The organism is Paucibacter sediminis (assembly GCF_030254645.1).
Classification (GTDB): Bacteria; Pseudomonadota; Gammaproteobacteria; order Burkholderiales; family Burkholderiaceae_C; genus Paucibacter_B; species Paucibacter_B sediminis.
Genome location: NZ_CP116346.1, coordinates 336,808 through 391,861 on the forward strand (window position 1 = coordinate 336,808; position 55,054 = coordinate 391,861).

Genomic DNA, 55,054 nt, shown 5'->3' on the forward strand with positions numbered 1-55,054 from the left:
AGGGCCTGGAAGGCAGCCAGCTGCAGCTCGGCCGGGTGGAGCTCTACGCGGGCGAGAAGCTGGCGGCCAAGCTGCGCAGCGAGACCGGCCTGCGCGTCAGCGCCCGCACCAGCTGCTGGATGGATTTCGAGCCCAGCATCTCCGACAAATACGACGCCGTGCTGTGCCCGGTGCTGGCGATCGACAAGGCGCGCTGGGACCAGGTGGCCGCCACCTACAGCGCCGGCTTCCTCAAGCCCTTCACCGTCTCGGTGGCGCGCGGCTATGCGGCCATGGAGGTGGCGCTGTCCTATGTGCGGCGCCTGCGCGGCGGCGCCAAGTCCGGCGCGGCGCTGAAGGACACGCAGAGCATCAGCACCTTGTTCGGCCCCCTGCCCGCGCCCGACGGCGCCACGCCGGCCGAGGCCATGCAGCTGGTGTTCGCCGCCAAGCTGCCCAAGCTGGCGCCCAAGCAGGCTGCCGCGGTGGACGAGATCGTCAAGAGCAAGGGCTGCGGCGGCAAGGCGGCCGGCGCCCACAGCGGCCCCTGGGCCGAGCAGCCCTTCGTGGTGCGCGGCACCGGCGCCGCGGCCGACTGCGCCGCGCCCATCGTCACGGCGCAGCGCTGACGGCCGCCGCCAGCCGCTCGGCGAAGAAGGCCGCGATGTCGGCCTGCATCTGCGGCGTGACGCTGTGCGCTGCGCCCGGATAGAGCACGAAGCGCGCATCCAGGCCCTGCTCGGCGTAGAGGCGCTGGCTCAGCTGCCAGCGCGCCAGCGGCGTGCTGCCGAAGCGGGCGAAGATCAGCCGCTCGTCGGCGGCCGAGAAGCTGTCGCGATGCACCACCGCGTCGTTGGCATCCTGGTCGCCCATGTAGATGAAGGCGGCCACCGCCTTCAGCGCGGCCGGGCGCCAGGCCTCGCCGCTCAGCGCGGCCAGGTCGGCCACGCCCACCGGGTAGTTGAGCGCCACGCCATCGGCCAGCGCCGCCTGTGGCGCCAGCGGCCAGCCGCCCGGCGAGCCGCTGGCCAGGGCCAGCACGCGCTCGGGATGCAGGAAGGCAAAGCGGTTGACGAAGGAGCCCGAGGCCGAGAAGCCCGACATCAGCAGCCGCGCCGACAAGACCTGACCCTGCTGCGCCAGGCGCTGGCGGGCATCGTCCACCATCGCCAGCAGCTGGCGGTCGACGCGCTGCCAGGCCGGGTGCGTGGCCAGCAGGGCGGCGCGGCTGAGCGCTTGCAGGTAGAGGTCATCGGCCTGCGGATCGGCCGGGCGCGGAAACATCGGCACCAGCAGCGGCACGCCCAGGCCCTCGGCCAGCGCCGCCTGGCGATTCAGCTCGCCGGCGGCGGCGGCGCGCAGCAGCTCCAGCTCGGTGCTCACGAAACCGCTGTTGTTGGGCACCACCAGCAGATGCGGCGACTTGATCTGCTGGGGCAGGTAGAGGAAATAGGGCCAGTGGAAGCCGCGCTCGGGGGCCGCGGCACGCTCCTGCACCCGCGCCGCGTCCAGCTGTGGCAACACCAGCGCCGGCCCCTTCACCCCCAGCAGGGCGAAGCCGCCCTCGCTGGCGCCGGCGTCGAACTCCAGCTCGTAGCGGCCCGGCGGCAGGCGCCGCTGCAAGCTGGTCTCGCCCTGGCGCGCCGCCCAGCTCAGCAGCGGCGCCTGGCCGGCCGGCCCGCGCAGCGTCAGCTGCGCCTCGCCGCCCTGCACCGCCAGCCACAGGTGCAGGCGGTGGTCTTCGTCGGAGGGTGGCAGCACCAGGCTGATGCGCGCGGGCGCGCCGCCGCGCCCCTGCAGCCGCAGGCCGTGGGTCAGGTTGAAACCCTGCTGCACCAGGGCCGCATTGCGCTCGTTGACCTCCTTGCGCAAGGCCTCCAGGGCCGGCGGCGGCGCGGCCGCGGGCGTGGTTTCGGCCGCCCTTGCATTGCCCAGCGCCAGCCAGGCACAGGCCAGCAAGACCCTGCAGATGGTTGTTCGCATCCTCTCCCCTTCGTCTTGGTGTGCAGGCGCGCATGCTAGGGCCTACCTACACTCTAGGCATGAGTGAATCCGATACCCAGCAAGATCCCGACGCCGCCATCAACGAGCCCCGCCTCTGGCGCGACCGCGGCTGGACCGCCCAGGTCATCAAGAACGAGGACGACGAGGGCTGGGCCGTGGCCATGTACAAGGCCGGCGAGGCCGAGCCGGCCCTGGTGGGCCCCTGGACCATGGGCCGCGACAAGAAGAACCCCAAGCCCCTGGACGTGAATGCCTTCAACACCCTGGTGAAGACCGCCAGCGAGGTGATACGCCGCCACGAGCAGGCCCTGTATGCCCAGCTGCACCGCGAGCTCAAGCTGGACAGCGAGGCCGGCCGCCTGCTCGTCACCCTGGACATCGTGCCCGACGAGGAGGCGCCGCATGCGCTGCTGGCGGCCTTCGACGCCGCCGGCGAGCGCCTCGCCCAGGTGCGCGTGGCGCCGGGCTTCAAGCTCAGCCAGGCCAGCGCCGCGGCCTGGGTGGAGGCGGGCTTCGAGCGCCCGCGTTCGTCTTGATGGAACTCAAGCCCGGCTGAGGCGCGGCGTTCCAGAATAGGTCGTTGTCACTTGGTGAAACTCCATGACCGAGACCCCCACCCAACGCCTGGACCGCGTGCTGCATGCGGCCGCCGCCCCGCTCACCGGCGGGCTTTCGCCGGTCTCGTTGGCGCTGGCCATGGCGGACTGGGGCTGGCATCTGGGCGTCTCGCCGGGCCGCCAGCTGGAGCTGGCCGCGCTGGCCGCGCAGCTGGGCGCCGACACCCTGCGGCAGCACGATGGCGCGGCCGAGGGCGGCGCCGGCGCGCGTGACGACGACCCGCGCTTTCGCCACGAGGCCTGGGCCGCCTGGCCCTACAGCCAGCTGCGCGCCGGCTTTCGCAATGCCGAGGCCTTCTGGCGCGAGGCCGCCCGCGTGCCGGGCATGAGCGCCCACCATGCCGAGATGACGCAGTTCTTCGCCAAGCAATGGCTCGCCATGCTGGCGCCGGCCAACTGGCTGCTCAGCAACCCGGTGGTGCTGAACGATGCGGTCGAATCGCAGGGCGCGCACCTGGCCCAGGGCCTGCGGCATTGGCTGGCGGATGCCAGCGGCACGGCCGCGCCGCCGCCCAGCGTCCGGGTCGGCCAGGACGTGGCCGTCACGCCCGGCAAGGTGGTGCACCGCAACCGGCTGATCGAGCTGATCCGCTACGAGGCGCAGAGCGACAAGGTGCATGCCGCGCCGCTCTTCATCCTGCCCTCGTGGATCATGAAGTACTACATCCTCGACCTCTCGCCGCACAACTCGCTGGTGCGCTACCTGGTCGAGCAGGGCCACACCGTGTACATGGTGTCCTGGCGCAATCCGGACGCCAGCGACCACGAGCTCGGCATGGACGACTACCTGAGCCTGGGCGTGCTGGACGCGCTGCGGGCGATCGGCACGCTCAGCCCCAAGGGCGTCGGCGTGCAGGCGATGGGCTATTGCCTGGGCGGCACCCTGCTGGCGATCGCCGCGGCGGCGCTGGCGCGCGCCGGCAGCGCGCCCCTGCTCGGCTATCAAGACCTGCCCCCGCTCAAGACCCTCAGCCTGCTGGCGGCGCAGACCGACTTCTCCGAGCCCGGCGAGCTGGGCCTCTTCATCGACGAGAGCCAGATCGGCCTGCTGGACAACCTGACGCGCGGCAAGGGCTATCTGAGCGGCAAGCAGATGGCGGGTTCCTTCCAGTTCCTGCATTCGCGCGACCTGGTCTGGACGCGGCGCATGCGCGAGTACCTGATGGGCGAGCGCGAACAGCAGAGCGATCTGATGGCCTGGAACGCCGATGCCACCCGCATGCCGGCGCGCATGCACCACGAGTACCTCACCTCGCTCTACCTGCACAACGCGCTGGCCGCCAGCAGCTACCGCGTCAACAGCCATGCGGTCTCGCTGAGCGAGCTGCGCATGCCCGTCTTCATGGTGGGCACCGAGCGCGACCATGTCTCGCCCTGGCGCTCGGTCTACAAGCTGCACCACCTCTGCGAGGCCGAGATCACCTTCGCGCTCGCCAGCGGCGGCCACAACGCCGGCATCGTCTCTCCGCCCGGCCCGCACGACCAACATCCGCACCGCGGCTACCGCATCGCCAGCCGGCCCGCCCATGGCGCCTGGCTGGACGCCGACGACTGGCTGGCGCAGGCGCACCCGCACGAGGGCTCCTGGTGGCCCGCCTGGGCGCAATGGCTGGGCCGGCATGGCGGGCGCAAGCAGGCCGCCACGCCCATCCCGGCGCGCGCGGTGCTGGCCGACGCGCCCGGCAGCTATGTGATGCAGCGCTACAGCGACTGAGAGGCACATCACCGGCTGGCTTAGCATGCGGGCATGATCCAACGCCTGCTCCTCGCCGCCTGCCTCCTGCTCCCCCAGTTGCCCGCCCGGGCCGAGCCCCACGCCCTGGGGCCGGCCGACATCGCGCAGCTGCGCGAGATCGGCGATGCCCAGATCTCGCCCGACGGCGCCTGGGTGGCCTACACGCTGCGCCGGCAGGACCTCGACAAGGACCAGCAGCTCACCGATCTGTGGATCAGCCGCAGCGACGGCAGCCGCAGCCTGCAGCTGACGCAGGGCGGCGACGTCGAGGGCAAGCCGCGCTGGAGCCCGGACGCGCGCCGCATCGCCTTCCTGGCCAAGCGCGGCGCCGACGAGGCGGCACGCAAGCATGCCCAGCTCTGGCAGATCGCGCTGGAGGGCGGCGAGGCGCAGCCGCTCACCAGCCTGAAGACCGGGGTGGCCGACTTCCAATGGGCGCCCGACGGCCAGCGCCTGCTGCTGGTGCTGGACGATGCCGACCCGGCCGACGAGCCCGAGCTGCTGGAGGGCTGGAAGCGCAAGACCCGCCCGCCCATCGTGATCGACCGCTTCCACTTCAAGCAGGACCGCGAGGGCTATCTGGGGCCGCAGCGCCAGCACCTCTATCTGTTCGAGCCGGCCGGCGCCAGGCTCACGCCGCTGACGCGCGGCGAGTTCGGCGAGTCCAAGCCGGCCTGGTCGCCCGACGGCCGGCAGATCGCCTTCCTCAGCCCGCGCATGGCCGAGCGCGAGCGCAGCGAGGCCACCGGCCTCTATGTGATGGAGGCCCGGGCCGACGCGCCGGCGCGCGAGCTGATCGCCAACTTCAGCACCGACGAGGACGCCTACCCGGCCTGGAGCCCGGATGGCCGCCAGCTCGCCGTGCTGATGGGCGACGAGGGGCGCTGGTCGGCCTACCAGCGCTGGCGCCTTGCGACCGTGCCCACCGTGGCGGCCGCGGGCGGCGCGCCGCGCATCCTGACGCAGGCGCTGGACCGCGGCCTGCAGGCGCGCTTTGCCTGGGCGCCCGATGGCGCCAGCCTCTACGCCAGCGTGGACGACGACGGCGCCGCCTGGCTGGCGCGCGTCGGCCTGGACGGCAAGGTCGAGAAACTCAGCGACGGGCGCCGCAGCGTGAGCGGCCTGAGCATCGCCGCCAAGGGCCAGATCGCCCTGCTCGCCAGCACGGCCAAGCAGCCGCCCGAGCTGCAGCTGCTGCAGCCGGCGGCGCCGGCCAGGCTGCTGCCCCTCACCCGGCACAACGCCTGGGCGGCCGAGGTGCGTTGGGGGCGCAGCGATGACTTCGCCTCACGCAGCGCCGACGGCACCGAGGTGCACGGCCTCATCAGCTACCCGCCCGAGTACCAGCCCGGGCGGCGCTACCCCACCCTGCTGCTGATCCATGGCGGGCCCAACGGCCAGGACGGTCACAGCCTGGCGGGGCGCGACCTCTTGCGCGAGGAACTCTGCGCCGCCGGCTATGTGGTGCTGCAGGTCAACTACCGCGGCAGCAGCGGCCGTGGCGACGCCTACCAGCGCGCCATCTATGCCGACTGGGTCAACAAGGAGGTGCTGGACCTGCAGGGCGCGGTGGACTGGGCCGTCGGCCAGGGCATCGCCGACCCGGCGCGCCTGGGCGTGGGCGGCTGGAGCTATGGCGGCATCCTCACCAATGCGCTGATCGCCGCCGACACGCGCTTCAAGGCGGCGGTGGCCGGCGCCGGCAGCGCCAACCAGCTGGCCATGTTCGGCACCGACCAGTACGCCGTGCAGTACGAGCGCGAGCTGGGTGCGCCCTGGCGCAACCCGGCGCTGTGGCTGAAGGTGTCGGCGCCCTTCTTCAATGCCGAGCGCATCAAGACCCCCACCCTCTTCATGGGCGGGGAGCTCGACTTCAACGTCCCGATCTCGGGCAGCGAGCAGATGTACCTGGCGCTCAAGACCCTCGGCGTGGAGACCCAGCTGGTGATCTACCCCGGCGAGTTCCACGGCATCAGCAAGCCCAGCTACGAGCGCGACGTGTCGGCGCGCTTCCGGGCCTGGTTCGACCGCTACCTCAAGCCCTGAGCTTGGTCGCGGTGATGACCTGGAAGTTGCCGAAGAACAGGGTGCGGCGCTCGCAGTGGAGGCCGCCCATGGCCTCCAGCTGGCGCAGCGGGTCATGGGTGCTCCACAGCGCCAGGCCGAGCGGCTCGAAGACCTTGAAGTAGGCCCAGCTGAGGGTGCGCAGCACCCAGGGATCGGGCTTGTGGAACTCGGCCAGGTAGAGCGTGCCGCCGGGCGCCAGCACGCGCACCGCCTCCTTCAGCACCTGGCCCTTGAGCTCGTGCGGCAGCTCGTGCAGCAGGAAGAACAGCACATTGGCCGCCACCGAGGCGTCCGGCAGCTGCAGGGTGTTGGCGTCCTGCTGGTGGAAGGCCAGCCGGCCCGCATAGGGCTGCAGCTTGCGTTGCGCATTGAGCAGCTCGTTCTCGATGATGTCGATGATCTGCACCTCGCTGGCGCCCGCGCCCAGCGCCGCCTTGACGACGCGCGGCATTACATTGCCGAAGGCGCAGGAGGTGATCAGCACCGGCTGGCCGCGCAGCTCGCTGCGGCGCAGGCGCTGGGTGATGGTGGAGACCAGGCGGTCGTACTGGAACAGCAGGATCGCCGCGATGATGGGCTGGAAGTCCACCAGCCGTATCAGCCGCATGTTCGAGTAGATCGGATAGACATGGCCGTCCGCGCGCGGCAGCACGCCGAAGAACACCTTGCCGACGCCGCGCGCAATCAGCGCGCCGCGCGTCACCGTGAAGAAGAACAGCGCCACGCTGCCAAGCACCAGGGCCGCCGACATGGCGGTGGGAAGAATCCAGTTGCTCACAATGCCCCCGAATGGCCGGGGTCGCGCGCCACAGGGCGCCGCTCACAAAGCCCCGACCTGGCTTGATTGGCGCACCGCAGCATCCGGCTGTCCTTGCTCAAGATCAACCGGCACGCCGCACCGCTACCATGCGCGCATGTTCATCAGCAACACCCTGCTGCCGGCGCTCCTCGCCACGCTCACCACGCTCGCATCGATGGCCCCGGCGCGGGCCACGCCGGGCGAGGTGCCGGTGGGCCAGCCGCTGCGCGAGGCCCGGCTGCAAGGCCTCAACGGCCCGCCGCGCGCGCTCTCGGCCTACCGCGGCAAGCCGCTCATCATCAACGTCTGGGCCAGCTGGTGCGGCCCCTGCCGGCAGGAAATGGCCTCGCTGGAGCGCCTGGCCTGGCGCGAGGACCTGGGCCCCTTCGCGGTGATCGGCATCTCCACCGACGACGAGCGCGACAAGGCGCTGGCCTTTCTGAAGCAGAGCAATGCCAGCTTCAACCATTACCTCGACCGGCAGCTGGAGATGGAGCACATGCTGGGCGCCACGCGCCTGCCGCTGACGGTGCTGGTCGATGCCCGGGGCAAGGTGCTGCACAAGATCTATGGCGCGCGCGCCTGGGACGAGGCCGAGGCGCTGGCGCTGATACGCCGCAGCTTCGGCACGGGCATGCGCTGATGCGCTGACTTGACGCAGCGCAAACCGCGCCGGCCGGGCAAGCGAAGAATCGAGCCCAGATCAACCCGCTGGAGTACGGTCATGGCTGCATTGGTGAAGGGCAAGTCGCGCCCCGCTCGCGATCGCGTCGAACTGGTGGACCCGTTTGCGGTGCTCGACCAGACCCACCGCGAGGTGCTGACCCAGCTGCAGGCGCTGCAGGGGCTGATGCCGCGGCTGGAGAGCTACAACGTCGACGATGCCGCGCGCGCGATCGCCCGCGGCGCGGTGGACTTCTTCGGCCACCACGCGCGCCAGCACCATGCCGACGAGGAGAAGCGCGTCTTCCCCGATCTGCTCAACAGCGGCGACGAGGCCTTGTGCCAGCAGGTGCTGCGCCTGCAGCAGGACCATGGCTGGCTGGAGGAGGACTGGCTGGAGCTGGGCCCGATGCTGGCCGAGATCGCCGATGGCCAGGTGGGCGTGGACCTGGAGAGCCTGCGCCATGCGCTGGAGGTGTTCGGCGCGCTCTACCACGAGCATATTTCGCTCGAGGAAGGCTTCATCTATCCAGAGGCCAAGCGCCGCGCCGCCGCCGCGCAGACCGCTCGCGAACAACGGCTGGCGACGGGGGGCTGAGCCCGCAGCGCAGAATGGGGGCATGAAAACACCCCCCAGGCTGCAAGCCTTGATGGAAGAAGGCCTGATCGACGGCGTGCTGCGCCAGCTGATGAGCGGCAAGGAAGCGCAGGTCTATGTGGTGCGCTGCGGCGAGGAGACGCGCTGCGCCAAGGTCTACAAGGAGGCCACCCAACGCAGCTTTCGCCAGGCGGTGGACTACACCGAGAACCGCCGCGTGAAGAACAGCCGCCAGGCGCGCGCCATGGCCAAGGGCACGCGCTTCGGCCGCGCCAAGCAGGAGGAGGCCTGGCAGAGCGCCGAGGTGGACGCGCTCTACCGCCTGGCCGCCGCCGGCGTGCGCGTGCCCCAGCCCTACAACTTCCACGAGGGCGTGCTGCTGATGGAGCTGGTGGCCGATGCCGAGGGCGCCGCCGCGCCGCGCCTCAACGACGCCCAGTTCACGCCCGAGCAGGCGCGCCGCCACCATGCGGCGCTGATCGCCGAGGTGGTGCGCATGCTGTGCGCCGGCATCGTGCACGGCGACCTCTCCGAGTTCAACATCCTGCTGGCCGAGGACGGCCCGGTCATCATCGACCTGCCGCAGGCGGTGGACGCCGCCGGCAACAACCACGCCAAGCGCATGCTGCTGCGCGATGTCGAGAACCTGCGCCTGTTCTTCGGCGCCAGCGCGCCCGAGCTGCTGGCCAGCGACTATGGCCATGAGATCTGGGCCCTGTTCGAGCGCGGCCTGCTCAAGCCCGACAGCCCGCTGAGCGGCCGCTTCGAGCACAGCCGCAAGGCCGTCAACGTGGGCGAGGTGCTGCGCGAGATCGAGGACGTGAAGGCCGAGGAGGCGATGCGGCAGCTGATGCGCAGCGGCGCGAATTAGAACTGCAGCGGCGCGCCGCCACTGAAGCTCAGCGTGTGGCCGAGATCACGGAAGTCGATGCGCAGCAGGGCTTCGTGCTCATCAAGCTGCCAGCGCATCGCCAGCACCTCGGGCTCGCTCTCCAGCAGCTCGAAGCGGCCCTGGAAGGCCGGATGCTCGTTGCGCAGCCGGATCAGCTGCAGGAGGCGCTGCACCACCGGGCGCTGCAGCGCGGCGGCGATCTCGGCCTGGTCGTAATGGTGGCGGTTGATGTCGCGCCCCACCCCGCTGCGGGCCAGCAGCGCCATGTCGTTGTGGCCGGCCAGCAGGCCGACGTAATAGACCTGGGGCACGCCGGGCAGGAAGAACTGCAGCGCGCGCGCCAGCAGATAGCTGCGCTCATCGCCGCCCAGCGCATCGAAGAACGTGCAGTTGACCTGGTAGAGATCGAGGTTGGAGGCCGCCGCCCCGGTGGCTTGGCGGCTCTGGCACTGGCTGGCGGCGTGGATGCGCTCCACCAGCGCGTCCAGCTCGGCGGGCGGCACCAGGCCGGGTGAGCCGGCACGGTCCGCGCTGTCGGCGCCGATATCGATGATGCCGATGCCGTCGTGCGTGTCCAGCACCGTCAGCGCATTGCGCGGCCGCAGCGCGATCCAGCGCTTCAGCGGCGCGGCGGTCTTGAAGAAGAAGGCATGCAGGACCAGCGGCGGCAGCGCGAAGTCGTAGACCCAGTCCACCTGTTGCGCGATCTCGATCTGGCGCCGGTAGTAGGAGTGGATCTCCACCAGCACCTCGATGCCCAGCGCCTTGGCGCGCGCTGCGAACTCGGCGATGAAGGCAAAGGTCTCCGGCATCATGAAGCAGGAGGCGCCGGCCTTCTTGATCGCATAACCGGCCGCATCCAGGCGCACCATGCGGATGCCGCTGTCGGCAAAGCGCTGCAGGATGCCGTCCAGGTAGGCGCGCCCCTCCGCGTGCTGCACATCGATGTCCAGCTGCTTGGGCGTGAAGGTGGTCCAGAGCAGCTTTTTCTGGCCGTTCTTCAGCGTGGCCACGGTGAGCGGCAGGCCCGGGCGCGGGCGGTACACGGCCAGCAGCTGCCGCTCGTCCACGCCGCCCGGGAACACCGAGTCCAGCGTCAGGAACAGGCCCGCATAGCGCGAGGCCTCGCCCCGCTCCGAATAGTCCTGGAACTGCGGCGAATCGGCCGAGATGTGATTCACGATCACATCGGCCATCACATCGCATTGCGCGCTCAGGGCGCGCACATCGGCCCAGGCGCCCAGGCGCGGATCGACCTGGGTATGGTCGATCGGGTCGAAGCCGGCGTCGGCGCCGTCGATGGGATAGAAAAACGGCAGCAGGTGCACGCCGCCGAACAGGCCTTGCAACAAGCCTTGCGGGCCCTGCAAGAGCACCTGCAATTGCGCGATGCCGCCGCCGCCGAGGCGGTCCACATAGGTGATGAGTTGGACTTGGTTCTTCATGATGGCTTGTGCGACTTCACGCGCAGCACCGCCGCGGCCGCCAGCATCAGCAGCGCGCCGGCCAGGCGGATGACGTTCTCGGGCTGGCCGCCCAGCAGTGAGTGGTAGATCAGCGGCAGGGTCAGCATCTGGATCAGCATCGGGATCACGATGAACATATTGAAGATGCCCATATAGACCCCGGCGCGTTCCGGCGGGATGCTGCCGGCCAGCAGCACATAGGGGTTGCCCATGATGCTGGCCCAGGCCAGGCCCACGCCCAGCATGGGCAGGAACAGCAGCCAGCGGTTGTGCAGCTCGGGGATGGCCCACAGGCCCAGGCCCGCCAGCGTGAGGCACAGCGCGTGCACGCGTTGCGCGCCGAAGCGCCGCGTGTAGGGCAGCATGGCCAGCGCCGCGATAAAGGCGACGAAGTTGTAGAAGCCGCCCAGCTGGCCGTTCAACAGGCCGGCATCGCGAAAGCCCTGGGAGCTGGCATCGCTGGTGCCGAACATGGTCTGGGCCAGCGCCGGCACGATGTAGATCCAGTAGCACATCATCGCGTACCACTGGAACAGCTTCATCCACCAGAGCCGGCGCATGGTCTCGGGCATCTCGCGGAAGGCGCTGAGGATCTCGTCCCAGGTGGCCCGGAGGCCCTGCGGGCGCTGCGAGAGCTCCTGTGCCTCGGCGGCCGAGAGCGGCAGCTCGGGCACGCGGCGCACCGACCACCACACCGTGGTGAAGGAGAACAGCGCGCCGATGCCAAAGGCCACCAGGGTGATCTGCGGGATGTGGTTGGCGCCCAGCGCGTCCTTGTCCATGCCCAGCCAGACCATGATAGAGGGCGCCAGATAGGCCAGGGTCTGGGCCAGGCCGGTGTAGGCGCTCTGGGTCAGAAAGCCCTGGGCATGCTGGGCCTCGTCGAGCCGGTCGCTCACATAGGCGCGGTAGGGCTCCATGGTGACGTTGTTGGCGGCGTCCAGTATCCACAGCAGGCCGGCGGCGAACCACAGCGTCGGGCTCATCGGCATCAGCAGCAGGCCCAGGCTGCACAGCAGCGCGCCGATCAGGAAATAAGGCGTGCGGCGGCCCCAGCGCGTCACCGTGCGGTCGCTCAGCGCGCCAACGATGGGCTGCACCAGCAGGCCGGTGAGCGGCCCGGCCAGCCACAGCAGCGGCAGGCTGGCCTCGTCGGCGCCCAGGTACTGGTAGATCGGGCTCATATTGCTCTGCTGCAGCCCGAAGCTGAACTGGATGCCGAAGAAGCCCAGGTTCATGTTCAGGATCTGCCAGAGGCTCAGCCTTGGCTTGGTGCTGCCGTTCATGCGGTGAACCTTTCCGGACTCAGCTCTTGCTGCCAGCGATCGTAGAAGCCGTCGCGCGCCGGCACCGCGCCGCGCTCGCCGCACAGCGCGGCGGCGAACCGCACCGCCAGGGCCAGGGCGCGCGAGACCCCCTGGCCGCCCAGCCAGGCGGCCAGCAGCATGGCGCTGAAGCCGTCGCCCGCGCCCACGGTGTCGACCACGCGCGCCTGCCGCGGTGCCAGCGCCAGCGCCTCGACGCGGCCCGCGATGTCGAAGCTCACTGCCCCCAGCGCACCGCGCGTCAGCAGCAGGCGCTGCAGGCCGTGGTGCTGCATCAGCGCGCGCACGCCCGCACTCCAGGCCTCGGGCGCTGCGTCCGGCGCCGGGCCGGGCAGGCCCTGCCAATGCAGCAGCCGGGCCAGCTCATGCTCGTTGACCTTGAGCCAGTCGGCGCGCGCCAGGCAGGCTGCGGCCAGCTCGGGCGTGGCGCTGCCCGCGCGCAGATTGAGGTCCAGGTAGCGCAACGCACCCTGCCGGCCAAGCTGGTCCAGCAGCTGCTGGATGCTGGCGCGCGCCACCGGCTGGCGCTGCGCCAGGCTGCCGAAGTAGACGAGCCGCGGCGGCGCGGCCAGCAGGTCCAGCAGGGGCTCGGCCTGCAGATGGTCCCAGGCGGCATCGTCGTGGATCTCGAAGCGATGCTCGCCGCCCTGTTCGCCCAGGTTCTCGATCACGCTGACGCGCCCGGTGCCGCGCTCGGCATCGAACTGCAGCGCCGCCTCGCTGAGGCCGAAGCGGCGCATGCTTTGCAGCACCAGCGCCGCGCCGGCATCGCCCTGCCCCAGGCGCGTGGCCAGCAGGGCCGGCTGGCCCAGCGCCTGCAGCGAGCGCGCCACATTCAGCGGCGCGCCGCCGGCCACCGGCCCGCTGGCGAACTCGTCCACCAGGGCTTCACCCAGCAGCAGCACGGGTGCCATGCTCAGAACTCGAACTTCACGGACGCGCGCAGGGTGCGGCCGGTGAGCGCGCGCGCCGCATGGCCATCGCCCTCGATCTCGGTATAGGCCAGCGCATTGAACAGATTGTTGGCCGAGAGCGAGAGCTGGGTCTTGGCATTGAGCTGGTAGTTCACGAAGGCATTCACCACCGTGTAGGCCGGCATGGTGATGCTGTTGCCATCGTCGCCATAGGACTTGCCCGAGCCGATCAGGGCCGCGCCCAGCTCCACATCGCCCAGGCTGTAGGCGGGGCTGAGCTGATAGACGAAGTCGGCCTGGCGGCGCGGCTTCTTGCCCACCACGCTGGCGTCGTTGGAGGCCTGGATGCGCGCATGCGTGAAGGTGGCGCCGGCGTTCAGGCGGAAGTTGCCGATCGCATAGGCGGCCTCCAGCTCCAGGCCGCTGGCCTCGTACTTGTTGGCGGTGAACTTCTGCGTCGTGACCTCGTAATTGCTTTCCTTGGTGCGCGCATTGAAGAGCGTGGCGAACAGGCTCAGCCCCTGGCCACGCCATTTGGCGCCGGCCTCGACCTGATCGATCTCGTTCACCGCGATCGGCACCGAGCCGTCCAGCGGATTGCCGTAGAGCAGGCGGTCGGCGCTGAAGGCCACGCCGTTGCTGGCGCGGCCGAACAGGGCCAGGTCGCGGCTCAGCGCGAAGTTCGCACCCAGCGAGTAGGAGGTGTGCGCCACCTTGTAGTCCACGCGTTGCTGGCTGGCCGCATCCCAGCGCTGTGCGGCGTTGTCGCCGGCCAGGGTGTAGCCATGGGCCTTCTGCTCGTCGCGGCGCAGGCTCAGGTCCAGATTGAGCGGGCCGCGCTCCCAGGCCAGCGCCGCATAGGGCGAGGTCTGGGTGTACTGCACGTCCCAGCTGCGCGTGCAGCAGCCGCCCCAGGTGCTCCAGCCCTGCGCCACCGCTGCGCTGGTGGGCTTGCCGCTGGCATCGACCACCTGGGCGTTGTTGCCGCTCAGCGTCAGGTTGTACTGGTTCCAGAACCAGGTCTGGGCCACGTTCTGCTGGCCATAGAACAGGCCGCCCACCAGGGTGGCCTTGCCGCCATCGCCGGCGGCGAAGGTCTTGCTCAGCTTCAGGTCGTTGAAGACGTTGTCCAGATTGTCCAGCGAGGTGTTGAACAGCGTGCCGGTGAAGAAGGCGGCACGGCCGTTATTGGCGTTGTCGGCCGGGAACAGCGCGATGAAGCGGCCCGAGTTGCTGCTCTTGCGGAACTTCTCTTCCAGGCTCAGCCCGTTGCCCAGCTCCAGGCCGGACTCGAAGCCGATCGCCGTGCTCTTCACGTGCAGGCCGTCGCGGGTGTTGCTGGCGGTATAGGCGCCGTCCTTGTTGAAGCTCAGGTCGCGCGCCAGGCTGGGCGTGATGAAGAAGGCGCTGCGCGGGTCGATGCCGGCGATGGTGTTGATCTTGCCGTTCGAGACCGTCACCGGCACGGGCATCAGCGAGGGGGTCTTGTCGTCCAGGGCCTTGAGGCTCAGGCGCACATAACCAGAGAGATCCGTGCCCTGGAATTTCTGCGTGATATTGGCCTTGAGCTGGCCACCGCTCTCAAGATTCTGGCCGGTCGGCCGGCCGCCCTCGCCGATGCGCTGGAAGCCGCCGAGGTGGAAGCTACCGCCCTTGCCCAGCGAAGCACCATAGTCGGCATCGATGCGCCAGAGACGCCGATCCAGCCCGGCCGTCAGGCCCAGGCTGCCGCCCTGCTCGCTGCCGGTCTTGCTGATGAAGTTGACGAGGCCGCCCGGCGAGTTGCTGGCCAGGGTAGAGGCCGAGCCGCCGCGCAGCACTTCGAGGCGCTCGGTATTGGCATCGGCGCGCAGGAACTGGTCGGCGGTGCCGAAGGCGATGTCACCGAACAGCAGCAGCGGCAGGCCGTCTTCCTGGATCTGCACATAGCGCGAACCGCCGGCCGAGAGCGGCACGCCGCGCACCGTGATGTTGGCATTGCCCTCGCCGCCGGAGGACTCCGAACGCACGCCCGGCACCGCGCGCAGCAGCTCGGCCGCGCTGGTGGCGCCGCTCTTGCTGAGCTGCTCGCCGTCCATCGAGCTGACCGAGAGGCTCTGTTTCATCTTGGTGGATCGGGTGGAGCTGCCGGTGACCACCACCTGGTCGAGCTGCAGGCCGTCGGCGGCCTCCTGGGCCTGGCCCGGCCGGGGCGCGAAGGCCAGGGCCATGGCCAGCGTCAAGGGGGCCAGGGCCAGGGCGGCCGCGGCGGTGGGGCGTACTGCTTGTCGTTGCATCTTGCTTGTCTCCGAATCAGGACCGGCGCACACGCTGCATGGCGTGATGCGTCCGGCAAGGCTTGGCTATCGTGCTGGGCTGACGCCGGGCCGCGGACGGCACCTTGCGTTGCCCGCATTGTGCGGCGCCTGTGTTTTCTTTGCAATCGATTGCAATTCAGTAGAAACGCTTATTCACGCCGATGAATACGGCTATCTGTCTCACTTTTGATGAATGTCTTTCGAGCGACTTGCAATCAATTGCAGACCGCTCTATGGCGCCCGGATTCAGGTCGGCGCGCTCTCGCGCACCACCAGGTGCACAGGCAGCATGCTGGGCGGCACCGCCTGCCCCTCCAGCATCTGCATCAGCTTGTGCACCAGCTGCACGCCGGCGGCGGCCACGGGCTGGTGCACGCTGGTGAGCGGCGGGTCGCAGAAGGCGGCCAGGGGCATGTCGTCATAGCCCACCACGCTGACCTCGCGCGGCACCGCCCGGCCCTGCGCGCGCAGCACCTGGATGGCCTGCAGGGCCAGCAGATCGCTGCAGGCCACCACACCGTCCACCTCGGGATGGGCGGCAAAGAAGGCCTCGATGGCGGCGCGCGCCGCGCCCACCTCGAAGGGCACGGCCAGCTCCAGCGCGGGGTCAGGTCTGAACCCCCGCAGGGCCAGCGCCGCCCAGAAGCCCTCGCGTCGGTGCATCACCTCGGGCAGGGCCGCATCGCCGAGAAAGGCCAGCCGGTGCCGGCCCGCGGCGAGCAGGTGCTCGGTGGCCAGGCGCCCGCCCAGCACGTTGTCGCCGCCGACGCTGCAGTAGAGCTGCTGCGGCAGCTGGGCACCCCACACCACCACCGGCAGCTTGCGCGCCGCCAGCTCGTTGAGCTGGTCGTGGTGGCGCCACTGGCCGATGATGAGCAGGCCCACCGCCTTGCCCGAGTCCACCGCCTGCGCGGCCAGGTCGAGGCGCTCGGCATCGACGCGCGAGAGCAGCATGTCCCAACCCTGGTCGGTCAGGGCGTCGGCGATGGCGCCGACGATGGAGAGGAAGAAGGGGTCGGAGATGTGCTGGCGCGAGCCCGCGTCATAGGGCACCACCACCGCCACCGTGCGGTTCTTCTGCAGCCGCAGGTTCTGCGCGCCGAGGTTGATCGAGTAGTTGAGCGAGCGCGCCAGCTCGCTGACGCGCTTGCGGGTCTCCTCGTTCACCAGGCTGCTGCCGCTGAGCGCACGCGAGACGGTGGACACCGACACCCCCGCCAGGCGGGCGATGTCGGCCATTTGCAGGCGCCGCTGCTCGGCGCGGCTGGAGGGAGGCTTGGCTTCGGACATGTGCCGCCATTTTGCAGCAGCGGCCACAGCCAACTCAGCGGCGCAAGCCCGCGAAGGGATCCACCGCCTGCCAGGGCAGCGCCAGCCGCAGCTCCACCCCCTCGGCCGCGGCGCGGCGCTGCAGAAAGGCCATCGAGGCCTCCATGTCGTCGAACAGCAGGCGGCCGGGCCGCAGCGGCTGGTCCAGCGGCAGGGTGAAGTCGTCCCAATGAATCGGGATGACGCGCTTGGCCTGGGTCAGCTGCACGGTCTCGCGCCAGTAGTCGGCGCGGTAGGCCTCGTCCTTGCCGCCCAGGCCGCCAATGCCCAGGTAGACCACCTCGGCCTGCAGGCCGCGCAGGCGCTCGGGCACGAAGCCGGCGCTGCCCGCGATCAGCAGGCTGCGCCCCTCATGCTTTACCAGCAGTTGGTAGCTGCCGCCCTCGCGGTAGGCATCGGCGCGCACCGGCGGGCGCAGCGGCTCGGTGATCTCGCCCATCGCCAGCGGGTGCGGGAAATGGCGCGAGCGCAGCACCGTGATCTCGAAGCGGCCATAGCGCAAGACCTGGCCATCCTGCAGCAGCTGCATGCGCTCGGGGGCCAGGCCCCAACCGCGTGCGATCTGGGCGGTGGATGCCGAGCCCAGCAGCATCGCGCCGGTGCGTTGCGCCACCTCGGGCGAGTCCATCGCATGGTCGTAGTGCGAGTGCAGGGCGATCACCGCATCCAGCTTGGCGATGCCGGCGCGCTGCAGGCTGCGCGCGATCAGGGCGCGGTCCGGCGCGATCTTGCCGAGCAGCACCTCGCGGCCGGCCGGGCGGGTGAAGAAGCCATCGGTCAGCAGCGCCGTCTCGCCATCGCTGAGCAGCAGGCTGGACACCCCCAGGAAGGTGACGCGAAGCTCACCCGCGGGCTGGGGCGCAGCCGCCGCCGGCAGGGCCAGCGGCAGATAGGGTTCGAGGCTGGGGCGCGCCTGGAAGCGCCAGACCAGCCAGGCCAGGCCCAGCAGCAGGGCCAGCAAGAGCAGCAGCGCGACGCGCTTGACGATGGACATGCGGGTTCCTCGTGCGCCCCGAAGCGGGCGGACGCGAGCCTAGCACTAACTCCCCGTCTGCTGCTCCCTGAGCTTGCGATACAGGGTGTTGCGGCTGATGCCCAGGCGCCGCGCGGCCTCGGACAGATTGCCCTCGCAGGCCTCCACAGTCTGCCGCACGCTCAGGCGCGCCTGCTCGCGCAGCCCGCCGGGCGCCTCGTCCGCCCGGGGGTCAGGGCTTGCCTGGCGCAGCGCGCGGGCCAGATCGTTGGGCAGATGGGGCCAGTCGATGTGCTGCTCATGCTCGTCCAGCAGCGCGCAGGCGGTGCGCAGCGCGTTGTGCAGCTGGCGCAGATTGCCGGGCCAGCGGTAGGCGCGCAACGCCGCCAGCAGCTCGGGCTGCACGGCCAGCGCGCGCCCGGGCTGCAGCTCGGCCAGCATGGCCGCGATCAGGGCCGGCAGGTCCTGGCGCTCGCGCAGCGGCGGCAGCTGCAGGGCCAGGCCGTTGAGGCGGTAATAGAGGTCGGCGCGGAAGCGGCCCTGCGCCACCTCCTCGGCCAGCTCGCGGTGGGTGGCGCAGACCAGGCGGAAGTCCACCGCCACCGGCGCGCCGCCGCCCAGCGGCAGCACCTCATGCTCCTGCAGCACGCGCAGCAGCCGGCCCTGCAGGGCCAGCGGCATGTCGCCGATCTCGTCCAGGAACAGGGTGCCGCCGGCGGCCTCGCGGATGCGCCCGGGTGCGCCCTCGCGCGCCGCGCCGGTGTAGGCGCCGGGCCGGTAGCCGAACAGCTCGGCCTCGATCAGCGCCTCGGGCAGGGCCGCGCAGTTCAGCGCCACCAGCGGCTGCTTGGCGCGCGCCGAGCTGGCATGCAGGGCGCGCACGAACAGCTCCTTGCCGACGCCGGACTCGCCCTGCAGCAGCAGGGCGATGGGCTTGTCCATCACGCGGCGCGCGCGCTCCAGCGCGCTGCGCAGGGCCGGGTCGCCGCTGTCCAGGCGGGCGAGCGCGTCCTGCGGCGCCGCGTGTGACGACGCGTGTGGCGCGCAGATCCGCGTGACCGCCACCAGGCTGCGCCCCGGCTCCAGGCGCAGCCACAGGGGGCTGCCATCGTGGCGGCGCACCGGGCGCGCGGCGGCGCTGGGGCGGCGGCACCAGTCGGCCAGGGTGGCGATGTCCAGCTGCAGCAGCTGCTCGATGCGGCAGGCGGAGATCGCCGTCCAGTCCAGGCCCAGCATCTGCAGGCCCGCGGCATTGGCGCCGCACAGCCAGCCGTCTTCCGAGAGCGCCAGCAGGCCCTCGGCGCAGGAGCCTATGCCCTCGGGCTGGGCATGCAGGCGCAGGCGCAGGCCGGCGCCATGGCGATGCTCGAACAGGCGCTGCTCGATCATGCCGGCCGCCGTGCGCACCAGCGCCAGGGTGTGGCGGTGCACGCTGCGCTGCTCGCCGGAGATGTCCAGCGCACCCAGCACGCGGCCGGCGGGGTCGAGGATGGGGGCGGCGGTGCAGGTGAGGAAGCCGTTGCGCTCCAGGTAATGCTCGGCGCCATGCACCACCACCGGCGCGGCATCGGCCAGGGCGGTGCCGATCGCATTCGTGCCGCGCCATTGCTCGTGCCAGCTGGCGCCGGGGCGCAGGGCCACGCGCTGGGCGCGGTCCAGGAAGGTGGCATCGCCCAGGGCCTGCAAGAGCATGCCCTCGGCATCGGCCAGTATCACCATGCTGTCGGTGTCCATCGTCTGCTTGACGAGGAACTCCATCACCGGCCGCGCATGCGCCACCAGCTCGCGCTGCTGCTCCAGCGCCCGCGTCAGCTGGGCCGCCGACGCATGCGGCGCGCCCGGCATGCGGCCCTCGGGCCTGAGGCCGAAGGCGCGGCTGCGCTGCCAGCTGTTCAGCAGCGCGGGGGCGATCAGCCCCTCGGCCACGCTGCCGGCATCCAGCAGCGTGCGCCGCGCCTGGCGCAAGCGCGCCGGCGCATGGTGCTTGTTGGGTAATGCCTGCATCTCGATTGTCTCCATCGGGTCTCTCAAGCAAGTGAAGGGCCGTTCCCGAACTTGCTTGACCCCCTCGGGGGGCCTGACGCAACGCGGCAGGTCTGGGGGCACTGTGTCGGACCTCGCCCGCGAGCCTAGCGGGACGCGCCGCGCTGGCAAGCGTTTCAGCAGATCCGCGCCGCCGGCTGTTCCGTTTCGTGACAGTTGTTCAGTCCCGCCGGCGCATTCGACACAGTCTGCGCGCCCCAACTGACCCCGGACTTGCGCCAAACAAGGCCGTTGCGGCGCAAACGCGGCCTGGCACGCGGCGTGCAATGAGGACCCCGAGCCCCCCAAAACAAGACGGCTCGCACACCCACCATCATCATCAAGCAGGAGACAAGCCATGCTGTACGCCAACCCCAACACCGCCGGCGCCAAGGTCGAGTTCAAGCCCCGCTACGACAACTTCATCGGCGGCAAGTTCGTGCCCCCGGTGAAGGGCCAGTACTTCGAGGTCATCACCCCTATCACCGGCAAGCCCTACACCCAGGCCGCACGCTCGGGCGCCGAGGACATCGAGCTGGCGCTGGACGCCGCCCATGCCGCCGCCGACGCCTGGGGCCGCACGCCCGCCGGCGAGCGCGCCAACATCCTGCTGAAGATCGCCGACCGTCTGGAGCTCAACCTCGAGAAGCTGGCCTATGCCGAGACGGTGGACAACGGCAAGCCGATGCGCGAGACGCTGAACGCCGACATCCCGCTGACGATCGACCATTTCCGCTACTTCGCCGGCTGCCTGCGCGCGCAGGAAGGCGCGCTGAGCGAGATCGACGAGCACACCATCGCCTATCACTTCCACGAGCCGCTCGGCGTGGTGGGCCAGATCATTCCCTGGAACTTCCCCATCCTGATGGCGGCCTGGAAGCTCGCACCGGCCATCGGCGCGGGCAACTGCGTGGTGCTCAAGCCGGCGGAATCGACGCCCATCAGCATCATGGTGATGGCCGAGCTGATCGCCGACCTGCTGCCGCCGGGCGTGCTCAACATCGTCAACGGCTTCGGCCGCGAGGCCGGCATGCCGCTGGCCGAGAGCAAGCGCATCGCCAAGATCGCCTTCACCGGCAGCACCGCCACCGGCCGCGTGATCGCCCAGGCGGCCGCCGGCAACCTGATCCCGGCCACGCTGGAGCTGGGCGGCAAGAGCCCCAATATCTTCTTCGAGGACATCGCCGACGCCGACGACGCCTTCTTCGACAAGGCCATCGAGGGCCTGGTGCTGTTCGCCTTCAACCAGGGCGAGGTCTGCACCTGCCCCTCGCGCGCGCTGATCCAGGAATCGATCTACGACAAGTTCATGGCGCGCGCGCTGGACCGCATCAAGGCCATCAAGCAGGGCAGCCCGCTGGATACCGACACCATGATGGGCGCGCAGGCCTCGGCCATGCAGATGGACAAGATCATGTCCTACCTCGAGCTCGGCAAGCAGGAGGGTGCGGAGTGCCTGATCGGCGGCGGCCGGGCCGAACTCGGCGGTGAGCTGGCCGGCGGCTATTACATCCAGCCCACGCTGTTCAAGGGCCACAACCAGATGCGCATCTTCCGCGAGGAAATCTTCGGTCCGGTGCTGGCGGTGACCACCTTCAAGACCGAGGCCGAGGCACTGCAGATCGCCAACGACACGCCCTATGGCCTGGGCGCCGGCGTGTGGAGCCGCGACGGCAGCCGCGCCTACCGCATGGGCCGCGCCATCAAGGCCGGCCGCGTCTGGACCAACTGCTACCACGCCTACCCTGCCCATGCCACCTTCGGCGGCTACAAGGAATCCGGCATCGGCCGCGAGACCCACAAGATGATGCTGGACCATTACCAGCAGACCAAGAACCTGCTGGTGAGCTATTCGCCGAACAAGCTGGGGTTCTTCTAAGGGAGACGGGAATACTAGGTTCAGCGAAGTCGTAAGGCTGCGGCGGACCTGTCCCTACCCTTCTAATCCCATGCCTTCTGAGGGCAGCGCGCATCTTGAAATGCGCGCACCGCCTGGCCTCCTATTTGCCGCGTCGACGGGTGACTACCTTCCCGCACCCGCTCGCCGTCACAGTTCATATTCAAGTTACCGCCCGGGAGCCTTTGCCCCCCCGGTTCCTGATAGGGTCTGCGCCACGGCATCTCATCTTGAGAACCAAGCAACACGCCTCCGCGAAGCGCCTGCTTGGTCCATTCCGTCTAGCTTCGCTCGCTGGTAATGCTGTCTCCGTCAACAAGCTAGCGTCAAACAGGAACCCCTGCCCACTCCCAAACCTCTTGCGCGAGGGGTACAGCGGAGTCGTGCGCAGCCACCCGAAAGCCCTGTTGCTCCAGACTCCAACTCTGCTCACCAAGAATGTTCTCAACCCTATCGAAGTCAATGGCGGGCATGCTGTCTTTGGCCGGCATCATGATGAATAGGCCAAGTTGTTGGTCCGACAGCTTCTTAAGCTTCGCGTATGTGGACAGGTCTCGCGATGCCCGCAAGAAGTTCAGCTCAATGGTGTTAGGTGTCTTGTATACCGCGGATATGACGTTTCCGGCCTTGCCCTCAGGCTCAAGGTTGAACTCAAGCCAGTGAGCCTCGCCAGTGTTCTGGTCCTTTACCGCACGCTCTGGCTCGGTTGCTATTCGCTCATAAGCTAAGCCAGCGATTCTCTTCAGTTCATCGTTAACCAAGCGACGGACTGCAGCATTGTCCAAGCTGACGAAGTCACGCGTTTTCCGCTCGTCCCGAGGAATGAATGGAACCACATCAAAGTAGAGCCGATTGATGACAGCATCAATCGACGCTCCAGACGTCGTCCACAGGTCACCGAGAAACACAGCGCCTGTTTCGAATGGAACATCCTTGAGGGCAACCTTACTCTTCTGAGCTCGAAGAAGACCGTGCTCAGCAGCGTCGACAAGCGCGCGGATTTCGGCCACATCGTCACGACCGTACAAGCACTCAAACTTGGCAAGGTCGTCTAGAAGACGAAAGCTGAAACTGCCATCCATGCTGGCCACCGCAACGCCCACTGTGAATTGCTGGCGGGCAAACGGGTCGGGCTGCAGTTCAATGGTTGCCCACGTACCCTCGAAGGCAGCCGTAGGCACCGCAGCAGCATGTTGCAGCAGATGAGCGTATGGATCCGAACCCGCAGACAAAAACATGCTGTTCATACGATGCGCCCCAGTTGATTGGCAAGCCAGTCTGGATGAGCACGCTGCCCTAAGAATTGGAGGATAGCAGTGGCGGCAGCAACACCCTGAGCAGGGTCACCGTGCATGGCACAAATAAATTGCTGCAACGCCGGAGATGCCTTTTGGTACGCAGCCTCGTGCAGCTTAGAGGCAAGCACCATTGAAACTTCAAACTTTGTGTAGCCTGCGGCCTTCAATACTGAACGCGCTTCATTTCTCAGGCTCTGGTGACCCACAGTGATGTTGGCAGCCCAAACCAGCGAGTACAAGATGAACTCGTTATCAATGGGGACGTATTCACCTCCCCTGGTACGCAGGAAGTTGCCGGAGTGTCGATCCTGGTTCTCAACCCACGCATCAAACGCGGCAATGCGTGGCACATCGGGATGTTGGAAAGCCTTGGCTTTGCGCAGCCGCGCCAACCACTGCCAACGAGAACTGATGTGTTTGCCCTGCACGGTGGAAGCGCAGAAAGCCAGCGTATGCGTGTAGCCGAGCCAGTGTTGGTCAAGCTTCATGTGCCGGCGCAGCTTCTGCACGGGCAGCATCAGTACCGCGGCGAACGCTGGCCTTGGCAAGTCCAACGCTGCCGCGACGGACCAGCCGATGGCTTCCGTGAAGGGCATTGAATTACCCTGAGGGGCCGCCTTAACAAAGCACTTGTGCTCTTTACCGTCAGGGCCCGCAATTAGCGCCTGATGTGTAGTCAGGTTCAAACCTAGCGACGCCGCTGGGCCACGAAACTCGCGCCAGGCAGTGTCAGGCAATATTGGAATCATTGGCTCCCCATGTGTTCGCTGTCTTTGTCGAGCATGGTAATCCGCCCGGTGCATGTCCGGACCCGAAAAAACACCGACCCACGGGCGCCCTACTTGGCTGCGTGCCCCGGGGTCAGGTCTGCAATCTGAAGAACTAACCCTCAAATTCAGCTCCTCACGAAACTGCGCAACGAGCAGATGTATCGCTGGCATGGCTCGTGTGCGCCGAGGCACTGACCGCGTAGTAGCAGCCTATTTCCCCACCCTGCCCCGCTCCCGCCGCTGCGCCGCCGGGAACACCACCTCCTGCGCCAGCCAATGCTTGAACTTCAGCGTGTCCGGGTCCTGGGCCTTGGCCAGCAGTTCGAGCAGGGCCTCGGCCTGGATGCGGGCGGGCTGGCTATTCTTTTCGCCCAGGTGCACGCCGTCGGGACGCAGCTGTTGCAGCGTCTGATCGGCGGGCAGGCCGTGGATGAGCTTGCGCACATCGCTGATGCGCAGCCAGCGGAACTGCGCCGCGTCGTCGGCAATGTCCAGCATCTGGCCGCGGTGCACGAAATGGCGGCCGCTCACATCGCGATAGACCACCTCGGTGGTCTTGTGGCGCGCCATGCCCAGCAGGTCCAGGATCGGCCTGGCCAGCGCCACGCCCAGCAGCGGCGCGCCTACCACCAAGCCCACCGGCCCCAGCCAGCGCCATTGCAGATAGATCACGGCCGCGCAGGCCAAGAGGCGCAGCGCGATAGTGAGCAGGAGTTGCCGCATTGCTTGAAGATCAATCTTCGATAGCAAAGCTCAGCTCGGCGCGCTCCTGCAGGCGCCGCACCAGGGCCATGCCCATGGCGGCGCCGGGCGTCCACACGCCACCGGGTGTCATGCCACGCGTGATGTCCTGCAACAGGCACAGGGCCGCCTCGCTGATGAGCTTGCAGGTCGATCCATAGCCCGGGTCGCCCTGCCCCTTGACGCGCGCGGCTAGGCGCCGGCCGTCGGCCGTCTCGCCATGGAAGACGATCTCGTAGCGGCCCTTGCGCTGCTGTTCGGGGCTGGGGCCCTCGCCCGGCTTGGGCAGCACGAAGCGGCGCAGCAGGGCGCGCGTGGGCGCAAAGCCCAGCAGCCGCTCCTGCAGCCAGGCCGAGCGCGCCAGCAGGCGTGCGCGGCGCTCGCCCTGGCGGCCCTTGCCGGTGAGCAGGCGCTCGTCGTAGCGGAAGTCCCGCCCCCAGGGGTGGCCGCGCAAGGCATTCGTGCGGTGCACGTTCTTGGTGTTGATGACGGCCATCACGAAGGGGCCCGACCAGGCCTGGGCCTGCTCGTCGAACGCGGCTTGCTCGCCATCGGGCTGGGCCGGGCCGCGAAAGCCCGGCGTCACCGCGGTGAGCGCAAACGGATCGGCCATCAGGCGCGCCTGCTCGGGGTCGCGCCCCATCGCCTCGTAGCTGGCCAGGGCGCTGGCAATGGTGCCGCCCGAGGCGCCGCCCTTCAGCACCAGCACGCGGCCGCCCACGCGCGTGAGCGGCTCGCCGTAGCGGCGCAGCGCCTCGTCCTGCAGGAACAGCACGCCCAGATCGAAGGGGATGGAGTCGAAGCCGCAGGAAAAGGTGATGCGCGCGCCGCTGCGCTCGGCCGGCCCCTGCAGCTGCGGGATCATGGTGGCCATCCAGCCGGGCTCGCCGCACAGGTCCACATAATCGGTGCCCACCTCGGCGCAGGCGCGCACCAGGGCCTCGCCATGGCGCTGGTAGGGGCCCACGGTGGTGATCACGACCCGGGCCCGCGCCACCAGCTGCTTGAGGGCCTGCGGGTCCGCCGCGTCGGCCACCAGCAGCGGCAGGGTGGCGGGCGCGCCGATCTGCGCGCGCACCTCGGCCAGCTTGGCGGCGCTGCGCCCGGCCATCGCCCAGCTCAGTTCGCCACCCACGCCGTAGCGCCGGTTCAGGTAGTCCGCCACCAGCCGGCCGGTGAAGCCGCTGGCACCGAAGACGATCAGGTCGTAATGCATCGCCTATGCTCGCACAAGGTTCTGCAGCTTTTGCAAGGTGGCCCAGTTGCGCGAGGTGCTGAGCGTGCCGGCCGCGCGCGTGAAGGCCTTGAGCATGGGGCTTTCCAGGATGCCGCTGCCGCAGCACAGATAGGCCCGCTTGTCTTGCACGGCCAGGCGATCCACGCCCCAATCCTGCTGCGCCAGTGGCAAGGCCGGTGTGAGCGCCTGCTCGGCAAATGCGATCAGGAAGCGCGAGGGTTCGTCCACCGCATCGGGCCAGGGGTTGCCGGCCAGGGCGGCGTCCAGCTCCGCGGCGGTGATCACCACCACGGCACAGTCCACGCCGAGCTGCGCGGCGATGGCCTGCTGCAGCTCTTGGCGCAGCGCCAGTGCGTCGCGGCGCGCCGACTCGAACACCAGATTGCCACTGTTCAGCAGGGTCGCCACCCGGCCATGGCCCAGGCCCTCGGCGAGGGCGCGCAGCTCGGCCATGGCGATGCGCTTGGCGCGGCCGACATTGATGCCGCGCAGCAGGGCGATGTAGCGGCTCATGCCTTCTCGAACCGCACTGAGGGCTTGTTGCGCACCACCACCGTGCCGGCCAGCTTGTCGTGCCAGCCCTGCTTGCGCGGGTCCAGGCCGACCCAGATCAGGCCCATGAACAGCGGAATGGCGGCGAGGTAATAGCCCAGGTAGCGCAGCAGCAGCTGGCCGGTGCTGGGCTTGCCGCCGCTGCGGGCATCGACGATGCGCGCACCGATCGCCAGCTTGCCGGGCGTGGCCTGGCGTGCCAGCCAGAACAGGATCACCGCCACCGCCGGCAGCACAAAGGAGAGCAGGAAGTCCGCCGGCCCCTGGACCAGGCTGGTGCCGCTCCAATAGGCCTTGCCATAGATGAGCTGCAGGGCCGGGTAGATCAGGGCGGCGATGATGGCGGTGTCGATCAGCGAGGCCCAGAGCCGCAGCCAGAAGCCAACGTATTCGAGTTCGGGCTGCTGAGCTTGGTTTTGCATGGATGACAAGGGCGCTGCGTGGCTGAGAAGCGCATTGTGGCCGCATGGTCGTGGCAGCAGGCAAAATCGATGCACCATGCAGCGCCGCCAATTGCTCACCCTCGCCAGCCTGCTGGCCACCGCCCTGCCCGGCCGGGCCCAGACCGCACCGGAGCCCGCCGAGCCCTGGCAGGAGCGGCCCGAGTTGCAGGCGCTGTTCGGCCAGCACAACACCGTGGGCACGCTGGTGGTGTTCGACACCGCCACGCGCCGCTGGCAGGTGGTGAACGCCGCGCGCGCCTACGAGCGCTTCATCCCGGCCTCCACCTTCAAGATCCCCAACACCCTGATTGCCCTGGACACCGGCGAGGCCATCGACGACCGCCACCCCTATGCCTGGGACGGCCAGCGCCGCTGGCTGGACGACTGGAACCGCGACCAGACGCTCACCAGCGCCTTCCGCGTCTCGGCCGTGTGGGTCTACCAGGACATCGCGCGCCATGTGGGCGCGGCACGCATGCAGCGCTATCTGCAGGCCATGCGCTACGGCAATGCGCGCATCGGCCCCCGGCTCGACAGCTTCTGGCTGGACGGCGATCTGCGCATCTCGGCGGTGGAGCAGGTGGAGTTCCTGCGCCGCCTGAATGAGGGCCGCTTGCCGCTTGCGGCGCGCACGCTGGAGCTGGGCAAGCGCGTGATGCTGCGCGAGCAGGCCAAGGATGGCGCCTGGCGGCTCTATGCCAAGACCGGCTGGGCCAATGACGTGAAGCCAGCGGTGGGCTGGTATGTGGGCTGGCTGGAGCGCGCGGACGGCACGGCCTGCAGTTTCGCGCTCAACCTCGAGATGCGCCGCGACGCGCTGGCCCCGCAGCGCGAGGCCATCGCCAGGGCCATGCTCAGGGAGCTGGGTCTGTTGGACTGAGCCCGCTCAGCCAGCGCACCGTGTCCTCGATCAGATGGCCCGAGATGCTGAAGCGCGGCGGCACGCCGGGCAGGGCATCGATGGGGAACCAGGCCGCCTCCTCGATCTCGCCCGGCTGCGGCACGATCTCGCCGCCCGCCCACTCGGCCGTGTAGGCCACCATCAGGCTGTGCGGGAAGGGCCAGCTCTGGCTGCCGTAGTAGCGCAGGTTCTTCACCTGCACGCCCACCTCCTCGGCCACCTCGCGGTGCAGGCATTGCTCCAGCGATTCGCCCGCCTCGACGAAACCGGCCAGCGCGCTGAAGTAACCGGGCTTGAACTGCGGGCCGCGCGCCAGCAGCAGCTCGGGCACGCGCCCGGCCGGGCGCCGCCACAGCAGCGCCATCATCGCGGGGCTGAGGCGCGGATAGGCCACCTGCGCGCAGGCCGGGCAGCGGCGCGCGCGCTCATGTGCCAGCCGCTCGGTGGGCGTGCCGCAGACGCCGCAGAAGGCGTGCGCGCGGTCCCACTCCAGCACCTGGGCGGCGCGGCCGGCCACCGCCATCAGGGGCTCGGGCAGGGCCATCATGGCGGCGCGCAGCGGCATGGGCTGGCGGTCTGCGGGCAGCTCTGCCAGGCGCAGGGTCCAGCAGTCCAGCCCATCCAGCCGGCCCAGGTAATGGCGTTGCGCCGCAGCTTCCTCTGGCGCGATGCGCAGCCCGGCCTCCAGGGGCAGGTCCACCGGCAGCAAGACCTGACCCTCGAAAAAAACGAAATGCCAGGCCTGGGCGCTGGCGGGCTCGTCGGGCTGAACGGCAGGGATGAAGTGCATGGATGAATGGAAAAAGGCTATCGATGCGGGCGGCTGGCGGCCACTGTATCGGAAGGCCGCGCCTGCAGGCCCTGGGCCAGGTGCTCGACCAGCGCCCGCACACGCTGCGGCATGAAGCGCTGGCTGGGCATCACCGCGTGCAGGGGCAGGCGGTCGCCGATCCAGTCGGGAAACAGGTTCACCAGCAGGCCCTGGGCGAGGCTGGCGCGCACGTCCAGCTCGCTCTTGTAGACCACGCCCAGGCCCGCCAGCGCCCAGCCATGGGCGATCTCGCCATCGTCGGTGCTGCGCCGCCCCTGCACCGGCACCGCCAGCACCGGCCCCTCGTCGCTCTGGCGGAAGCGCCATTGGCGCTCATGGCGGTTGCGGATCTTGAAGGTCAGGCATTCGCAGGCGCTCAGCTCGCTCGGATGCGCCGGCCGGCCATGGCGCTGCAGAAAGGCCGGGCTGGCGACGGCCAGCCGGTTCACCTCGGTGAGCTTGCGCGCCACCAGGCCGGAATCGGCCAGCAGGCCATAGCGGATCGCCACGTCGACCTCGTCCTTGTAGATGTCCAGCAGCGAATCGCCGACGCTGAGGTGCAACGCCACGCCGGGGTGCCTCAGCATGAAGGCATCAAGCAGGGGCAGCAGCTGGCGGCGCGTCAGGTCGCTGGAGGCGCTCATGCGGATGCGGCCGCGCAGGCGCGCGTCGGCGGCCCGGCCCTTGGCCCGGCCGCCTTGCTGCTCCTCGCTCACCAGGGCCACCCCCTCGTCCAGCAGCTCCAGCGCGCGCTGGCCATAGTCGCGCAGCTGCTCGCCCGCGGCGCTCAGGCGCAGCGCACGCGTGCTGCGCTCCACCAGGCGCACGCCCAGGCGCGCCTCCAGCTTCTTGAGCATGGCACTGGCGGCCGCCGGCGTGATCTGCATGACCCGGGAGGCGGCCGTCAGGCTGCCGCCGCGGGCGCATTCCACGAGCAGCCTCAGCTCATCCGTATTTTCAATTTTCATTTGAAACTGATTGTCGATCCAGCCTATTTTTCGGAAAGCATTGAAGCACCAAGATAGCGGCCATCGCAACCTGTTTTTCTTTCCTTGAGGAGCTGATCCATGAAAGCCGTTGGCTATTACCAGAACCTGCCGCTGCAGGCCGCCGAGTCCCTGCTGGACCTGGACCTGCCCGCCCCCACCCCCGGCCCGCGCGATCTGCTGGTGGAGGTGAGCGCCATCGCCGTCAACCCGGTGGACGTGAAGGTGCGCATGAGCCGCCCCGCCCCCGATGCCGGCAGCCCGGTGCTGCTGGGCTGGGACGCGGTGGGCGTGGTGCGCGCCATCGGCGCCGAGGTGAGCGGTTTTGCGCCGGGCGACCGGGTCTGGTATGCCGGCGAGATCAACCGCCCCGGCAGCTATGCCCAGCTGCAATGCGTGGATCACCGCATCGCCGCGCTCGCGCCCAAGACCTTGAGCGATGCCCAGGCCGCCGCCCTGCCGCTCACCGCCATCACCGCCTGGGAGCTGCTGTTCGAGCGCCTGCAGGTGCAAGCCAGACCCGAGCGGCCGGTGAGCCTGCTGGTGACGGGTGCGGGCGGCGGCGTGGGTTCCATCCTGGTGCAGCTGGCACGCCGGCTGGCGCCGCAGCTGACCGTGATCGCCACGGCCTCGCGGCCCGAGTCGGCGGCCTGGCTGCGCGAGCTGGGCGCGCACCATGTGATCGACCACACGCAGGCCCTCGCTCCGCAGATTGCAGCGCTGGGCGCGCCCTCGCTACGTTATGCCGCCAGCCTGACGCACACGCCGCTGCATTTCAACGACATCGTCGCCGCGCTGGAGCCGCAGGGCCGCATCGGCATGATCGACGACTTCGCGCCCGATGCGCTGAACGTGATGGCGCTGAAGGGCAAGAGCCTGTCGCTGCACTGGGAGATGATGTTTGTGCGCCCCTTGCATGCCACGCACGACCTCGCTGAGGTTGGCCAGCTGCTGGCCGAGGTGGCGCGCCTGGCCGATGCCGGCGCGCTGCGCAGCACCCTCAGCGAGGTGCTGGGCCCCATCAATGCCGCGACGCTGAAGCGCGCCCATGCGCTGCTGGAGGGCCAGCACACGCGCGGCAAGCTGGTGCTGCAGGGCTTCTAGCGGCCTCTTGCGCGGCTCAGCAGCACCAGGGCCACGCCGCCCAGGATGGCCAGCGAGGCCAGGGTCAGGCGCAGCGTGGGCAGCTCGGCCAGCAGCAGCGCGCCGCCCAGCGCCGCCAGCGGCGGCACCAGCAGCTGCACGCTGGCGGCGCGCAGGGCACCCAGCCCCGGCAGGGCCGCGTACCAGAGCACATAGCCCAGCCCCGAGCTGAGCGCCCCCGAGGCCATGCCCAGCAGCAGGCCCTGGGTCTGCAGCTGCAGCTGGCCCTGCATCAGCAAGCTCATCAGGAGCGCCAGCGGCGTGGCGCACAGGAAGTTGCGCGCCGTGCTGGCCAGCGGGTTGCCGCTGGCACGCCGGCCGCGCAAGGAATAGACGCCCCAGGCCGCCCCGGCCACCCCCATCAGCAGCGCCCCCAGCGGCGCCGGTGCTGCCACCCCGGGCGCCACCAGATAGAGCAGGCCCGCCAGGGCCAGGCCCAGGCCGACCCAGGCCTGCGGCGCGAAGCGCTCGCCGGCCCGCAGGCCGGCGCCGAACATGGTCAGCTGCACCGCGCCGAACAGGATCAGCGCGCCCGTGCCGGCGCTGAGCGTCAGGTAGGCGAAGGAGAAGCCCGCCACATAGAGCCACAGCATCAGCACCGCCAGCCAGTCGGTGGCCAGCGCCGCGGCCTCGGCGGCGCGCCAGCGCATCAGCACCGCCAGCATGGCCGCGCCCGAGGCCAGGCGCACGCTGGCAAAGCTGGCCGGGTCGATACTGGCCTGCTGCAGCGCGGCCCGGCACAGCAGCGAATTGGCGGCAAAGGCCAGCATGGCCAGGGCGGTGAGCAGCAGGGTGCGGCGCGCGATCATGGGGGCATCACAGATGCGCCAGCAAGATCCACAGCGCCCCGCCCAGCAGGGCCAGGCCCAGCGGCGCGCTGATGCGGCGCCCCCAGGGCAGGTTCTTCTCGATCGCCATCAGCAGGGCCAGCAGCAGCATCCAGCCCAGATTGCCCATGCCCACCACGAACATCAGCAGCATCAGGGCCCAGCAGCAGCCCACGCAGAACAGGCCATGGTGGGCGCCCAGCGCAAAGGCCTGGCGCGCCGGGTGGCGGCCGCGCCAATGCTCGATCACGAAGCTCAGCGGCGTGCGGCATTTGTCCAGGCAACGGTGCTTGAGCGCACTGAACTGGAAGGCGCCGGCCAGGGCAAAGCTCAGCGCGCCGACGGCCCAGGCATTCCAGGCCAGCCAGGGCAGGCGGTCCACGCCGGCCAGCAGCAACTCCTGCAGGCCATGGGCGGCGAGGCCGAACAGGCCCCAGACCGCCAGATAGCCCAGGCCCAGCAGCGCCAGCAGGCGCGGCCGGTCGGCGCGCCCGTCGCTGACGCGCGCGAAGGCATCGAACAGCGGCAAGGTGGTGGGCAGCATCATCGCCGTGATCATCAGCGCCCAGGCCAGGCCATGCAGCAGCCAGGTGGCGCCGGGCACGGCGCGACACAGCTGCGCCAGCGGCCCCTCGCCGCCCCACTCGCCATGCTCGAGATAGCGGCCATAGGGGCTGGCCGCCCAGGCCCACAGCGCCGCCCAGGCCAGCGCGGCCAGGGCCAGCAGCAGGGGCACGAGGACGCGCCGGTGGCGCGCCATCCGGGCATCAGGCATCGAACACGAAGGTGCTCTGCAGGGCGTTGTGGTTCTTCAGGTTCAGGTCTATGCCCAGGGCCGCGTTCTTGGAGCGGTAGCTGGGCGCCTTGCCCACGTACACCGGCGCGCCCGGCACGGTGGAGAACACCGTCTCGGCCAGCGTGGTCTTGGCGCCGCTGGCGCCCACATAGGGCTCGAGCTCGGCGTAGTAGTCCGTGCCGATCTCCAGCTTGCCGCTGCCGCCCTGCACGGTGAACTTGATGTCGGCACGCTCCACCGATACCACCTTGCCGATCAACTTGGCCAGATCGGCCACCGGCCCGCCGGCCTGGCCGGTGTAGACCTTCAGCAAGGCGTCTTCCTGGGCCTTGCTGGCGTTCTGGTCGACGAAGATGGCCGCCGTCCAGTTGCCCTGCAGGATGTTGCCGGGCACATGGGCCACGGCGGCGATGGTGAGGCCGCTGACATCCACGCCCTCGATGAGCCCCTTGTCGACACGCCAGGCGACGATGGTGTCGCAGGTCCCGAAATCGGGGTCTTCGCCGATCCAGCAAGGGCACAGCACCTTGCAGTTGCAGACCTCCAGCAAACGCCCTTCGAGGTGGTAGCCCATGGAAACCCCCTTACCTTGCCTTGCTTCGCACGCCGCGCCGCGACCGCGACAGGGCCTGGCGATGCTACGCCCGGGCCGGCGCAGCAACCAGTGCCGCGCCCCTGCACTCTAGGGGTCTTAGAAGTGGATGCCGCGCATCATCTGCTGCAGCGCGATCGCCTCGGCCGAGAGCTGCGGCTTGCCGCCCTTCTCGCCCTTGGCGGCATCGCTGTCGGGGAACATGCGGAAGCTGGTGTTCATGACGATCTGGGCCACGCGCGGCACCAGCGCATGCATCAGCTCGCCGGTGATGCCCAGCCGGGTGGCGATGCGCACCGGCTTGCTGATGCAGGCCTGGGCGATCATGTCGGCCGCTTCCTCGGGCGCCAGCGTCGGCACGTTGTTGTAGATCTTGGTGGGCGCGATCATGGGCGTGCGCACCAGCGGCATGTTGATGGTGGTGAAGGTGATGCCGAGGTCCGCATATTCGCTGGAGGCGCAACGCGTCCAGGCATCCAGCGCCGCCTTGGAAGCCACATAGGCCGAGAAGCGCGGCGCGTTGGTGAGCACGCCGATGCTGGAGATATTCACCACATGACCCTTGCGCTTGGCCACCATGCCGGGCAAGAGGCCCATGGTGACACGCAGGCAACCAAAATAGTTCAGCTGCATGGTGCGCTCGAAATCGTGGAAGCGATCGTAGCTGCTCTCGATGGCGCGGCGGATCGAGCGGCCGGCGTTGTTGATGAGGAAGTCGATGCCGCCGAAGTTCTCGTTGATCCAGGCCACCATGGCGGCGCAGCTCTCCTCGTTGGCGATGTCGGCCGAGAAGCTGTGCACCTGCGCCTCCTTGCCGGCGGCGGCCTTGATCTCCTTCACCGCCTCGGCCAGCTTGACCTCGTCGCGCGCGCAGATCAGGGTGATGGCGCCGGCCTCGGCGAACTTGATCGCCGCTGCCAGGCCGATGCCCGAGGAGCCGCCCGTCACCAGCACCACCTTGCCGGCCACCGTGCCCTTGAGGCTGCGGTCGATCAGCACGTCCGGGTCGAGATGGCGCTCCCAGTAGTCCCACAGGCGCCAGGCGTAATCCTTCAGGTTCGGGCAGGCCACACCCGAGCCCTTGAGGGCCGCCTCGGTCTCGCGGCAGTCGAAGCGGGTCGGGTAGTTGATGAAGGTGAGCATGTCCTCGGGCAGGCCCAGGTCCTTCATCACCGCGTTGCGGATGCGCCGCACCGGCGCCAGCGCCATCAGGCCCTTCTTCACGCTCTTGGGGATGAAGCCCAGGAGCGCGGCGTTGACGAACAGATTCATCTTCGGCGCATGCGCGGCCTTGGAGAAGATGTCCAGCACGTCGCCGACGCGGTAGCCCACCGGATCCACCAAGTGGAAGCAGCCGCCGCTCTTCTTCTGCTGGTGGCTGATGTGGTCCAGCGCATCCACCACGAAGTCCACCGGCACGATGTTGACGCGCCCGCCTTCCAGGCCGATCGAGGGCATCCAGGGCGGCAGGATCTGGCGCAGGCGCTGGATCGGCTTGAAGAAGTAGTAGGGCCCGTCGATCTTGTCCATCTGGCCGGTCGTGGAGTCGCCCACCACCATGGCCGGGCGGTACACCGTCCAGGGCTTCTTGCACTCCTTGCGCACGATCTTCTCGCTCTCGTGCTTGGTGCTGAAGTAGGGGTGATCGAGGTTCTCGGCCTCATCGAACATGTCCTCGCGGAACACGCCCTCGTAGAGGCCGGCGGCGGCGATCGAGCTCACATGGTGGACATGGCCGGCATCGATGGCCTGGGCAAACTCCACCATGCTGCGGGTGCCGTCGATATTGGCCCGGATCTGGCTCTCCTCATCGGCCTTGAGGTCGTAGACCGCGGCGAGGTGGTAGACATGGTCGATGCTGCCCTTCAGCGCCTTGATCTGCTCGGCGCTCACGCCCAGCTTCTTGGCGGTGAGATCTCCATAGACCGGAATCGCGCGGGTCTTGGCCACGCCCCAGTACTCCAGCAGTTCGGGCAGCTTCTCGGCGCTCTCCTGGCGCAGCAGGAAGTACACCGTGCTGCCGCGGCGTGTGAGCAATTTCTTGACCAAACGCTTGCCGATGAAGCCGGTGGCACCCGTGACGAAGTACTGCATGCTGTCTCCTGATCTGTTGGACTGTCTAACCCTGGATGATCGCTCTGATTCTTGTCGATTCCGCGCGCGCACCTGCTGCGCGCTTTCCCCAAGCCGCCGCTGGATAGAGGCCACGCACTAGCTTTGCGCGCCCAATCCTTGAGCGCCGGCCCTATAGTGAAGCCTGCACACCGCGCATCAAGCGCCCGGTGGCGCCACCCCATCAAAGGACTCACTCATGGTCAAGAAGCTGCAAAAACTCGCCGCCAAGAAGAAGCCTGCCGCCGGCAATGGCTTCGCCGATGCCTTGGGCGGTGCCCTGCCCGCCGGCCTGCTGGACAACCACCTCGCGCAGGCGGTGAAGGACTCGGCGCAACAGATCTGGGCCGCCGGCCTGGGCGCGTTCTCCAAGGCGCAGGGTGAAGGCGGCAAGGTGTTCGAAGCGCTCGTCAAGGAGGGCCTGAACTTGCAGAAGAAAACCCAATCCGCCGCTGAGACCAAGCTCAGCGCCGTGGCCAGCAAGGTCACCGGCATGGCCGGCGATGTCGGCGCCAAGGCCGGCCAGCACTGGGACAAGCTGGAGTCCATCTTCGAGGAGCGCGTGGCTCGCGCGCTGAACCGCCTGGGCGTGCCCAGCGCCAAGGACATCGACTCGCTGATCGCCCGCATCGACGCGCTCAGCGTGGCGGTCGGCGTGGCACCGGCCAAGAAGGCTGCCGCGCCGAAGAAGGCCGCTGCCAAGCCCGCCGCCAAGAAGGTGGCCGCCAAGGCGCCTGCCAAGAAGGCCGCCGCTAAAACGCCGACGAAGGCTCCGGTGAAGGCCCCGGCGAAAGCGGTCGTGAAGGCCGCCGCCAAGAAGGCCGTCGCGAAGAAGACCGCGCCCGCCGCCGAGGCCGCCAGCCCGCAAGCCTGAAGCAGCAGCCCCTCGAGTCCCGTAGTACCGCATGCCCAGCCGCCGCTCCGCCCGCCCGCCTCGCGTTGACAACAAGACGAAGGAAACAAAGGCGCGCGTCGGTCTGGCATTGGCGGGTGGCGGGCCGTTGGGGGCGATCTACGAGATCGGCGCGCTCTGCGCCATCGAGGAGGCGGTCGAAGGCCTGGACTTCACCGCCTGCGACAGCTACATCGGTGTCAGCGCCGGCGGCTTCATCGCGGCCGGCCTAATCAATGGCCTGACCCCGCACCAGCTCTGCGCGGCCTTCATCGAGAACAGCCTGGAGCCGCCCGACAGCTTCGACCCCACGGTGCTGCTGCACCCGGCCTGGGACGAATACCTGGCGCGCCTGCGCAAGCTGCCGCGCCTGGTGGGCGGCGCGATCTGGCAGACCGCCGTGCAGGGCCGCTCGCTGCTGGGCGCCTTCGAGCGCCTCGGCCGCGCCCTGCCCACCGGCCTGCTCTCGGGCGACGCGCTAGCCGCGCAACTGCACAAGCAGTTCAGCCTGCCCGGCCGCAGCGACGATTTCCGCGCCCTGAAGCACCGCCTTGTGCTGGTGGCCACCGATCTGGACAGCGGCGAATCGATTCCGTTCGGCATGCCGGGTTTCGACCATGTGCCGATCTCGCGCGCGGTGCAGGCCAGCGCCGCCCTGCCGGGGCTGTTCCCGCCGGTGGAGATTGGCGGCCGCCATTACGTGGACGGCGCGCTGAAGAAGACCATCCACGCCTCGGTGCTGCTGGAGGAGGGGCTGGATCTGCTGATCTGCCTGAATCCGCTCGTGCCCTACGAGTCCAACCCCCAGGCCGCGGGGTCAGGTTTTGCCAAGAGGGCCAGGATTCCGCGCCTGGTGGACGGCGGCCTGCCGGTGGTGCTGAGCCAGACCCTGCGCTCGCTGATCCACTCGCGCCTGGAGCTGGGCATGAAGGGCTATGCGCGCAGCCACCCCGAGACCGACATCCTGCTGTTCGAGCCCGACCACCGCGACGCCGAGCTGTTCCTGGCCAATACCTTCAGCTATGCGCAGCGCCGCCATCTGGCCGAGCATGCCTACCAGACCACGCGCGCCAAGCTGCTGGAACGCGCGCCCGAGCTGGGCGAGACCCTGGCCGGCCATGGCCTGCGCCTGCGCACCGCCATGCTGCTGGACAACGAACGCCGCCTGCTGCCACCCGAACTGCCCGGCGCCGGCCGCACCGCGCGCGCGCTGGTGCGGCTGGATCGCGCCCTCAGCAGCCTGGAAGCGCGCTACCTGCCGCTGGCGACATGACGCGGCGTGATGCAGATCACGAACCGCCCCCGCAGCCCCAGCACATGAGGGGCTGCCGAGCGCGGCGCCGCACAGCAGAATTCAAACCAAGGCAGCCGAGCAAGCAAGGCCGTCGTTGAGGAAGAAGGAAAAAAAGGCACTCGAGGAGTAGAGACCAAGAGCGCTGCACAAGGCACCAGGGCGAGAGCCCTCGGTGCCTTGTTTGCTTTTACTCAGCCCCTCAGAGATAGCGGCTCTGCAGATGGGCCTTGAAGTGCGCCGGGTTGAGCGTCTCGCCGCTGGCGCGCTGCACCAGCTCGGGGGTCTCGTAGCGGCTGCCCTGGCTCCAGATCTTGGCGTTCAGCCAGTCGAACACGGCGCTCAGCTCGCCGCGCGCGATGCGCGCGTCCAGGTCCGGCATCTCGCGGCGCATCGCCGCGAACCATTGCGCCGCATACATGGCGCCCAGGGTGTAGCAGGGGAAGTAGCCGAACAGGCCGCCGCCCCAGTGCACGTCCTGCATGCAGCCGTCCTTGTAGTTGCCGCGCGTGTCCAGGCCCAGCAGCTCCATCATCTTGGCGTCCCACAGCGCCGGGATGTCGTCCACCTCGATCAGGCCCTCGATGAGCGGGCGCTCGATCTCGTAGCGCAGGATCACATGCGCCGGGTAGGTCACCTCGTCGGCGTCCACGCGGATATAGCCCGGGTGCACGCGCGTCAGCAGGCGGTGCAGATTGCCCTCCTCGAAGGCCGGCTGGTCGCCCAGATGCTTCACCAGCAGGGGGCGCAGCAGGCTTGCAAAGGCCGGGTGGCTGCCCAGCTGCATCTCGAAGGACAGGCTCTGGCTCTCGTGCAGGCCCATCGAGCGCGCGTTGGCGATCGGTTGGCCCAGCCAGTCGCGGCGCAGGTTCTGCTCGTAGCGGCCATGGCCGGTCTCGTGGATGGTGCCCATCAGGCTCTGCATGAAGCTGTCTTCACGGTAGCGCGTGGTCATGCGCACGTCCTCGGGCACGCCGCCGCAGAAGGGATGGGCGCTCTCGTCCAGGCGGCCGGCCTCGAAGTCGAAGCCCATCAGCTGCATCGCGTCATGGCCCAGCGCGCGCTGCGCCGCCTTGGAGAAGGGGCCCACCGGCTGGAGCGTGGTTTCCTGGGCCTGCTTGGCCTGCACGTCCCTGATCAGGCCGGGCAGCCAGCTGCGCAGGTCGCCGAACACGCGGTCCACCTCGGCGGCGCGCATGCCGGGCTCGTACTGGTCCATCAGCGCGTCGTACAGGCCCAGGCCGCTGCTGTCGGCCAGGAACTTGGCCTCCTCGCGGTGCAGGCGCACCACCTCGCGCAGGTTTTCCACATAGCCGGCCCAGTCGTTGGCGGGGCGCTGGCTGCGCCAGGCATGCTCGCAGCGCGAGTTGGCCAGCGACTTGGCCTCCACCAGGGCCTGCGGCAGTGCGTTGGAGGCGCGCCAGGCGCGCTGCATCTCGCGCAGATTGGCGCGCTGCACCTCGTCCAGCGCCTCGCCCTCGGCGCGCGCCAGCAATTCCTTGAGGGCACCATCGGTGGCCAGCTGGTGCAGCAGGCCGCCCATCTCGGCCAGCGCCAGCGAACGTGCCTCGTTGCCCTTGGCGGGCATGTTGGCGGACTGATCCCAGGAGGCGATGGACTGCAGATGGGCGAGGCGGTGCTGGCGCTCGTGGCGGCGGCAGAGGTCGTCGTAAGCGGTGGTCGTGCTCATGATGGTGAGGGCGTTGAAGGTGGCGGCATTGTGTCGCCTGGCGCCGGGGGCGGACAAAGGCCACCCAAGCGGGGGAGCTCTCAGGCGTGAATTTGCCCGGGGAAAAACCACAGCAGGCCCACCGTCATCACCACATAGCGCAGCAACTTGCCCAGCGCCATATAGGCCAGGCTGGGCCAGAAGGGCATGCGCAGCCAGCCCGCCACCGCGCACAGCGGGTCGCCCACCAGGGGCAGCCAGCTGAGCAGACAGGCCTTGGGGCCGAAGCGCTCCAGCCAGCGCAGCGCGCGGGCATGCGGCGGCGCATGGTGGGCGCGGTGCTCGTAGGCGCGCTCGGCGCCATAGCCCATCGCCCAGGTGACGGCGCCGCCCAGGGTGTTGCCCAGCGTGGCCACCGCGATGGCCGGCCACAACAGGCTGGGGTTGAGCTTGACCAGGCCGAACACCGCCGGCTCCGAGCCCAGCGGCAGCAGGGTGGCGGAGATGAAGGACACGATGAAGATCGCCGCCAGCCCCAGGCGCGGCAGCGCCAGCGCTGTCAACATCGCGAAAACCAGCTGTTCCAACCACGCTTCCATCCCTAAGATTATGGGTGGCAGCCATGCCATGCCTGTAAGACCTTGCACTTGTGCCCTGCCCGCGCGGCGGCCAGAGTCGGGAGCCTGGGGCAAGGGGAGTCAAAGCAGTGCGCCAGGGCTGCCGCAGCAAGCGGCGGCACCACAAGAGCGACGTTGACGGTGAGGTCGGGTATGTTGGGGTCCAAAGTGTCGGGCGCAGGCTGGCTGTCGAGGCTGGCCCTGGCCGCGGCTGCCGCGCTGGCGCAAGCACCGGCGGCGGCGCAAGCCATCGAAAACTGCAAGGTCTTGCAGGCCTCGGGCAATCCGCAGTACCCGCCCTATCTGTGGCGCGACCCGGAAGACGAGAGCCGCCTGATCGGCGCCAATACCGAGCTGATGCAGTGGCTGGCCAAGGAGATCGCCATCCCCATCGAGGTGCGCTATGTCGGCCCCTGGGGCCGCGTGCAGGAAGAGACCCGCGCCGGCAAGCTGGACCTGATCGCCGGCGCCTTCTTCACCCAGCCGCGCACCGAGTACATGGACTACTTCCACCCGGCCTTCCGCGAGACCCGCTCGGTGATCTGGGCCCGCAAGGGCGCCAAGTTCAATTACCGCCGCTGGGGCGATCTGGTCGGCCTGCAGGGCGTGACGGTGATCAACAACAGCTTCGGCGAGGAGTTCGACCGCTACGCCAAGGAGACGCTCAAGATCACCCAGGTGGCCAGCCTGGAACAGGCGATCCAGATCCTGCAGCGCGGCCGCGCCGACTACCTGGTCTATGAGGACAGCCCCGGCGAGGCCTTTCTGGCCAAGATGGGCATTGCCGACATCAAGCAGCTCGCGCCCCCGGTGGCGAACGAGAACCTCTACCTGACGCTCTCGCACCGATCGGCCTGCAACACGCCCGAGCTGCGCGGCCGGCTGGCGCGTGCGCTCTACAAGCTCGCGCGCGATCCCAAGCTGATGAACGGCCTGATCGACAAGAGCATCCAGCTCTGGCGCAAGCAGAACCAGGCGCCGTAGTGCCGCGCAGCGGGCGCGCGGCGAGCGGGCCGCGAGGGGCCGCGGGGAAGGTATACTCCTGCCTCATTTTTGAGCAATCGCATCGATTGCCACGCCCGGCCCTCCCCCATGTCCTCCCCCCTGCGCATCGGCCCCTACGCGTTGCCGAACCGGCTCTTCGTCGCCCCCATGGCGGGTGTGACCGATCGGCCGTTTCGCCAGCTGTGCCGCCGCATGGGTGCGGGCTATGCGGTGAGCGAGATGGTGACCTCGCGCAAGGACTTGTGGAACAGCCTGAAGACCTCGCGCCGCGCCAACCATGAGGGCGAGGCGGCGCCGATCGCGGTGCAGATCGCCGGCACCGACGCCGCCATGATGGCCGAGGCCGCGGCCTACAACATCGACCGCGGCGCCCAGATCATCGACATCAATATGGGCTGCCCGGCCAAGAAGGTGTGCAACAAATGGGCCGGCTCGGCCCTGATGCAGAACGAGCCGCTGGCGCTGGAAATCATCGAGGCGGTGGTGCGTGCCGCCCAGCCGCATGGCGTGCCGGTGACGCTGAAGATGCGCACCGGCTGGTGCGAGACCGAGAAGAACGCGCTGCTGCTGGCGCGCGCCGCCGAGGCCGCCGGCGTGGCCATGGTGACGGTGCATGGCCGCACCCGCGAGCAGGGCTACAAGGGCTTTGCCGAATACGACACGGTGGCCGCGGTGAAGGCGGCGCTGGCGATCCCGGTGGTGGCCAACGGCGACATCGACTCGCCCGCCAAGGCCGCCCAGGTGCTGGCCCATACCGGCGCCGACGCCATCATGGTGGGCCGCGCCGCCCAGGGCCGGCCCTGGATCTTTGCCGAGATCGCCCATTACCTGGCCACCGGCGCGGAGCTGGCGGCGCCGCGCGTGCAGGACGCCCAGGCCTGGCTGCTCGAGCACCTGCACGACCATTACAGCCTCTATGGCGAGCTGACCGGCATGCGCACCGCGCGCAAGCACATCGGCTGGGCCCTGCGCGGCCTGCCCGGCGGCGAGGCCTTCCGCCAGCACATGAACACGCTGCAGAGCTGCGAGGCACAGATCGCGGCCATGCGCGACTGGTTCGGCGCCCTCGCCGAGCAGCACGAACGCCTGCCGTATCTGCCCGCGCATGCCTTGACGGCTGACGCGGCCAACGACGAATACTCAGAAGAACAAGCATGACGCCCAAACCGATTGAAACCTGCGTGCGCGAGAACCTGGAAGCCTATTTCCGCGACCTGGACGGCGAAGAGCCGCATTCCATGCACGAGATGCTGATCAAGCTGGTGGAGAAGCCCTTGCTGGAGGTGGTGATGCAGCACGCCGACGGCAACCAGAGCAAGGCCGCCGAATGGCTGGGCATCAACCGCAACACCTTGCGCCGCAAGCTCAGCGACCACCAGATGCTGTAAGCCAGCCCTGCGGCAACGAACCGAATCACAACCTAGCGAGCCCACCATGTCTCAACTGACCGCCCTGATCTCCGTCTCCGACAAGACCGGCATCCTCGAATTCGCCCGGGAGCTGCACGCCCTGAACGTGCGCCTGCTCTCCACCGGCGGCACCGCCAAGCTGCTGGCCGATGCCGGCCTGCCGGTCACCGAGGTGGCCGAGCACACCGGCTTCCCCGAGATGCTGGACGGCCGCGTCAAGACCCTGCACCCCAAGATCCACGGCGGCCTGCTGGCGCGCCGCGATCTGCCCGAGCACATGGCTGCGGCGGCCCTGCACGGCATCGCCATGATCGACATCCTGGCGGTCAATCTCTACCCCTTCGAGGCCACCGTGGCCAAGCCCGGCTGCACGCTGGAAGACGCGATCGAGAACATCGACATCGGCGGCCCGGCGATGGTGCGCAGCGCCGCCAAGAACTGGAAGGACGTCACCGTGCTGACCGACGCCGGCCAGTACGCGGGCGTGCTGGCCGAGCTGAAGAGCGCGGGCAAGACCAGCGACAAGACCCGCTTCGCCTGCAGCGTGGCCGCCTTCAACCGCATCGCCCAGTACGATGCGGCCATCAGCAACTACCTGAGCGCGCGCCAGGACGACGGCAGCCTGTCGGAGTATCCCGGCCAGATGAACAGCTGCTTCGTCAAGGTGCAGGACCTGCGCTATGGCGAGAACTCGCACCAGAGCGCCGCGCTCTACCGCGACCTCTTCCCCGCCCCCGGCTCGCTCGTCACGGGCAAGCAGCTGCAGGGCAAGGAGCTGAGCTACAACAACATCGCCGATGCCGACGCCGCCTGGGAATGCGTGAAGGCCTTCGAGGCCCCCGCCTGCGTCATCATCAAGCATGCCAACCCCTGCGGCGTGGCGGTGGGCGCGGACGCGGCCGAGGCCTATGGCAAGGCCTTCAAGACCGACCCCACCAGCGCCTTCGGCGGCATCATCGCCTTCAACCGTCCGGTGGACGGCGCGGCCGCGCAGCTGGTCTCCAAGCAGTTCGTCGAGGTGCTGATGGCCCCCGCCTTCACCGAGGAAGCGCGCGCCATCTTCGCCGGCAAGGTGAATGTGCGCCTGCTCGAGATCGCCCTGCCCCCGGGCGGCGATACCCCCTGGCTGCAGGGCCGCAACGCGATGGACAGCAAGCGCGTGGGCTCGGGCATCCTCTTGCAGACCGCCGACAACCATTTCCTCAAGGCCGCCGACCTGAAGGTGGTGACCACCAAGCAGCCGACCGCGCAGGAGCTGCAGGACCTGCTGTTCGCCTGGACCGTGGCCCAGTACGTGAAGAGCAATGCCATCGTGTTCTGCGCCGGTGGCATGACGCTGGGCGTGGGCGCCGGCCAGATGAGCCGCATCGACTCGGCCCGCATCGCCAGCATCAAGGCCGAGAACGCCGGCCTCACGCTGAAGGGCTCGGCCGTCGCCAGCGACGCCTTCTTCCCCTTCCGTGACGGCCTGGACGTGGTGGTCGACGCCGGCGCCACCAGCGTGATCCAGCCGGGTGGCTCGATGCGCGACGACGAGGTGATCGCCGCCGCCAACGAACGCGGCATCGCGATGGTGTTCTCGGGGGTGCGCCACTTCCGCCACTGAGTGCGGAGCAAGCACAGGCCCCGCGGCCTGTGCGCCCCCCGCGACTAGACGCACCCCTCTATCTCAGGGACTACACGCTGGTTACATCTCTCTTCTGCGGTTAGCCTCGGGCGAACCCCAAGGAGACGACGAGATGGACCAGTCCCTGCAAGAACGCCTGCACCTGGCTCTGGAGCAGCAGCGCGCGGCCTTCCGCGCCGAGATGATGCCCAGCCTGGCGGTGCGCAAGGACCGCCTGCAGCGCGTCCGGGCCATGACGGCCAAGTATGAGGAAGAGCTGGCGGCAGCGATCTCGCAGGATTTCGGCAACCGGGCGCGCCAGGAGACCCTGCTGGCCGATGTCTTCACCGTCGAGTCCGGCGCCAAGCACGCGCTGCGCCATCTGCGCCGCTGGATGAAGCCCAAGCGCGTGCCCACCGCCCTGCACTTCCTGCCGGCCAGCAACCGCCTGATGCCGCAACCGCTGGGCGTGGTGGGCGTGCTCTCGCCCTGGAACTACCCCTATTACCTGGCCATGGCCCCGGCCATGGCGGCGCTGGCCGCGGGCAACCGCGTGATGATCAAGCCCTCGGAGCTGACGCCCGCCACCTCGGCCCTGATGGCCAGGATGGTGGCCGAGTTCTTCAAGCCCGAGGAAATGCAGGTCATCACCGGCGATGCCGAGGTCGGCCGCGCCTTCAGCCACCTGCCCTTCGACCACCTGTTCTTCACCGGCTCCACCGCGGTGGGCCGGCTGGTGGCGCAGGCCGCCGCGCAACACCTGACCCCGGTGACGCTGGAGCTGGGCGGCAAGTCGCCCGCCCTGGTCGACCCCTCCTGCGACCTCAAGCTGACGGCCCAGCGCCTGGCCTTCGGCATGCTGCTCAACGCCGGCCAGACCTGCGTGGCCCCCGACTACGCCCTGGTGCCCAGGGCCCTGGTCCAGCCCCTGGTGGCCGAGCTGACGGCCGCGGTGCGCCGCCTCTACCCGACCCTGGATGCCAACCCCGACTACACCAGCATCGCCACAGAGCGCCACCATGCGCGCCTGCTGGCCCTGCTGGCCGATGCCAAGGCGCGCGGCGCACAGCTGATCACCACGCACGAGGAGCAGGTCAGCGGCCGCAAGCTGGTGCCGCACATCCTGCTGGGCGTGACGCCCGAGATGACGGTGATGCAGGACGAGATCTTCGGCCCGCTGCTGCCGATCGTGCCCTACGACTCGCTGGACGAGGCGCTCGCCTTCATCAACCGCATGGACCGCCCGCTGGCGCTCTACTGGTTCGGCCGCGACGCTGCGGTGCAGCAGCGCGTGCTGGAGCAGACCCATGCCGGCGGCGTCACCATCAACGACTGCATCTGGCACCTGGGCCAGGAAGACCAGCCCTTCGGCGGCGTCGGTGCCAGCGGCATCGGCTCCTACCATGGCGACTGGGGCTTCCGCACCTTCAGCAAGGAAAAGCCCGTCTTCATCCAGTCGGCCTTTGCCGGCACCAAGCTGTTCTATCCTCCCTACGGCAAGACCTTCGAACGCCTGCTGGGCCTGTTGAAAAAGATTGTCTGATGATGACGCCATGAAAAGACGCAGCCTTCTCAAGCTGGGCATCGCCTCCGGCGTGGTGCTGGCGGTGGCCGGCGGCAGCCTGGCCCTGCTCAAACCTGGCCTGCTCGCCGACGGCAAGCTCAGCCCGGCCGCGCGCCAGCTGATGCGCGCCGTGGCGCTGGCGGTGTTCGACGGCCTGCTGCCCGCCGAGGCGGCGGCGCGCGAGGCGCGGCTCGCCGCGCACCTCGACCAGCTGGACGCCAATATCGCCGGCTTCCCCCCGCATCTGCGCGGCGAGCTTTCGCAGCTGCTGTCGCTGCTCACCAGCAGCGGCGGGCGCCTGGCGCTGACCGGCCTCACCAGCGACTGGGCCGCGGCCTCGGTGGCCGATGTGCAGGCCAGCCTGCAGGCCATGAGCCTGTCCAGCCTGGGGCTCAATCAGCAGATCTATCACGCCCTGCGCGACCTCAGCAGCCTGGTGTTCTTCAGCAACGCGGCCAGCTGGCAGCTGGTGGGCTACCCCGGACCGAGAGAGATTCCCTGATGAGCAGCATTGTTGACCCGATCAAAGAAGGCCTGGCACGCGGCTGGAAGGTGCTGGGAGGCAAGCATGGCCCCCTGCCCACCTCGCTGGACTGCGATGTGGTGATCGTCGGCAGCGGCGCCGGCGCCGGCATCACCGCCGAGCTGCTGGCCAAGGCCGGGCTGAAGATCGCCATCGTCGAGGAGGGCCCGCTCAAGTCCAGCAGCGATTTTCGCCAGCTCGAGGCCGACGCCTATGCCCAGCTCTACCAAGAGGGCGGCGGCCGCAAGACCGCCGACCAGGCCATGCCGGTGCTGCAGGGGCGCTGCGTGGGCGGCTCCACCACGGTGAACTGGGCCGGCGCCTTCCGCACCCCCGAGGAGACGCTGAACTACTGGGTCGACATCTATGGCCTGAAGGAATGCGGTGCCGAGGCCATGAAGCCCTGGTTCGAGCAGGTCGAGGCGCGCCTGAACATCAGCGAATGGCTCACCGATCCGAATGCCAACAACAGCGTGCTGCGCCGCGGCGCGCTGAAGCTGGGCATCAAGGCGCCCACCATCCACCGCAACGTCAAGGGCTGCTGGAACCTGGGCTCCTGCGGCCTGGGCTGCCCCACCAATGCCAAGCAGTCGATGCTGGTGACCACCATCCCGACGGCGCTGGACCTGGGCGCCACGCTGATGGTGCAGACGCGCGCCGACAAGCTCGAGCTCAAGGGCAACCAGATCAGCGGCCTGCTGTGCCAGCCCGTGCACGCAGACGGCAGCCACGCCGGCCCCGCCTTCCGCATCACCGCCAAGCACTATGTGGTGGCGGGCGGCGCCATCAACTCGCCCGCGCTGATGATGCGCTCGGGCCTGCCCAACCCCAACGACCTGCTCGGCCGGCGCACCTTTTTGCATCCCACCGTGGCCAGCAGCGCCGTCATGCCCGAGCCGGTGCAGGGCTGGGCCGGCGCGCCGCTGGCGGTGTTCTCCGATCATTTCCTGCGCACCCAGCCGATCGACGGCGCGATCGGCTACAAGCTCGAGACCGCACCGGTGCACCCGGGCTTTGCAATGACCAATCTGGGCGGCATGGGCCGGACCCTGGTGGACAAGGCCAAGACCTTCCCGCACACCAGCATCCTGATCGGCCTGCTGCGCGACGGCTTCCACCCCGAGGCCGGCGGCGGCGTGGTCGAACTCAAGAGCGACGGCAGCCCGGTGCTGGACTATCCGATCAACGGCTACCTGCTGGATGGCGCGCGCCGCGCCCACCTCAGCATGGTGGAGATCCAGTTCGCCGCCGGTGCCAAGAGCGTGCGCCCGGCGCATGAGCAGGCGCAGGACTACCAGAGCTGGCACCAGGCCCGGGAGGCCATCCTGGCCCTGCCCTACGAGCCCTACATCACCACCATCGGCAGCGCACATGTGATGGGCGGTTGCGCGATGGCGGCCACGCCGGCCCAGGGCGTGGTGCAGCCCGACGGCCAGCATTGGCAGGTCGCCAATCTCTCGGTGCACGACGGCTCGGTGTTCCCCACCAGCATCGGCGCCAATCCGCAGCTGACCGTCTACGCCCAGGCGGCGCGCATGGCCACCGGCCTGGCCAAGCGCCTGACCGAGCGGGACGTGCGGCTGGACAGCCCGGCGGTGCCGGCGTCGGCCGCGTCGGCGGCCTAACTGGCCAGTCAAGCGGCCCGGCGCCGCTTGGCCATCCGCCAGCGCCCGCCCGCGCCTGCCATACTCCGCCGGCCATGAGTTTTCTCGCCAGCCTGCAACTTGCCCTGTATGCCCTGATGTGGGCGTTGGCCAGTGCCACCCACCGCGACGAGCGCCCCGCCCTGCTGCATTGGCTGGGCTTCTCCCTGACAGCAGCAGGGCAGGCCGCGCTGGTGGCGTGGCGGCCCGATGGGCCGGTCTGGCTGACCCACACGGGTTCGAGCCTGGCCACCATCCTGAGCCTGGCGCTGGCCGGGCGCGGCGTGCTGGTGTTCCTGCGCCAGCCGCCGCGCGACGGTTTCTGGCTCGGCATGCTCGCGGTCGCGCTGCCGGCCCTGGTGTGGATCGGCCCGGGCGACACGCCCACGCGGGTGGCCGCCATGTCCGGCTTCAATGCGGGGCTGCTGATGGTCGCCTTCTGGCTCGCCCGCCCCGCCTTTGTGCAGGAATTCGGCCTCCGCATCGCGCTGTGCGCCACCCTGCCCGCCGCGGCGCTGCTGGGCATGAATGTCTTCTTCGTGGTGCAGGGCCTGCGCCGGGTGCCCGTGGACATCGTCGGCGCCAACGCCATCTCCACCAGCACCTGGGTGCTCACCCTGGTCAGCGCGGCGGCCTTCAACTTCCTGTTCTTCTTCCTGGTGACGATCCGTCTGCTGCAAAGCCTGCGCCGGCAGGCCGGCCTGGACGCGCTCACCGGCCTGCCCAACCGGCGCGCCATGCAGGAGCGCCTGCAGTTGGAGTGGGAGCGCGCGCGGCGCTATCAAACCCCCTTCGTGGCCATCGCCACCGACATCGACCATTTCAAGCGCATCAACGATCGCTACGGCCACGGCATGGGCGACCAGGCCCTGCGCGCCGTGGCCAAGACATTGCAGGACCATGTGCGCGAGACCGACCACCTCAGCCGCTTCGGCGGCGAGGAGTTCCTGGTGCTGATGCCCCAGGCCAGCGCCGCGACCGATGGCCTGCGACTGGCCGAGCGCCTGCGCAGCGCGGTGGCGGCGATGCGGCTCAGCGGCCCCGATGGCAGCGTGATCGGGCTGAGCGCCAGCTTTGGCGTGAGCGAATACCTGGCTGAGGACGCCGATAGCGACCAGCTGCTGCGCCGCGCCGACCAGGCGCTCTACCGCGCCAAGCACCAGGGGCGCAACCGCGTGGAGCTGCAGGCCTCCTAGAATCCCCCCATGTCTCTTGCCGCCTCCACCGGCCTGTTCCTGGCCGCGCTGGCACGCCTCATCACCGGCGCCCAGGGCCATTGGAAGGGCTGCCCGCCGATGGCGGAGCAGCGCATCTACTTCGCCAACCACCAGAGCCATTTCGACTGGGTGCTGATCTGGGCGGCGCTGCCGCGCGAGTTGCGCGCGCAGACGCGCCCGATCGCGGCGCGCGACTACTGGACCGGCTCGCCGCTGAAGACCTGGCTGACCTCGGATGTCTTCAACGCCATCTATGTGAGCCGCACCCGCAGCACGCCCGACGAGGACCCGCTCGAACCGCTGGTGGACGCGCTCGCCAAGGGCGACTCGCTGGTGATCTTTCCGGAGGGCACGCGCTCCAACCGCGGCGAGCCGCAGTCCTTCAAGGCCGGCCTCTACCACCTGGCCGAGCAGTTCCCGCAGGCCAAGCTGATCCCGACCTGGATCGACAATGTGCAGCGCGTCATGCCCAAGGGCGAGGTCGTGCCGGTGCCGATCCTGTGCACCGTCACCTTCGGCGCGCCGCTGCAGCTGCAGCCCGAGGAAGACAAGCGCGCCTTCCTGGAGCGCGCGCGCGCCGCGGTGATGGCGCTGAAGCCGGGCGGGTGGCGCGAATGAACGCCCTGCGTTGGCTCAAATCGCTCAACAGCGCCGAGCAGGTGGCCTTCCTGTTCGTGCTGCTGTTCGGGGCGCTGCTGCTGGCCAGCATCGTCGGCTTCGTCTATTCGCTGAAGCGCCGCAACGACGGTGTGGACGACGAGACCGATCTGGAAGGCTGGCAGCGCTTCCGCCACGAGCTCAACATCGTCTGGGTCGGCGCCTGCCTGTTCTGGGCCGCCTGGGTCTCAGGCCCGGTGGGCGCCACCCTGCTGTTCGGGGTCTTCTCCTTCCTCGCGCTGCGCGAATTCATCACCCTGATGCATACGCGCCGCGGCGACCACCGCAGCCTGCTGCTGGCCTTCTTCGTGATCCTGCCGCTGCAGTACGTGCTGGTGGGCACGCGCCACTTCGATGTGTTCTCGGTGCTGATCCCGGTCTACAGCTTCCTGGCCATCCCGGTGGTGAGCGCGATGGCCGACGACCCGGCGCGCTTCCTGGAGCGCAATGCCAAGATCCAGTGGGGCATCATGGTGTGCGTCTACGGGCTCTCGCATGCGCCCGCCCTGCTGCTGCTGGAATTCCCCGGCTACCAGGGGCGCGGCGCCTTCTTGCTGTTCTTCCTGGTGATGGTGGTGAGCTGCGGCCAGATGGCCCAGTACCTGGCCGCCAGCCAGCTGCGCCGCCGGCCGCTGGCGCGCCGCATCAGCCGCAGCTTCTCGATGCGGGCCTGGTGGTTCGGCGTGCTGATCGCCTCCTTCGTCGGCGCCCTGCTCTACTGGATCACACCCTTCAAGGTCGGCCAGGCGGTGGTGATGGCCTTCATCGCCGCCGGCGCCGGCAGCTTCGGCGCGCTGGTGATGAAGGCGCTCAAGCGCGATGCCGGCGTGCATTACTGGGGCAACCGCAGCTCCATCACCGGCGCGGTGGGCCTGCTCGACCGCATCGCGGTGATGTGCTTCGCCGCGCCGGTGTTCTTCCACTCCGTGCGTTGGTACTTCAAGCTCCCCCTATGAGAATCCTCGGTATCGACCCCGGGCTGCAAACCACCGGCTTTGGCGTGATCGACGCCGACGGCCCACGCCTGAGCTATGTGGCCAGCGGCACCATCAAGACCAGCGCGGTGGCCACCGGCGACCTGCCGGCGCGGTTGAAGATCATCTTCGACGGCATCCGCGAGGTCACGGCGCGCTACGAGCCGCAATGCGCGGCGGTGGAGATCGTGTTCGTGAACGTGAACCCGCAATCCACCCTGCTGCTGGGCCAGGCGCGCGGCGCGGCCCTCACCGCCCTGGTGTCCAAGGACCTGCCGGTGTCGGAATACACCGCGCTGCAGATGAAGAAGGCCATCGTCGGCCATGGCCATGCCAAGAAGGAGCAGATCCAGGCGATGATCAAGCGCCTTCTGAACCTGCCCGGCGAACCCGGCAAGGACGCCGCCGACGCGCTGGGCCTGGCCATCATGCATGCGCATGCGCGCGTATCCTTCGAGGCCATGAGCAAGAGCACCACCCTGCAACGGCGCCAGCACGCGCAGTTCAAGGGCGGACGCACGTATTGACCAGGAGTACCCATGTTCGGCATCGCAGACTATGGCGCTTTCGTCGCCGCCATCATCATCTTCCTGGCCATCCCGGGCCCGGGCAATCTGGCCCTCATCACCTCCACCGGCAAGGGCGGGGTGCGCGGCGGGCTGGCGGCCACGCTGGGCGTGATCGCGGGCGACCAGGTGCTGATGTGGCTGGCGGTGGCCGGCGTGGCGGCGCTGCTGAGCGCCTATCCCGCCGCCTTTGCCGCGGTGCAATGGCTGGGCGCGGCCTATCTGGGCTGGCTGGGTCTGAAGATGCTGCTGGCCAAGCCGGGCGATGCACCGGTGCTGCAGATCCGGCCCAGTCAGTATTTCCGCCAGTCGCTGCTGATCACCCTGCTGAACCCCAAGGCCATCGTGTTCTACATGGCCTTCTTCCCGCTCTTCGTCGATCCGCTGCGGCACCAGGGCCTGCTCACCTTCGGCGCCATGGCGCTGACGATCGCGGCGCTCACCTTCGCCTACGGCCTGGTGGTGGTGCTGCTGACGCACCGGCTGGGCGAGCGCCTGCGCCAGCGGCCCGCCATCGGCCAGGCGCTGCAGCGCCTGGCGGGCGTGTTCCTGATCGGCTTCGGACTCAGGCTGGCGCTGTCGCGCTGACTTTTTTTTCTCGGCGCCATGGAATAAACAGGCCCCGCCAGGTGTTTACTGGGCATCCACCAACGGAGATGCCCATGCATGCACGCCTGTTCCCCCTTGCCTCCCTCGTGCTCGCCGCCAGCCTGGCCGCCTGCGCCACCATGGCCCCAGCGCCCGCCAGCGTGGCGGACGGCGTGCTGGTAGGCCCCAACCAGATGACGCTCTACACCTTCGACCGCGATACCGCGGGCGCCGGCAAGAGCATGTGCATGGGCCCCTGCATCGGCCTCTGGCCGGCCCTCAAGGCCGCCGACGACGCCAAGGCCAGCGGCGACTGGACCATCATCAGCCGCGACGACGGCGCCAAGCAATGGGCCTACAAGGGCAAGCCGCTGTACTTCTGGAGCAAGGATGCCAAGCCCGGCGATCGCACCGGCGACGGCTTCAACAAGGTCTGGCACCTCGCCACGCCCTGAGTTCCTGGCCCCATGCTGGAAGAGACGCTGCCGCACCTGCCCCGCCTGCGGCGCTATGCGCGCTTGCTGACGGGCGATGCGGCACGCGCCGACGACCTGCTGCAGGACACGCTGGAGCGCGCCGCGCGCAAGTGGGCCTTGTGGCGGCCCGAGCTGGGCGCTGCGGGCGCGGCCGACCGGCAGGGTGCGCTGCGCGCCTGGCTGCTGACCCTGATGCACCGCCACTTCCTTACCCAGCTGCGCGACCAGCGCCAGCATCTCTACGAGGAATATGTGGACGAGCACGCACCGGCGCATGACCCGCAGCCGCAGTGGCAGCAGCGCATGGACCTCGAGCGCGCCCTCGCCGCGCTGCCGGCGGCGGCGCGCGAGGTGCTGCTGCTGGTGTGCGTGGAAGAACTCTCCTACGAAGACGCGGCCCGGGTGCTGGAGCTGCCGGTGGGCACGGTGATGTCGCGCCTGTCGCGCGCCCGTGAACGCCTGCGCAAGCTGATGCATGACGAGCAGCCCGCGGCCGGCGCCACCCTGCGCGTGGTGAAGTGAACGACAAGGCCGCGCCATGAATACCATCAAGACCATGGACGAAGCCACCCTGCACGCCTATGTGGACGGGCAGCTGACGCCTTACGAGGCCGCCGAGGTGGCGCAATGGCTGCAGAGCCACCCGGATGACGCCCAGCGCGTGCTGTCCTGGCGCAGCCAGCGTGCCGCGCTGCAGGGCCTGCACGCCGAGATGCTGGACGAGCCCCTGCCGCCGGCGCTGCTGCGCCGCCTACACAAGCCGGCCGCGCCCGCCGCTGCCAATGCCGCGCAGTTCTGGCGCCAGGGTCTGGCGGCGGCCTGCCTGCTGGCCGTGGGTTTGGCCGGCGGCTGGTACGGCCACGCCAGCTGGCCGGGCGATGCCAGCCCGCCGCAGGCGAGCGGCGCCAGCACGCCCGCCTTCGTGCGCGACGCCGCCATCGCCCATGTGCTCTACCAGCCCGAGCGCCGCCATCCGGTCGAGGTGGGCGCCGACCAGCAGGAGCATCTGGTGCAGTGGCTCAGCAAACGCCTGGGCCAGCCGCTGCGCGTGCCGGACCTGCGCGCCGACGGCTTTGCGCTGATGGGCGGCCGGCTGCTGCCCGCCGGCGAGGCGCAGGCTGGCGGCGGCGATCACAACGCGGCGCGCGCCCAGTTCATGTACGAATCGGCCCAGGGGCAACGCCTGACCCTCTATGTCTCGGTCGCTCCGGCCGGCCAGGCCGCCGCGCCCACCGCCTTCCGCTTTGCCGAGCAGGGCCAGGGCGCCGGCCTGACGCGCAGCTTCTACTGGATCGACGGGGCGCTGGGCTATGCGCTGAGCGGGCCCTTCGGGCAGGAACAGCTGGCGCGCCTGGGCAGCCAGGTCTACGCCCAGCTGGGCGCGAGCTGAGCGCCTGGCCAAGCGGCCCTGCTGCCATGCCCTGGCAGCAGCAGCGGGCACAATCCGGCTCCTGACTCGCTCAAGCGCCCTCCCGCATGACCCTGATCCAGTTGATTGCCGGCTTTGTGGCCAGGCATCGTCGCGCCTATGCCGCCTCGGCCCTGATGCTGCTGAGCATCGCCCTCATCACCGTGTGGATCCCGCGCCAGGTGGGCCAGGTGGTGGACGGCCTGGTGGCGCACCGGCTGCAGGGCGGCGGCCTGCTGCGCGAGCTGGCCTGGCTGCTGCTGGCCGCGCTGGCGATCTATCTGCTGCGCGTGGGCTGGCGCCTGGCGCTGTTCGCCGCCGCCTACGAGCTCGGCCGCGAGCTGCGCACCCGGCTGTACCGCCAGCTGAGCCTGCAGGGCCCGGGCTTCTTCCAGGCCGAGCGCACCGGCGACCTGATGGCACTGGCCACCAACGACATCGACGCCGTCGAGATGGCCGCGGGCGAGGCCCTGCTGGCGGCCTTCGACGGCAGCCTCACCCTGCTGCTGGTGGTCGCCATGATGACGCTGGGCGTGGACTGGCGCCTGGGCCTGGCCGCGCTGCTGCCCTTCCCGCTCATGGCGCTGGCCTTCTGGCGCATCTCCGAACATGTGCACCAGGCCTGGAAGGCCTCGCTGGAGCGCTTCTCCGGCCTCAACCAGCATGTGCAGGAGGCGCTCAGCGGGGTGCGCACGCTGCGCGCGCTGGGGCTCACCGCGCGCAGCACCGGGCAGTTCCACGCGCTCGCCGACCATGCCGGCGAGGCCGCCTACCGCGCCCAGCGCTGGGAGGCCGCCTACGAGCCGGCGGTGGGCATGACGCTGGCCAGCGCGGTGGCGATCGCGCTGGGCCTGGGCGGCTGGCTGGTGGCCCGCGGCGAGCTCAGCATCGGCTCGCTGACCTCCTTCACCATGTACCTGGGCCAGCTGATCTGGCCGATGTTCGCGGCCGGCTGGGTGCTCTCGCTGCTGGAGCGCGGGCGGGCCGCCTGGGCGCGCCTGCAGCCGGTGCTGGATGCGCCGCTGAGCCTGCGCGACGAGGGCCGCGCGGCGCTGCCGGCCATGTCAGGCAGCGCCGGCATCGCCTTCACGGCGCTCGCCTTCAGCTACCCCGGCAACCCGCGCCCGGCGCTCGACGGGGTGGAGCTCGCGCTCGCGCCCGGGCAGACCCTGGGCCTGGTGGGCCCCACCGGCGCCGGCAAGTCCACCTTGCTGCGCCTGCTGCTGCGCCAGTTCGAGCCCGACCGGGGTCAGGTCTTGCTGGGCGGCCTGCCGGTGCAGCAGATCGCCCTGCCGGCGCTGCGCCAGGCGCTGGCCTGGGTGCCGCAGGAGCCCTTCCTGTTCTCCGCCAGCATTGCCGAGAACATCGCGCTGGCCCGCCCCGACGCCAGCCCGGCGCAGATCGTCGAGGCCGCCACGCTGGCGGCCGTGCATGCCGACATCGCCGCCCTGCCCCAGGGCTACGACACCCTGGTGGGCGAGCGCGGCGTGACGCTCTCGGGCGGCCAGCGCCAGCGCGTCGCGATCGCGCGCGCCCTGCTCAGCGAGGCCCCCATCCTGCTGCTGGACGACGCGCTCTCGGCGGTGGACACCGGCACCGAGACGCAGATCCTCGGCCATCTGCGAACCCTGCGCGAGCGCCACCCCGAACGCACCGTCATCATCGTCAGCCACCGGCTCAGCGCGGTGATGGAGGCCGAGCAGATCGCCGTGCTGCGCCAGGGCCGCATCACCGAACGCGGCGACCATGCCAGCCTGCTGGCGCAAGGCGGCTGGTACGCCACGCAATGGCGCTACCAGCAACTGGAGGCCAGCATCGATGCACTCTGAAGATCCCTCCCGACAGCCCTCACCCTGGTCCGCCGTGGGCCTGCTGATGCAGGCCGCGCGCCCGGAACGCCGCTCGCTCGCCTGGGGCCTGCTGTGGCTGCTGAGCGCCGCCGGCCTCGAGGCGCTGGGCCCGATGCTCGGCAAGCGCTATATCGACCAGTACCTGCTGCCGCGCCAGTTCGACGTGAGCGCCATGGCCGGCCTGCTGCTGACCCTGATGTTGTGCGGCTGGGCCTCCAGCTGGATCCGCTATGCCCAGCTGGCGCGCATGGCCGGGGTGGCGCGGCGCTCGGTGCTGCGCCTGCGCGAGCAGGTGTTTGCCCATGTGCTGGCG

The 55,054-nt window shown here is 69.4% G+C and carries 52 protein-coding genes (2 of these 52 running past the window's edge); 29 read left to right on the forward strand and 23 right to left on the reverse strand.

Going from position 1 to position 55,054, the window contains the following annotated elements:
* A protein-coding gene (locus PFX98_RS01585) for a hypothetical protein (RefSeq protein ID WP_285233421.1) crosses the window boundary here: on the forward strand, window positions 1–608 show its 3' portion. The gene continues 367 nt to the left of window position 1, outside the view; only the last 608 of its 975 coding nucleotides appear in the window; the start codon falls outside the window, past its left edge; it ends in the stop codon at window positions 606–608.
* On the opposite strand, the gene PFX98_RS01590 is transcribed toward PFX98_RS01585, so the two are convergent.
* Complete coding sequence (locus PFX98_RS01590; protein WP_285233422.1) at window positions 592–1,962, reverse strand: alpha/beta hydrolase family protein; 1,371 nt, start codon at window positions 1,960–1,962, stop codon at window positions 592–594. The two genes, PFX98_RS01585 and PFX98_RS01590, sit on opposite strands and share 17 nt — an antisense overlap.
* Window positions 1,963–2,021: 59 nt before the next feature.
* Here PFX98_RS01590 and PFX98_RS01595 point away from each other — a divergent pair, with 59 nt between their 5' ends.
* From PFX98_RS01595 to PFX98_RS01605, 3 genes are all read left to right on the forward strand, one after another.
* Window positions 2,022–2,519 carry a hypothetical protein gene (locus tag PFX98_RS01595; RefSeq protein ID WP_285233423.1) on the forward strand — a complete coding sequence of 166 codons (498 nt, stop codon included), beginning with the start codon at window positions 2,022–2,024 and terminating at the stop codon, window positions 2,517–2,519.
* Window positions 2,520–2,583: 64 nt separating this feature from the next.
* Window positions 2,584–4,314, forward strand: a complete 1,731-nt coding sequence (locus tag PFX98_RS01600) for a PHA/PHB synthase family protein (protein WP_285233424.1) — start codon at window positions 2,584–2,586, stop codon at window positions 4,312–4,314.
* Window positions 4,315–4,347: 33 nt separating this feature from the next.
* On the forward strand, window positions 4,348–6,381 hold the full coding sequence (locus tag PFX98_RS01605; protein WP_285233425.1) for a S9 family peptidase: 2,034 nt from the start codon (window positions 4,348–4,350) through the stop codon (window positions 6,379–6,381).
* Here PFX98_RS01605 and PFX98_RS01610 read toward each other — a convergent pair.
* Window positions 6,371–7,153, reverse strand: coding sequence for a methyltransferase domain-containing protein (locus PFX98_RS01610; RefSeq protein ID WP_285233426.1), 783 nt, complete (start codon window positions 7,151–7,153; stop codon window positions 6,371–6,373). The two genes, PFX98_RS01605 and PFX98_RS01610, sit on opposite strands and share 11 nt — an antisense overlap.
* A gap of 163 nt (window positions 7,154–7,316) precedes the next feature.
* Here PFX98_RS01610 and PFX98_RS01615 point away from each other — a divergent pair, with 163 nt between their 5' ends.
* The 3 genes from PFX98_RS01615 to PFX98_RS01625 all read left to right on the forward strand — a co-directional run bounded on the left by PFX98_RS01615 (window position 7,317) and on the right by PFX98_RS01625 (window position 9,333).
* Complete coding sequence (locus PFX98_RS01615; RefSeq protein WP_285233427.1) at window positions 7,317–7,844, forward strand: TlpA family protein disulfide reductase; 528 nt, start codon at window positions 7,317–7,319, stop codon at window positions 7,842–7,844.
* Window positions 7,845–7,925: 81 nt separating this feature from the next.
* Entirely contained in the window at window positions 7,926–8,462 is a 537-nt protein-coding gene (locus PFX98_RS01620; protein ID WP_285233428.1) for a hemerythrin domain-containing protein, read from the forward strand.
* A 22-nt stretch (window positions 8,463–8,484) separates the two neighbouring features.
* Entirely contained in the window at window positions 8,485–9,333 is an 849-nt protein-coding gene (locus tag PFX98_RS01625; RefSeq protein ID WP_285233429.1) for a PA4780 family RIO1-like protein kinase, read from the forward strand.
* Here PFX98_RS01625 and gtfA read toward each other — a convergent pair.
* From gtfA to PFX98_RS01660, 7 genes are all read right to left on the reverse strand, one after another.
* A complete protein-coding gene (gtfA, locus tag PFX98_RS01630; protein ID WP_285233430.1) occupies window positions 9,330–10,799 on the reverse strand; it encodes a sucrose phosphorylase in 1,470 nt (489 codons plus the stop codon). The two genes, PFX98_RS01625 and gtfA, sit on opposite strands and share 4 nt — an antisense overlap.
* Complete coding sequence (locus PFX98_RS01635) at window positions 10,796–12,106, reverse strand: MFS transporter (RefSeq protein WP_285233431.1); 1,311 nt, start codon at window positions 12,104–12,106, stop codon at window positions 10,796–10,798. The genes gtfA and PFX98_RS01635 overlap by 4 nt, the downstream gene beginning before the upstream one ends.
* A complete protein-coding gene (locus PFX98_RS01640; protein ID WP_285233432.1) occupies window positions 12,103–13,059 on the reverse strand; it encodes a PfkB family carbohydrate kinase in 957 nt (318 codons plus the stop codon). The genes PFX98_RS01635 and PFX98_RS01640 overlap by 4 nt, the downstream gene beginning before the upstream one ends.
* 2 nt (window positions 13,060–13,061) lie before the next feature.
* Entirely contained in the window at window positions 13,062–15,335 is a 2,274-nt protein-coding gene (locus PFX98_RS01645) for a TonB-dependent receptor (protein WP_285233433.1), read from the reverse strand.
* 267 nt (window positions 15,336–15,602) lie between these two features.
* A complete protein-coding gene (locus PFX98_RS01650; RefSeq protein ID WP_285233434.1) occupies window positions 15,603–16,646 on the reverse strand; it encodes a LacI family DNA-binding transcriptional regulator in 1,044 nt (347 codons plus the stop codon).
* A 34-nt stretch (window positions 16,647–16,680) separates the two neighbouring features.
* On the reverse strand, window positions 16,681–17,679 hold the full coding sequence (locus tag PFX98_RS01655) for an MBL fold metallo-hydrolase (RefSeq protein WP_285233435.1): 999 nt from the start codon (window positions 17,677–17,679) through the stop codon (window positions 16,681–16,683).
* A 45-nt stretch (window positions 17,680–17,724) separates the two neighbouring features.
* Window positions 17,725–19,677: a sigma-54-dependent Fis family transcriptional regulator gene (locus tag PFX98_RS01660; protein ID WP_285233436.1), complete on the reverse strand. Its 1,953-nt coding sequence runs from the start codon at window positions 19,675–19,677 to the stop codon at window positions 17,725–17,727.
* Window positions 19,678–20,038: 361 nt separating this feature from the next.
* Here PFX98_RS01660 and adh point away from each other — a divergent pair, with 361 nt between their 5' ends.
* Window positions 20,039–21,559: an aldehyde dehydrogenase gene (gene adh, locus PFX98_RS01665; RefSeq protein ID WP_285233437.1), complete on the forward strand. Its 1,521-nt coding sequence runs from the start codon at window positions 20,039–20,041 to the stop codon at window positions 21,557–21,559.
* A 344-nt stretch (window positions 21,560–21,903) separates the two neighbouring features.
* Here adh and PFX98_RS01670 read toward each other — a convergent pair whose 3' ends face one another.
* The 6 genes from PFX98_RS01670 to PFX98_RS01695 form a co-directional block, all read right to left on the reverse strand.
* Complete coding sequence (locus PFX98_RS01670; RefSeq protein ID WP_285233438.1) at window positions 21,904–22,824, reverse strand: hypothetical protein; 921 nt, start codon at window positions 22,822–22,824, stop codon at window positions 21,904–21,906.
* Window positions 22,821–23,471 (reverse strand): hypothetical protein, encoded by a 651-nt coding sequence (locus PFX98_RS01675; protein ID WP_285233439.1) that lies wholly within the window; start codon window positions 23,469–23,471, stop codon window positions 22,821–22,823. The genes PFX98_RS01670 and PFX98_RS01675 overlap by 4 nt, the downstream gene beginning before the upstream one ends.
* Before the next feature lie 384 nt (window positions 23,472–23,855).
* Window positions 23,856–24,368, reverse strand: a complete 513-nt coding sequence (locus PFX98_RS01680) for a hypothetical protein (RefSeq protein ID WP_285233440.1) — start codon at window positions 24,366–24,368, stop codon at window positions 23,856–23,858.
* A gap of 10 nt (window positions 24,369–24,378) precedes the next feature.
* Window positions 24,379–25,602 (reverse strand): saccharopine dehydrogenase family protein, encoded by a 1,224-nt coding sequence (locus PFX98_RS01685; RefSeq protein ID WP_285233441.1) that lies wholly within the window; start codon window positions 25,600–25,602, stop codon window positions 24,379–24,381.
* A 3-nt stretch (window positions 25,603–25,605) separates the two neighbouring features.
* Window positions 25,606–26,136 carry a DUF1697 domain-containing protein gene (locus tag PFX98_RS01690; RefSeq protein WP_285233442.1) on the reverse strand — a complete coding sequence of 177 codons (531 nt, stop codon included), beginning with the start codon at window positions 26,134–26,136 and terminating at the stop codon, window positions 25,606–25,608.
* Window positions 26,133–26,597 (reverse strand): RDD family protein, encoded by a 465-nt coding sequence (locus PFX98_RS01695; protein WP_285233443.1) that lies wholly within the window; start codon window positions 26,595–26,597, stop codon window positions 26,133–26,135. Before PFX98_RS01695 ends, PFX98_RS01690 begins: the two co-directional genes overlap by 4 nt.
* Window positions 26,598–26,673: 76 nt before the next feature.
* On the opposite strand from PFX98_RS01695, the gene blaOXA reads away from it, so the two are divergent.
* The gene (gene blaOXA, locus PFX98_RS01700; protein ID WP_285233444.1) at window positions 26,674–27,498 is read left to right on the forward strand and encodes a class D beta-lactamase; all 825 of its coding nucleotides are present in this window, start codon (window positions 26,674–26,676) and stop codon (window positions 27,496–27,498) included.
* Here the strand turns inward: blaOXA and nudC are convergent.
* Both nudC and PFX98_RS01710 read right to left on the reverse strand, forming a co-directional pair.
* The gene (nudC, locus tag PFX98_RS01705) at window positions 27,473–28,309 is read right to left on the reverse strand and encodes an NAD(+) diphosphatase (RefSeq protein WP_285233445.1); all 837 of its coding nucleotides are present in this window, start codon (window positions 28,307–28,309) and stop codon (window positions 27,473–27,475) included. The genes blaOXA and nudC overlap by 26 nt on opposite strands.
* Window positions 28,310–28,326: 17 nt before the next feature.
* A complete protein-coding gene (locus PFX98_RS01710) occupies window positions 28,327–29,298 on the reverse strand; it encodes a LysR family transcriptional regulator (RefSeq protein ID WP_285233446.1) in 972 nt (323 codons plus the stop codon).
* 99 nt (window positions 29,299–29,397) lie between these two features.
* Between PFX98_RS01710 and PFX98_RS01715 the strand changes: the two genes are divergently transcribed.
* Complete coding sequence (locus PFX98_RS01715; RefSeq protein WP_285233447.1) at window positions 29,398–30,420, forward strand: zinc-binding alcohol dehydrogenase family protein; 1,023 nt, start codon at window positions 29,398–29,400, stop codon at window positions 30,418–30,420.
* On the opposite strand, the gene PFX98_RS01720 is transcribed toward PFX98_RS01715, so the two are convergent.
* From PFX98_RS01720 to PFX98_RS01735, 4 genes are all read right to left on the reverse strand, one after another.
* Window positions 30,417–31,268: a DMT family transporter gene (locus tag PFX98_RS01720; RefSeq protein WP_285233448.1), complete on the reverse strand. Its 852-nt coding sequence runs from the start codon at window positions 31,266–31,268 to the stop codon at window positions 30,417–30,419. The two genes, PFX98_RS01715 and PFX98_RS01720, sit on opposite strands and share 4 nt — an antisense overlap.
* A 7-nt stretch (window positions 31,269–31,275) precedes the next feature.
* Window positions 31,276–32,061 carry a DUF2182 domain-containing protein gene (locus PFX98_RS01725; protein WP_285233449.1) on the reverse strand — a complete coding sequence of 262 codons (786 nt, stop codon included), beginning with the start codon at window positions 32,059–32,061 and terminating at the stop codon, window positions 31,276–31,278.
* Complete coding sequence (locus tag PFX98_RS01730; protein WP_285233450.1) at window positions 32,054–32,656, reverse strand: DUF1326 domain-containing protein; 603 nt, start codon at window positions 32,654–32,656, stop codon at window positions 32,054–32,056. The genes PFX98_RS01725 and PFX98_RS01730 overlap by 8 nt, the downstream gene beginning before the upstream one ends.
* A gap of 117 nt (window positions 32,657–32,773) precedes the next feature.
* Window positions 32,774–34,768, reverse strand: coding sequence for an SDR family oxidoreductase (locus PFX98_RS01735; protein ID WP_285233451.1), 1,995 nt, complete (start codon window positions 34,766–34,768; stop codon window positions 32,774–32,776).
* 217 nt (window positions 34,769–34,985) lie between these two features.
* On the opposite strand from PFX98_RS01735, the gene PFX98_RS01740 reads away from it, so the two are divergent.
* Both PFX98_RS01740 and PFX98_RS01745 read left to right on the forward strand, forming a co-directional pair.
* Window positions 34,986–35,660, forward strand: a complete 675-nt coding sequence (locus PFX98_RS01740; protein ID WP_285233452.1) for a phasin family protein — start codon at window positions 34,986–34,988, stop codon at window positions 35,658–35,660.
* Between the two features lie 127 nt (window positions 35,661–35,787).
* A complete protein-coding gene (locus PFX98_RS01745; protein ID WP_285233453.1) occupies window positions 35,788–36,951 on the forward strand; it encodes a patatin-like phospholipase family protein in 1,164 nt (387 codons plus the stop codon).
* Window positions 36,952–37,171: 220 nt separating this feature from the next.
* Here the strand turns inward: PFX98_RS01745 and PFX98_RS01750 are convergent, their stop codons facing one another.
* A complete protein-coding gene (locus PFX98_RS01750; RefSeq protein ID WP_285233454.1) occupies window positions 37,172–38,659 on the reverse strand; it encodes a carboxypeptidase M32 in 1,488 nt (495 codons plus the stop codon).
* 80 nt (window positions 38,660–38,739) lie between these two features.
* Window positions 38,740–39,237, reverse strand: coding sequence for a YqaA family protein (locus PFX98_RS01755; RefSeq protein ID WP_285233455.1), 498 nt, complete (start codon window positions 39,235–39,237; stop codon window positions 38,740–38,742).
* 171 nt (window positions 39,238–39,408) lie between these two features.
* Here PFX98_RS01755 and PFX98_RS01760 point away from each other — a divergent pair, with 171 nt between their 5' ends.
* From PFX98_RS01760 to PFX98_RS01840, 17 genes are all read left to right on the forward strand, one after another.
* Window positions 39,409–40,239, forward strand: coding sequence for a substrate-binding periplasmic protein (locus tag PFX98_RS01760; RefSeq protein ID WP_285233456.1), 831 nt, complete (start codon window positions 39,409–39,411; stop codon window positions 40,237–40,239).
* Between the two features lie 108 nt (window positions 40,240–40,347).
* The gene (gene dusB, locus PFX98_RS01765; RefSeq protein WP_285233457.1) at window positions 40,348–41,418 is read left to right on the forward strand and encodes a tRNA dihydrouridine synthase DusB; all 1,071 of its coding nucleotides are present in this window, start codon (window positions 40,348–40,350) and stop codon (window positions 41,416–41,418) included.
* Window positions 41,415–41,648 (forward strand): Fis family transcriptional regulator, encoded by a 234-nt coding sequence (locus PFX98_RS01770; protein WP_285233458.1) that lies wholly within the window; start codon window positions 41,415–41,417, stop codon window positions 41,646–41,648. Before dusB ends, PFX98_RS01770 begins: the two co-directional genes overlap by 4 nt.
* A gap of 46 nt (window positions 41,649–41,694) precedes the next feature.
* On the forward strand, window positions 41,695–43,275 hold the full coding sequence (gene purH, locus PFX98_RS01775; RefSeq protein WP_285233459.1) for a bifunctional phosphoribosylaminoimidazolecarboxamide formyltransferase/IMP cyclohydrolase: 1,581 nt from the start codon (window positions 41,695–41,697) through the stop codon (window positions 43,273–43,275).
* Between the two features lie 133 nt (window positions 43,276–43,408).
* Complete coding sequence (locus PFX98_RS01780; RefSeq protein ID WP_285233460.1) at window positions 43,409–44,818, forward strand: coniferyl aldehyde dehydrogenase; 1,410 nt, start codon at window positions 43,409–43,411, stop codon at window positions 44,816–44,818.
* 10 nt (window positions 44,819–44,828) lie between these two features.
* Window positions 44,829–45,341: a hypothetical protein gene (locus PFX98_RS01785; protein ID WP_285233461.1), complete on the forward strand. Its 513-nt coding sequence runs from the start codon at window positions 44,829–44,831 to the stop codon at window positions 45,339–45,341.
* The gene (locus PFX98_RS01790) at window positions 45,341–46,987 is read left to right on the forward strand and encodes a GMC family oxidoreductase (RefSeq protein ID WP_285233462.1); all 1,647 of its coding nucleotides are present in this window, start codon (window positions 45,341–45,343) and stop codon (window positions 46,985–46,987) included. Before PFX98_RS01785 ends, PFX98_RS01790 begins: the two co-directional genes overlap by 1 nt.
* A 74-nt stretch (window positions 46,988–47,061) precedes the next feature.
* Window positions 47,062–48,201 carry a GGDEF domain-containing protein gene (locus PFX98_RS01795; protein WP_285233463.1) on the forward strand — a complete coding sequence of 380 codons (1,140 nt, stop codon included), beginning with the start codon at window positions 47,062–47,064 and terminating at the stop codon, window positions 48,199–48,201.
* Between the two features lie 9 nt (window positions 48,202–48,210).
* The gene (locus PFX98_RS01800; RefSeq protein WP_285233464.1) at window positions 48,211–48,840 is read left to right on the forward strand and encodes a lysophospholipid acyltransferase family protein; all 630 of its coding nucleotides are present in this window, start codon (window positions 48,211–48,213) and stop codon (window positions 48,838–48,840) included.
* Window positions 48,837–49,835, forward strand: coding sequence for a phosphatidate cytidylyltransferase (locus PFX98_RS01805; protein WP_285233465.1), 999 nt, complete (start codon window positions 48,837–48,839; stop codon window positions 49,833–49,835). The genes PFX98_RS01800 and PFX98_RS01805 overlap by 4 nt, the downstream gene beginning before the upstream one ends.
* Complete coding sequence (gene ruvC / locus PFX98_RS01810; protein ID WP_285233466.1) at window positions 49,832–50,380, forward strand: crossover junction endodeoxyribonuclease RuvC; 549 nt, start codon at window positions 49,832–49,834, stop codon at window positions 50,378–50,380. Before PFX98_RS01805 ends, ruvC begins: the two co-directional genes overlap by 4 nt.
* 12 nt (window positions 50,381–50,392) lie before the next feature.
* Window positions 50,393–51,007, forward strand: a complete 615-nt coding sequence (locus tag PFX98_RS01815) for a LysE family transporter (RefSeq protein WP_285233467.1) — start codon at window positions 50,393–50,395, stop codon at window positions 51,005–51,007.
* A 74-nt stretch (window positions 51,008–51,081) separates the two neighbouring features.
* A complete protein-coding gene (locus PFX98_RS01820) occupies window positions 51,082–51,462 on the forward strand; it encodes a COG4315 family predicted lipoprotein (protein ID WP_285233468.1) in 381 nt (126 codons plus the stop codon).
* 12 nt (window positions 51,463–51,474) lie between these two features.
* Window positions 51,475–52,005 carry an RNA polymerase sigma factor gene (locus PFX98_RS01825; protein WP_285233469.1) on the forward strand — a complete coding sequence of 177 codons (531 nt, stop codon included), beginning with the start codon at window positions 51,475–51,477 and terminating at the stop codon, window positions 52,003–52,005.
* A 16-nt stretch (window positions 52,006–52,021) separates the two neighbouring features.
* A complete protein-coding gene (locus tag PFX98_RS01830; RefSeq protein ID WP_285233470.1) occupies window positions 52,022–52,873 on the forward strand; it encodes an anti-sigma factor family protein in 852 nt (283 codons plus the stop codon).
* A gap of 86 nt (window positions 52,874–52,959) precedes the next feature.
* A complete protein-coding gene (locus PFX98_RS01835; protein ID WP_285233471.1) occupies window positions 52,960–54,720 on the forward strand; it encodes an ABC transporter ATP-binding protein in 1,761 nt (586 codons plus the stop codon).
* Window positions 54,710–55,054 carry the 5' end (the start) of an ABC transporter ATP-binding protein gene (locus tag PFX98_RS01840; protein WP_285233472.1) on the forward strand. 1,422 nt of this gene lie beyond the right edge of the window, so only the first 345 of its 1,767 coding nucleotides appear in the window; it begins with the start codon at window positions 54,710–54,712; its stop codon lies beyond the right edge, outside the window. The genes PFX98_RS01835 and PFX98_RS01840 overlap by 11 nt, the downstream gene beginning before the upstream one ends.

Excerpts from the sequence above, each read along its gene's own strand:
- PFX98_RS01590 (WP_285233422.1), bottom strand. The coding sequence starts at position 1,962 with ATGCGAACAACCATCTGCAGGGTCTTGCTGGCCTGTGCCTGGCTGGCG.
- PFX98_RS01595 (WP_285233423.1), top strand. The coding sequence starts at position 2,022 with ATGAGTGAATCCGATACCCAGCAAGATCCCGACGCCGCCATCAACGAG.
- PFX98_RS01600 (WP_285233424.1), top strand. The coding sequence starts at position 2,584 with ATGACCGAGACCCCCACCCAACGCCTGGACCGCGTGCTGCATGCGGCC.
- PFX98_RS01605 (WP_285233425.1), top strand. The coding sequence starts at position 4,348 with ATGATCCAACGCCTGCTCCTCGCCGCCTGCCTCCTGCTCCCCCAGTTG.
- PFX98_RS01610 (WP_285233426.1), bottom strand. The coding sequence starts at position 7,153 with ATGTCGGCGGCCCTGGTGCTTGGCAGCGTGGCGCTGTTCTTCTTCACG.
- PFX98_RS01615 (WP_285233427.1), top strand. The coding sequence starts at position 7,317 with ATGTTCATCAGCAACACCCTGCTGCCGGCGCTCCTCGCCACGCTCACC.
- PFX98_RS01620 (WP_285233428.1), top strand. The coding sequence starts at position 7,926 with ATGGCTGCATTGGTGAAGGGCAAGTCGCGCCCCGCTCGCGATCGCGTC.
- PFX98_RS01625 (WP_285233429.1), top strand. The coding sequence starts at position 8,485 with ATGAAAACACCCCCCAGGCTGCAAGCCTTGATGGAAGAAGGCCTGATC.
- gtfA (WP_285233430.1), bottom strand. The coding sequence starts at position 10,799 with ATGAAGAACCAAGTCCAACTCATCACCTATGTGGACCGCCTCGGCGGC.
- PFX98_RS01635 (WP_285233431.1), bottom strand. The coding sequence starts at position 12,106 with ATGAACGGCAGCACCAAGCCAAGGCTGAGCCTCTGGCAGATCCTGAAC.
- PFX98_RS01640 (WP_285233432.1), bottom strand. The coding sequence starts at position 13,059 with ATGGCACCCGTGCTGCTGCTGGGTGAAGCCCTGGTGGACGAGTTCGCC.
- PFX98_RS01645 (WP_285233433.1), bottom strand. The coding sequence starts at position 15,335 with ATGCAACGACAAGCAGTACGCCCCACCGCCGCGGCCGCCCTGGCCCTG.
- PFX98_RS01650 (WP_285233434.1), bottom strand. The coding sequence starts at position 16,646 with ATGTCCGAAGCCAAGCCTCCCTCCAGCCGCGCCGAGCAGCGGCGCCTG.
- PFX98_RS01655 (WP_285233435.1), bottom strand. The coding sequence starts at position 17,679 with ATGTCCATCGTCAAGCGCGTCGCGCTGCTGCTCTTGCTGGCCCTGCTG.
- PFX98_RS01660 (WP_285233436.1), bottom strand. The coding sequence starts at position 19,677 with ATGGAGACAATCGAGATGCAGGCATTACCCAACAAGCACCATGCGCCG.
- adh (WP_285233437.1), top strand. The coding sequence starts at position 20,039 with ATGCTGTACGCCAACCCCAACACCGCCGGCGCCAAGGTCGAGTTCAAG.
- PFX98_RS01670 (WP_285233438.1), bottom strand. The coding sequence starts at position 22,824 with ATGAACAGCATGTTTTTGTCTGCGGGTTCGGATCCATACGCTCATCTG.
- PFX98_RS01675 (WP_285233439.1), bottom strand. The coding sequence starts at position 23,471 with ATGCCCTTCACGGAAGCCATCGGCTGGTCCGTCGCGGCAGCGTTGGAC.
- PFX98_RS01680 (WP_285233440.1), bottom strand. The coding sequence starts at position 24,368 with ATGCGGCAACTCCTGCTCACTATCGCGCTGCGCCTCTTGGCCTGCGCG.
- PFX98_RS01685 (WP_285233441.1), bottom strand. The coding sequence starts at position 25,602 with ATGCATTACGACCTGATCGTCTTCGGTGCCAGCGGCTTCACCGGCCGG.
- PFX98_RS01690 (WP_285233442.1), bottom strand. The coding sequence starts at position 26,136 with ATGAGCCGCTACATCGCCCTGCTGCGCGGCATCAATGTCGGCCGCGCC.
- PFX98_RS01695 (WP_285233443.1), bottom strand. The coding sequence starts at position 26,597 with ATGCAAAACCAAGCTCAGCAGCCCGAACTCGAATACGTTGGCTTCTGG.
- blaOXA (WP_285233444.1), top strand. The coding sequence starts at position 26,674 with ATGCAGCGCCGCCAATTGCTCACCCTCGCCAGCCTGCTGGCCACCGCC.
- nudC (WP_285233445.1), bottom strand. The coding sequence starts at position 28,309 with ATGCACTTCATCCCTGCCGTTCAGCCCGACGAGCCCGCCAGCGCCCAG.
- PFX98_RS01710 (WP_285233446.1), bottom strand. The coding sequence starts at position 29,298 with ATGAAAATTGAAAATACGGATGAGCTGAGGCTGCTCGTGGAATGCGCC.
- PFX98_RS01715 (WP_285233447.1), top strand. The coding sequence starts at position 29,398 with ATGAAAGCCGTTGGCTATTACCAGAACCTGCCGCTGCAGGCCGCCGAG.
- PFX98_RS01720 (WP_285233448.1), bottom strand. The coding sequence starts at position 31,268 with ATGATCGCGCGCCGCACCCTGCTGCTCACCGCCCTGGCCATGCTGGCC.
- PFX98_RS01725 (WP_285233449.1), bottom strand. The coding sequence starts at position 32,061 with ATGCCTGATGCCCGGATGGCGCGCCACCGGCGCGTCCTCGTGCCCCTG.
- PFX98_RS01730 (WP_285233450.1), bottom strand. The coding sequence starts at position 32,656 with ATGGGCTACCACCTCGAAGGGCGTTTGCTGGAGGTCTGCAACTGCAAG.
- PFX98_RS01735 (WP_285233451.1), bottom strand. The coding sequence starts at position 34,768 with ATGCAGTACTTCGTCACGGGTGCCACCGGCTTCATCGGCAAGCGTTTG.
- PFX98_RS01740 (WP_285233452.1), top strand. The coding sequence starts at position 34,986 with ATGGTCAAGAAGCTGCAAAAACTCGCCGCCAAGAAGAAGCCTGCCGCC.
- PFX98_RS01750 (WP_285233454.1), bottom strand. The coding sequence starts at position 38,659 with ATGAGCACGACCACCGCTTACGACGACCTCTGCCGCCGCCACGAGCGC.
- PFX98_RS01755 (WP_285233455.1), bottom strand. The coding sequence starts at position 39,237 with ATGGAAGCGTGGTTGGAACAGCTGGTTTTCGCGATGTTGACAGCGCTG.
- PFX98_RS01760 (WP_285233456.1), top strand. The coding sequence starts at position 39,409 with ATGTTGGGGTCCAAAGTGTCGGGCGCAGGCTGGCTGTCGAGGCTGGCC.
- dusB (WP_285233457.1), top strand. The coding sequence starts at position 40,348 with ATGTCCTCCCCCCTGCGCATCGGCCCCTACGCGTTGCCGAACCGGCTC.
- PFX98_RS01770 (WP_285233458.1), top strand. The coding sequence starts at position 41,415 with ATGACGCCCAAACCGATTGAAACCTGCGTGCGCGAGAACCTGGAAGCC.
- purH (WP_285233459.1), top strand. The coding sequence starts at position 41,695 with ATGTCTCAACTGACCGCCCTGATCTCCGTCTCCGACAAGACCGGCATC.
- PFX98_RS01780 (WP_285233460.1), top strand. The coding sequence starts at position 43,409 with ATGGACCAGTCCCTGCAAGAACGCCTGCACCTGGCTCTGGAGCAGCAG.
- PFX98_RS01785 (WP_285233461.1), top strand. The coding sequence starts at position 44,829 with ATGAAAAGACGCAGCCTTCTCAAGCTGGGCATCGCCTCCGGCGTGGTG.
- PFX98_RS01790 (WP_285233462.1), top strand. The coding sequence starts at position 45,341 with ATGAGCAGCATTGTTGACCCGATCAAAGAAGGCCTGGCACGCGGCTGG.
- PFX98_RS01795 (WP_285233463.1), top strand. The coding sequence starts at position 47,062 with ATGAGTTTTCTCGCCAGCCTGCAACTTGCCCTGTATGCCCTGATGTGG.
- PFX98_RS01800 (WP_285233464.1), top strand. The coding sequence starts at position 48,211 with ATGTCTCTTGCCGCCTCCACCGGCCTGTTCCTGGCCGCGCTGGCACGC.
- PFX98_RS01805 (WP_285233465.1), top strand. The coding sequence starts at position 48,837 with ATGAACGCCCTGCGTTGGCTCAAATCGCTCAACAGCGCCGAGCAGGTG.
- ruvC (WP_285233466.1), top strand. The coding sequence starts at position 49,832 with ATGAGAATCCTCGGTATCGACCCCGGGCTGCAAACCACCGGCTTTGGC.
- PFX98_RS01815 (WP_285233467.1), top strand. The coding sequence starts at position 50,393 with ATGTTCGGCATCGCAGACTATGGCGCTTTCGTCGCCGCCATCATCATC.
- PFX98_RS01820 (WP_285233468.1), top strand. The coding sequence starts at position 51,082 with ATGCATGCACGCCTGTTCCCCCTTGCCTCCCTCGTGCTCGCCGCCAGC.
- PFX98_RS01825 (WP_285233469.1), top strand. The coding sequence starts at position 51,475 with ATGCTGGAAGAGACGCTGCCGCACCTGCCCCGCCTGCGGCGCTATGCG.
- PFX98_RS01830 (WP_285233470.1), top strand. The coding sequence starts at position 52,022 with ATGAATACCATCAAGACCATGGACGAAGCCACCCTGCACGCCTATGTG.
- PFX98_RS01835 (WP_285233471.1), top strand. The coding sequence starts at position 52,960 with ATGACCCTGATCCAGTTGATTGCCGGCTTTGTGGCCAGGCATCGTCGC.